45 protein-coding genes (1 of these 45 running past the window's edge) are annotated in these 57,671 nt (G+C 37.3%); 31 read left to right on the top strand and 14 right to left on the bottom strand.

Going from position 1 to position 57,671, the window contains the following annotated elements; all coding sequences use genetic code 11:
* The 4 genes from truB to LIV57_RS17000 all read left to right on the top strand — a co-directional run.
* Positions 1 to 660, top strand: the 3' portion of a protein-coding gene (gene truB / locus LIV57_RS17015; RefSeq protein WP_227943569.1) for a tRNA pseudouridine(55) synthase TruB. 39 nt of this gene lie to the left of the window's left edge; only the last 660 of its 699 coding nucleotides appear in the window; the start codon falls outside the window, past its left edge; it ends in the stop codon at positions 658 to 660.
* 80 nt (positions 661 to 740) lie between these two features.
* The gene (locus LIV57_RS17010) at positions 741 to 1,235 is read left to right on the top strand and encodes a hypothetical protein (protein ID WP_202838510.1); all 495 of its coding nucleotides are present in this window, start codon (positions 741 to 743) and stop codon (positions 1,233 to 1,235) included.
* Positions 1,235 to 1,957: a 23S rRNA pseudouridine(2604) synthase RluF gene (gene rluF / locus LIV57_RS17005; protein WP_110009312.1), complete on the top strand. Its 723-nt coding sequence runs from the start codon at positions 1,235 to 1,237 to the stop codon at positions 1,955 to 1,957. The genes LIV57_RS17010 and rluF overlap by 1 nt, the downstream gene beginning before the upstream one ends.
* A gap of 169 nt (positions 1,958 to 2,126) precedes the next feature.
* A complete protein-coding gene (locus tag LIV57_RS17000) occupies positions 2,127 to 3,350 on the top strand; it encodes a hypothetical protein (protein ID WP_227943568.1) in 1,224 nt (407 codons plus the stop codon).
* A gap of 78 nt (positions 3,351 to 3,428) precedes the next feature.
* Here the strand turns inward: LIV57_RS17000 and LIV57_RS16995 are convergent, their stop codons facing one another.
* The gene (locus LIV57_RS16995) at positions 3,429 to 4,688 is read right to left on the bottom strand and encodes a helix-hairpin-helix domain-containing protein (protein ID WP_227943567.1); all 1,260 of its coding nucleotides are present in this window, start codon (positions 4,686 to 4,688) and stop codon (positions 3,429 to 3,431) included.
* Positions 4,689 to 4,925: 237 nt separating this feature from the next.
* Between LIV57_RS16995 and LIV57_RS16990 the strand changes: the two genes are divergently transcribed.
* Positions 4,926 to 5,150: a hypothetical protein gene (locus LIV57_RS16990; RefSeq protein ID WP_202838507.1), complete on the top strand. Its 225-nt coding sequence runs from the start codon at positions 4,926 to 4,928 to the stop codon at positions 5,148 to 5,150.
* Between the two features lie 106 nt (positions 5,151 to 5,256).
* Here the strand turns inward: LIV57_RS16990 and LIV57_RS16985 are convergent, their stop codons facing one another.
* Positions 5,257 to 5,601, bottom strand: a complete 345-nt coding sequence (locus tag LIV57_RS16985; RefSeq protein WP_062671077.1) for a MerR family transcriptional regulator — start codon at positions 5,599 to 5,601, stop codon at positions 5,257 to 5,259.
* A gap of 205 nt (positions 5,602 to 5,806) precedes the next feature.
* On the opposite strand from LIV57_RS16985, the gene LIV57_RS16980 reads away from it, so the two are divergent.
* Positions 5,807 to 6,688: an AraC family transcriptional regulator gene (locus LIV57_RS16980; protein WP_227943566.1), complete on the top strand. Its 882-nt coding sequence runs from the start codon at positions 5,807 to 5,809 to the stop codon at positions 6,686 to 6,688.
* Between the two features lie 180 nt (positions 6,689 to 6,868).
* Here the strand turns inward: LIV57_RS16980 and ccoG are convergent, their stop codons facing one another.
* Positions 6,869 to 8,311, bottom strand: coding sequence for a cytochrome c oxidase accessory protein CcoG (ccoG, locus tag LIV57_RS16975; RefSeq protein WP_227943565.1), 1,443 nt, complete (start codon positions 8,309 to 8,311; stop codon positions 6,869 to 6,871).
* Between the two features lie 254 nt (positions 8,312 to 8,565).
* Between ccoG and LIV57_RS16970 the strand changes: the two genes are divergently transcribed.
* On the top strand, positions 8,566 to 9,459 hold the full coding sequence (locus LIV57_RS16970; RefSeq protein ID WP_227943564.1) for an SMP-30/gluconolactonase/LRE family protein: 894 nt from the start codon (positions 8,566 to 8,568) through the stop codon (positions 9,457 to 9,459).
* 78 nt (positions 9,460 to 9,537) lie between these two features.
* On the opposite strand, the gene LIV57_RS16965 is transcribed toward LIV57_RS16970, so the two are convergent.
* A complete protein-coding gene (locus LIV57_RS16965; protein ID WP_227943563.1) occupies positions 9,538 to 10,845 on the bottom strand; it encodes a DEAD/DEAH box helicase in 1,308 nt (435 codons plus the stop codon).
* A gap of 513 nt (positions 10,846 to 11,358) precedes the next feature.
* Between LIV57_RS16965 and rpsA the strand changes: the two genes are divergently transcribed.
* From rpsA to LIV57_RS16945, 4 genes are all read left to right on the top strand, one after another.
* Positions 11,359 to 13,149 (top strand): 30S ribosomal protein S1, encoded by a 1,791-nt coding sequence (gene rpsA, locus LIV57_RS16960; RefSeq protein ID WP_137905342.1) that lies wholly within the window; start codon positions 11,359 to 11,361, stop codon positions 13,147 to 13,149.
* Positions 13,150 to 13,533: 384 nt separating this feature from the next.
* Entirely contained in the window at positions 13,534 to 16,161 is a 2,628-nt protein-coding gene (locus tag LIV57_RS16955) for a T9SS-dependent M36 family metallopeptidase (protein WP_227943562.1), read from the top strand.
* A 128-nt stretch (positions 16,162 to 16,289) separates the two neighbouring features.
* Complete coding sequence (locus LIV57_RS16950; protein WP_227943561.1) at positions 16,290 to 17,267, top strand: EamA family transporter; 978 nt, start codon at positions 16,290 to 16,292, stop codon at positions 17,265 to 17,267.
* Between the two features lie 84 nt (positions 17,268 to 17,351).
* On the top strand, positions 17,352 to 18,344 hold the full coding sequence (locus tag LIV57_RS16945) for an alpha/beta fold hydrolase (protein ID WP_227943560.1): 993 nt from the start codon (positions 17,352 to 17,354) through the stop codon (positions 18,342 to 18,344).
* 135 nt (positions 18,345 to 18,479) lie between these two features.
* Here the strand turns inward: LIV57_RS16945 and LIV57_RS16940 are convergent, their stop codons facing one another.
* The gene (locus tag LIV57_RS16940; protein ID WP_227943559.1) at positions 18,480 to 19,622 is read right to left on the bottom strand and encodes an MFS transporter; all 1,143 of its coding nucleotides are present in this window, start codon (positions 19,620 to 19,622) and stop codon (positions 18,480 to 18,482) included.
* 76 nt (positions 19,623 to 19,698) lie between these two features.
* Here LIV57_RS16940 and LIV57_RS16935 point away from each other — a divergent pair, with 76 nt between their 5' ends.
* Positions 19,699 to 20,481, top strand: coding sequence for an AraC family transcriptional regulator (locus tag LIV57_RS16935; RefSeq protein ID WP_227943558.1), 783 nt, complete (start codon positions 19,699 to 19,701; stop codon positions 20,479 to 20,481).
* Between the two features lie 132 nt (positions 20,482 to 20,613).
* Positions 20,614 to 21,081 carry an SRPBCC family protein gene (locus LIV57_RS16930; RefSeq protein WP_227943557.1) on the top strand — a complete coding sequence of 156 codons (468 nt, stop codon included), beginning with the start codon at positions 20,614 to 20,616 and terminating at the stop codon, positions 21,079 to 21,081.
* A gap of 69 nt (positions 21,082 to 21,150) precedes the next feature.
* Here the strand turns inward: LIV57_RS16930 and rplS are convergent, their stop codons facing one another.
* Positions 21,151 to 21,507, bottom strand: coding sequence for a 50S ribosomal protein L19 (rplS, locus tag LIV57_RS16925; protein ID WP_002980648.1), 357 nt, complete (start codon positions 21,505 to 21,507; stop codon positions 21,151 to 21,153).
* 293 nt (positions 21,508 to 21,800) lie between these two features.
* On the opposite strand from rplS, the gene LIV57_RS16920 reads away from it, so the two are divergent.
* Entirely contained in the window at positions 21,801 to 24,539 is a 2,739-nt protein-coding gene (locus tag LIV57_RS16920; RefSeq protein ID WP_227943556.1) for a fibronectin type III domain-containing protein, read from the top strand.
* Between the two features lie 368 nt (positions 24,540 to 24,907).
* On the opposite strand, the gene LIV57_RS16915 is transcribed toward LIV57_RS16920, so the two are convergent.
* Complete coding sequence (locus tag LIV57_RS16915) at positions 24,908 to 26,449, bottom strand: toxin-antitoxin system YwqK family antitoxin (protein WP_227943555.1); 1,542 nt, start codon at positions 26,447 to 26,449, stop codon at positions 24,908 to 24,910.
* Between the two features lie 381 nt (positions 26,450 to 26,830).
* On the opposite strand from LIV57_RS16915, the gene LIV57_RS16910 reads away from it, so the two are divergent.
* Positions 26,831 to 27,532, top strand: coding sequence for a CoA transferase subunit A (locus LIV57_RS16910; protein ID WP_062671053.1), 702 nt, complete (start codon positions 26,831 to 26,833; stop codon positions 27,530 to 27,532).
* Positions 27,533 to 27,580: 48 nt separating this feature from the next.
* Here LIV57_RS16910 and LIV57_RS16905 read toward each other — a convergent pair whose 3' ends face one another.
* A complete protein-coding gene (locus tag LIV57_RS16905) occupies positions 27,581 to 29,383 on the bottom strand; it encodes an ABC transporter ATP-binding protein (protein WP_227943554.1) in 1,803 nt (600 codons plus the stop codon).
* A gap of 124 nt (positions 29,384 to 29,507) precedes the next feature.
* Between LIV57_RS16905 and LIV57_RS16900 the strand changes: the two genes are divergently transcribed.
* Complete coding sequence (locus LIV57_RS16900) at positions 29,508 to 30,161, top strand: CoA transferase subunit B (protein ID WP_002980639.1); 654 nt, start codon at positions 29,508 to 29,510, stop codon at positions 30,159 to 30,161.
* 1,166 nt (positions 30,162 to 31,327) lie between these two features.
* On the opposite strand, the gene LIV57_RS16895 is transcribed toward LIV57_RS16900, so the two are convergent.
* Entirely contained in the window at positions 31,328 to 32,137 is an 810-nt protein-coding gene (locus LIV57_RS16895; RefSeq protein WP_227943553.1) for a DUF4197 domain-containing protein, read from the bottom strand.
* A gap of 233 nt (positions 32,138 to 32,370) precedes the next feature.
* Here LIV57_RS16895 and LIV57_RS16890 point away from each other — a divergent pair, with 233 nt between their 5' ends.
* From LIV57_RS16890 to LIV57_RS16865, 6 genes are all read left to right on the top strand, one after another.
* Positions 32,371 to 34,635: a family 20 glycosylhydrolase gene (locus LIV57_RS16890; RefSeq protein WP_227943552.1), complete on the top strand. Its 2,265-nt coding sequence runs from the start codon at positions 32,371 to 32,373 to the stop codon at positions 34,633 to 34,635.
* An 8-nt stretch (positions 34,636 to 34,643) separates the two neighbouring features.
* A complete protein-coding gene (locus tag LIV57_RS16885; protein WP_227943551.1) occupies positions 34,644 to 35,285 on the top strand; it encodes a Crp/Fnr family transcriptional regulator in 642 nt (213 codons plus the stop codon).
* A gap of 241 nt (positions 35,286 to 35,526) precedes the next feature.
* Positions 35,527 to 36,315 (top strand): sulfite exporter TauE/SafE family protein, encoded by a 789-nt coding sequence (locus tag LIV57_RS16880; protein WP_227943550.1) that lies wholly within the window; start codon positions 35,527 to 35,529, stop codon positions 36,313 to 36,315.
* An 84-nt stretch (positions 36,316 to 36,399) separates the two neighbouring features.
* Complete coding sequence (locus LIV57_RS16875) at positions 36,400 to 37,821, top strand: MBL fold metallo-hydrolase (protein WP_227943549.1); 1,422 nt, start codon at positions 36,400 to 36,402, stop codon at positions 37,819 to 37,821.
* Between the two features lie 3 nt (positions 37,822 to 37,824).
* Positions 37,825 to 38,388: a YeeE/YedE family protein gene (locus LIV57_RS16870; protein ID WP_227943548.1), complete on the top strand. Its 564-nt coding sequence runs from the start codon at positions 37,825 to 37,827 to the stop codon at positions 38,386 to 38,388.
* A gap of 27 nt (positions 38,389 to 38,415) precedes the next feature.
* Positions 38,416 to 38,904 carry a DUF6691 family protein gene (locus LIV57_RS16865; protein WP_227943547.1) on the top strand — a complete coding sequence of 163 codons (489 nt, stop codon included), beginning with the start codon at positions 38,416 to 38,418 and terminating at the stop codon, positions 38,902 to 38,904.
* Positions 38,905 to 38,958: 54 nt separating this feature from the next.
* Here LIV57_RS16865 and LIV57_RS16860 read toward each other — a convergent pair whose 3' ends face one another.
* The 4 genes from LIV57_RS16860 to LIV57_RS16845 form a co-directional block, all read right to left on the bottom strand.
* The gene (locus tag LIV57_RS16860) at positions 38,959 to 40,338 is read right to left on the bottom strand and encodes a TolC family protein (RefSeq protein ID WP_227943546.1); all 1,380 of its coding nucleotides are present in this window, start codon (positions 40,336 to 40,338) and stop codon (positions 38,959 to 38,961) included.
* 22 nt (positions 40,339 to 40,360) lie between these two features.
* On the bottom strand, positions 40,361 to 41,518 hold the full coding sequence (locus LIV57_RS16855) for an HlyD family secretion protein (RefSeq protein ID WP_227943545.1): 1,158 nt from the start codon (positions 41,516 to 41,518) through the stop codon (positions 40,361 to 40,363).
* A 5-nt stretch (positions 41,519 to 41,523) separates the two neighbouring features.
* Entirely contained in the window at positions 41,524 to 41,889 is a 366-nt protein-coding gene (locus LIV57_RS16850) for a DUF3302 domain-containing protein (protein WP_227943544.1), read from the bottom strand.
* Between the two features lie 227 nt (positions 41,890 to 42,116).
* Complete coding sequence (locus LIV57_RS16845; RefSeq protein WP_227943543.1) at positions 42,117 to 42,695, bottom strand: Crp/Fnr family transcriptional regulator; 579 nt, start codon at positions 42,693 to 42,695, stop codon at positions 42,117 to 42,119.
* Positions 42,696 to 42,843: 148 nt separating this feature from the next.
* Between LIV57_RS16845 and LIV57_RS16840 the strand changes: the two genes are divergently transcribed.
* The 8 genes from LIV57_RS16840 (at position 42,844) to LIV57_RS16805 (ending at position 55,307) form a co-directional block, all read left to right on the top strand.
* The gene (locus LIV57_RS16840; RefSeq protein ID WP_227943542.1) at positions 42,844 to 43,839 is read left to right on the top strand and encodes an isoaspartyl peptidase/L-asparaginase family protein; all 996 of its coding nucleotides are present in this window, start codon (positions 42,844 to 42,846) and stop codon (positions 43,837 to 43,839) included.
* A gap of 105 nt (positions 43,840 to 43,944) precedes the next feature.
* Positions 43,945 to 44,505: a hypothetical protein gene (locus LIV57_RS16835; RefSeq protein ID WP_227943541.1), complete on the top strand. Its 561-nt coding sequence runs from the start codon at positions 43,945 to 43,947 to the stop codon at positions 44,503 to 44,505.
* Between the two features lie 14 nt (positions 44,506 to 44,519).
* Positions 44,520 to 45,182, top strand: a complete 663-nt coding sequence (locus LIV57_RS16830; protein ID WP_227943540.1) for a copper homeostasis protein CutC — start codon at positions 44,520 to 44,522, stop codon at positions 45,180 to 45,182.
* 119 nt (positions 45,183 to 45,301) lie between these two features.
* Positions 45,302 to 47,770 carry a beta-mannosidase gene (locus LIV57_RS16825; RefSeq protein WP_227943539.1) on the top strand — a complete coding sequence of 823 codons (2,469 nt, stop codon included), beginning with the start codon at positions 45,302 to 45,304 and terminating at the stop codon, positions 47,768 to 47,770.
* Between the two features lie 245 nt (positions 47,771 to 48,015).
* Complete coding sequence (locus tag LIV57_RS16820; RefSeq protein WP_227943538.1) at positions 48,016 to 48,924, top strand: AEC family transporter; 909 nt, start codon at positions 48,016 to 48,018, stop codon at positions 48,922 to 48,924.
* A gap of 289 nt (positions 48,925 to 49,213) precedes the next feature.
* Positions 49,214 to 51,661: a primosomal protein N' gene (priA, locus tag LIV57_RS16815; RefSeq protein ID WP_227943537.1), complete on the top strand. Its 2,448-nt coding sequence runs from the start codon at positions 49,214 to 49,216 to the stop codon at positions 51,659 to 51,661.
* Positions 51,662 to 51,822: 161 nt separating this feature from the next.
* A complete protein-coding gene (gene dacB, locus LIV57_RS16810; RefSeq protein WP_202838479.1) occupies positions 51,823 to 53,292 on the top strand; it encodes a D-alanyl-D-alanine carboxypeptidase/D-alanyl-D-alanine-endopeptidase in 1,470 nt (489 codons plus the stop codon).
* Positions 53,293 to 53,375: 83 nt separating this feature from the next.
* Positions 53,376 to 55,307 (top strand): M1 family aminopeptidase, encoded by a 1,932-nt coding sequence (locus tag LIV57_RS16805; RefSeq protein ID WP_227943536.1) that lies wholly within the window; start codon positions 53,376 to 53,378, stop codon positions 55,305 to 55,307.
* 71 nt (positions 55,308 to 55,378) lie between these two features.
* Here the strand turns inward: LIV57_RS16805 and LIV57_RS16800 are convergent, their stop codons facing one another.
* Entirely contained in the window at positions 55,379 to 56,257 is an 879-nt protein-coding gene (locus LIV57_RS16800) for a cupin-like domain-containing protein (RefSeq protein ID WP_227943535.1), read from the bottom strand.
* Between the two features lie 158 nt (positions 56,258 to 56,415).
* Here LIV57_RS16800 and kbl point away from each other — a divergent pair, with 158 nt between their 5' ends.
* Positions 56,416 to 57,612 carry a glycine C-acetyltransferase gene (gene kbl, locus LIV57_RS16795; protein ID WP_227943534.1) on the top strand — a complete coding sequence of 399 codons (1,197 nt, stop codon included), beginning with the start codon at positions 56,416 to 56,418 and terminating at the stop codon, positions 57,610 to 57,612.
* Positions 57,613 to 57,671: the final 59 nt, after the last annotated feature.

Raw genomic sequence — 57,671 nt, 5'->3', positions numbered from 1 at the left:
TTGGATAAGCCTTTGGACTGGACTTCTTTCCAGGCTGTCAATAAAATGAAATATAAACTTAAGAGGGAGTTTGATCTTCCTAAAAAATTTAAAATCGGACACGCCGGAACTTTAGATCCCAGAGCAACTGGGCTTCTTATCGTCTGCTGTGGAAAATTTACAAAGAAAATTCCTGAAATTCAGGATGCTCCCAAAGAATATTGGACAGAGATCAAGATTGGTGTACAAACGGAATCCTATGATACTGAAAAGCCTGAAATTCTTCAACAGGATATCTCGCATATTACTGAACAACAGGTAAAAGAAGTGTTGGAAAAATTTGTTGGAGAAATTGAACAGAAACCACCTGTTTATTCGGCTATTAAAATTGATGGTGAAAGAGCATACAACCTTGCCAGAGCTGGTGAAGAAGTGGAAATGAAAGCAAGAAAAACAACGATCCATTACATCAAGGATATTAAAATTGATTTTCCTGTGGTGAGTTTTATGGTAGGATGTTCAAAAGGAACCTACATCAGAAGTCTGGCCCATGATATCGGGCAGGAATTGGGAGTAGGAGCTTATCTGACACAGCTGAGACGTACCAAGATTGGTGACTATGCCATTGAAGATGCTACAGATCAGTTCCTGAATAACGAGTACAGATTCGAAAGCCTATGAAAATAAAATTATCCATTTTCTTATTAATATTTTCTTTTTGTAAAGCATTTTCTCAGGATACAGAAACTGGAAAATCAAAAATGGATTTTTACTTCAATCCTTCTCTGAATGTAGGATTTAATATTAATAAGAAGAACCAGACCAGCAATTCGCAGTATATTGAAAACAGATCTTCACTAGGAAATCTTACTTATGGGATTACTGCTGTGGGTGGATATAATTTTCTTCCTAACTTTGCATTGGGAACAGGATTTAAATATAGCTTTATCCAGGATAATTATCATCTGATTTATTGGGTTATTCAGCCAAAGATTATTTTTTCTCCTGGCGAAAGACCTTTTTATATCGATATTAATTATGGAAAACAACTTAATCACTCTGCTGTTTCAGATACTGAATTCTGGGGCGGAAGACTGGGAATGCAGGTTTCCTATTCAAAAAGATTGAGCCAGGAAGGAGGAATTGTTTTTGAATCACATCGGCTGAAAGACGGAGCTGACGGTTTTTTCATAGGCCTAAGCTATGGAATTACTCTTTTCAGCAATAAAAATTATACAGGTTACGGAAAAGACTAATGGAAAAGACACGTATTAATAAATATTTATCAGAAGCAGGATACTGTTCGAGAAGAGCAGCTGATAAACTTTTGGAGGAAGGCAGAATTAAGATAAACGGGAAAATTCCTGAACTGGGAACCAAAGTTTCTGATGAGGACCTCGTAGAAGTGGACGGAAAACCCATCAGAGAACCTCAGGAAAAACCTGTGTATATCGTTTTTAATAAACCGGTAGGAATCGTTTGCACTACCGATACCAAACGTGAAAAAAATAATATCGTAGATTATATCAACCACCCGAAAAGAATTTTTCCTATCGGAAGACTGGATAAGCCTAGTGAAGGGCTTATTCTCTTAACGAGTGATGGTGATATCGTCAATAAAATCCTGAGAGCTCGAAATAATCACGAGAAGGAATATCTGGTTCGTGTAGACAAACCGATCACTCCAAAATTCCTGGAGAAAATGAGAAATGGAGTTCCTATCCTTGATACTGTGACTAAAAAATGTGAGGTAGAGAAGATTGATGAAATGAATTTCAGAATTATCCTTACCCAGGGACTGAACAGACAGATCCGAAGAATGTGCGAATATCTGGGGTATGAAGTTAAAAAACTGAAGAGAATCCGTATTATGAATATCAAACTTGATTTGCCGATAGGGAAATGGAGAGATATGACTGATGAGGAGCTTAATACCTTAAATTCTTTGCTGGTAGATTCCAGTAAAACATTTGATTAAAAATATCTAAAATATTGTAAAGGTTTTAATTTCATGACCTCCGGTATTAATTGCCGGGAGTTGTATTTATTATTGTTATCTGTTATTTTTCACATATTAGTGTAATATATTTTCATTTTCATTGGAAATGTTTTATATTTATAATACTAACAATGATAATCACAAAACCATGAAATTAAAATTGAATTCAGTGTTCTTATTTGTTATTCTGCTAATATCTACGGGTTGCCTAAATGAGAACCATAATCCCGATCATCCCCATAATACCTCGTTTTACATTGATTACAGAAGTCTGAAAGGGTCATCAGACGGAATAGCCGTTATAGAACTTGATCCTGAAGCTCCGAATTTTGGAAACATCAGCAGTAAGCTTGAATTGGGTAATGGGGTATTGCCTCATCATATTTATTACAATCTGGATGCAAAAAAAATGTTTACCACTGCTTTGGGAGGCAGTTATCTCTATGAAATAAAAACGGATAAGGACCAATACGGACAGCCGAAATTAATAAGCGCAACTCCTATTGATACGGGCGAGAATACAGTAGGTGAAAACTTGTTTTTCACAAATGACGGTAGATATTTTATGACTTTTATGGGTGGGGCAGGAGGTCCGAAAGACGGAAGTATTGGCGTTTTTAATGCTAATAATAATCAGCTTATCAAAACGATTAAAGCTCCCATTCAGGCTAATCCCGGTAAGTTTATCATGTATCCGCATGGCATTTCCGTTAATGAGGAGAAAGGATTAATGATGGTGACTTCTACCATTCACCCTGATCTTACCACAGGAATGGGAAATACCTGTACTTTGTTAGATATGAATACCTATGAAATCAAGGAAACATACCAGGTAGCAGACTCACCAACAGATTTGTCCGCTCCGGTTGAGGTATTGTTGCTTCGCGGAAAATTTCCACAATACGCACTTGCTACAACAATGCTTGGCGGTGATATCTGGATTGCCCCATACAATACCGTAGCCAAAAAATATGATGCTTTTACCAAGGTTTTTGACGGAAGTTCACAAGGATTAGGCTGGGCGCTTGAAATGTATATTGATGATACAAACAAGCTCTATGTAAGTTTTGCAGATCCTGGAAGAGTGCTTGTTTTTGATATAAATAATCTTCCCCAGCTAAAGCTTTTGAAGACTTTTGAAGCTGACAGAGGGGCGCATCATATGGCTTTCTTTAAAACCAAGTCAGGAAAAGATGTTGTAGCAGTACAGAATAACCTATTGGATCTTCCTAACTTAAATTCCGGTACGATTAGTATCATTGATATTAATTCCGGCAAAAAATTAGGAACAGTAGATTTAAGGAATAAATATGGAATTCTACCGGAATCTATTGAAGGAACTAATGGACCAGGCAGTTATATGCATCACTAAAATGTAAGACATTATTTATAGTATAACTCTTCCGGAATATTGTTTCGGAAGAGTTTATGTCGACTTCTTGTTGTCATGTTATTTTACATATAATCTCATTCTTTCTTCATACTCAGGTTTCAGTTTTAAAAGTTTCCATATTTTTTTATCATCTGGATTACTGATCCTGTAGAATATGATTTTATCTGCTGAGTACTTGAAATAAGGATGATTTTTAAGCCATTCCTCCGGTGCATTTACTAATGAGTACCGGGGAACATCTGATGTATTCAATGGCGCTATTGAAATCAGTTTCTGAACCAGATCCTGATCGATGTTGTAAGTACTTAGAATTTGCTGCTTATTCATAAAACCTCCCAGTTTCTTTCTGAAACCAATGATTGAACCTGCACTTCTTTCATCCAGTCCGAATTCTATAAGCTGTTTAAACGTAATGGTATTAAGGTCTGTTTTTGAAAAGTCTGTTTTTTCCTGCTGTTTTTCCTGAAGTTTGATATAAGGTTTCATTTCCTGAAATTTCTCAGCAGAAATCACAAAACATTTCTGCAGATCGTCCAGGCTTTTAAAGCTTCCTCTTAAATTCCGGTTCCGGTAATTGAGGATTGTGATTGCTTGTTTTTCTGAGAATCCAAGTGTTTTCCAGCCCTCTAAGTCCAGTTGATTAGGATCAAAAATATGATATTGAATTCTGGATTTTACAGGATTATCCTTCGCGAAATTCCTGAAGTTTTCCGGAGTTTTTGCCGGCAGCAAAAGATAAGGTTCGATTTTGCTGTAATTTTCCGGGGAGATGATGAAGCATTCTTTAAACTTTTCCTTACTGATAAAACTTCCCCCGAGATAATTTTTATACTTTATAATAGCTTCTGCCTGCTTTTCACTGAAACCCATCTTAAGCCAGTCGTGGACAGAAAACTGATCAGGATTGAATTTCGCTGAAACCAGAATTTCTTTCTTTCCGTAGGAAGAGAATCCTTTTGGATCCTTTTTTTCTGTTACTTCAGGAAGTAAGATGAAAGAGGCAAGTTCACTGAATTTCTCTTCGGAAATAGCATAACATTTTTTCAACTGCTCTTTTGAAGTAAATTTTCCTCCTATCATATCTTTATACTTAAGGATAGTAGCAGTTTGTTTCTCTGAAAATCCAAGTTTCAGCCACTGTTCTTTGTCCAGTTGATTAGGATCAAAATCTGATAGATCCCGTATTGAAGAATCTTTAATAAAGGTAACTTCAGGAAAAGGTTCTTTTTCACGACTGGTGTATTTCTGATAGGCTAATAAAACAGTCAGCAATGTAACCATCAATGCCAGTTTCCGGTAATAGTCTTTTCTCATCATACAGTAAACCTATTAATAAAAATAAAGCACTGCAATAGCTGATAATGAAATGGTTAAAGATGATAAAGAGAAAGTGTTTTATGGTTTAAAAGGTGGTGGGAATATTGTCTTTTATGCGATATAATTTCGTAATTGATACTGAAATTCTTGATTGCTTTTTATATAGCATTTATTCAAACGGCTTGGTTTTTGTAATTTTTTCATTATACTTATTAACCTTATTAATTGATTTTAAATATGAATTACACTGAAGCATTGAAATACAAGGAAGAGGCATTGAAAAAAGCGGACAGTACAGTGGCTGACAATTACCATATTGTTATAGTTCCGGCTGATACGGCTGAAAGTGCAAGGTATATTGAAGAGTACACCAAAAAGCCTGAAAACTTCAAAGATGACAGCTGTAAGAAATACTGTTCAAACGGAGAATATCTGGTGGTGAGTTTTAAGAAAGAAGAATAATTTTGGACAAAAAGCAATAATGAATCATTGGTTTTCCCATGTGTTACTATCAATAAAAACCTCCACTGCAATGAATTGCAGCGGAGGTTTTATATTTTCAAAGCATTTAATCCTCTTCCCGTTCTCCTAAAGACTCTTTCAGCTTGATCAGTTCAGCTTTTACAAACTCCAGGCGGTCGATCAGGGTGATGGTTTCGGAAATTTTACTGTTGGTGGTCAGAGCGATACGGGCTCCGTCAAGGGTATATCCCTTTTCTTTTACGAGATGGTAGATCATCTGAAGATTTTTGATGTCTTCAGGAGTGAAATACCGGTTTCCTTTTCTGTTTTTTTTAGGCTTGATAATAGGGAATTCCTGTTCCCAGTAACGTATTAATGAAGTGTTTACATCGAATGCTTTCGCAACTTCTCCTATAGAATAATACAGCTTATCAGGTAAATTTATTTTCATTTTACAACTCCTAAACTTCAAAGATAAAAATTTTTTAAAGTTTCATCCAAAATATATTGTAAAAAGTGCGGTCAGACTTTGTTTTAAAGAAAAATAAAGATATAAAAATCATCATAAAAACAGCCATATTGGTCATGACAGAGAAGAAGGGCAGCTATTACCGGTTCTTTTTATCTAAATTTGTGAATCCTTAAGATATTTATCAATGAATCCGATCTCCGTTCTTCATATTGATCTTTTCCAGGCGGGTAAAAATACTTCAAATTTTTATTTTAACACCATGAAGAGTCATTTGGTGCTGGGACATCGTCATATAGAGAAGCCTCACAGACATGATTTCTATGCAGCAGTTCTCTTTACCAAAGGAACAGGAGTGCATGAGATCGATTTTCAAAGATATGAAGTCTCTGAAGGAAGTCTTTTCTTCTTGTCACCGGGGCAGATTCACAGCTGGGAGCTTTCGGAAGATATAGACGGTTACATTTTCTTTTGTTCCCAGGAATTTTATGAAATGCATTATGTGAATCAGAAACTCAGAAATTTTCCGTTTTTCGGATCCGTATCATTCCCGCGAAAACTACAATTGAACGCTCAGGAATTGAAGAAAAACATGAGTTTATTTAAAGAACTGGGAGAAGAGCATCAGGCTAAAAATATCATGAAAGAAGGCCTGATTTTATCATTAATGTCTCAGATTTTTATTAATGCTGCGAGATTGTTTTCAAAAGATTTTGATACAATGGATTCTGCTGCCGGACTTTCTTATTTTAAACATTATCAGGATTTTGAAAATCTGATTGAACAAAACTTCACAAAATACAAGTCCATTACGCATTATGCCTCATTGTTAGGTATTTCATCCAAACATCTGAACAGGATTGCCCAGACTGTTGTTCAAAAAACAGCAACTGATGTCATTACTGAAAGAGTAGTGCTGGAAGCCAAAAGAATGCTCATGTATCTCGACGAGAGTTTGGTGGAAATTGCCTTTAGACTGGGATACGAAGAATATTCCTACTTTGTAAGAGTATTCCGGAAAAGCTCCGGAATGACTCCTACGCAGTTTATGAGGAAATATAAGGCTTAATGAGTTCCAAATTCAAAGTTTAAGGTTTAAGGTTTAAGGTTGGGGAGAAATGTGTTGGAAAACCACCCCGTCAAAAATTCTTTGAATTTTTGCCACCCCTCCAGAGGAGCGGAATTAGGGAAATATCAACTATTTTTCCTAATCCCTACAACCTGCAACCTGTCACCTATCATCTGCCACCTATAGAGCCAACTTAAACGGTCCTTCAAAAGTAGTTTCAAACGAATCTACCAGCTGTCCCTTTTCATCAAATACTCCGATGACCATATTCTGTTTTGAGAATTTAATTTCGTCCTCAGGAAAGGAAATGTTGATGTTTCCTTTCAGGATCTGATCTCCTTTTAAAATAATTTTTTCAGAACCAAAGTAAGTGATCTCTGCATTTGTTGGAGTGATAACTTTGATGGTAAGCATCTTTTTCTCGTTGGATTTATTTAGAAGAGTATAGATAAAAGTGTTGGTGATTTTACCGTTCTTAATAAAAAATGTAGAACCTGCAGGTTTGATGAATTTGGCTTCCATAGAACCACGATCGTACATTAAAAACCCAAGGAATCCAATTAACAATGCAAGGATAACAGTTGTGGCTTTCATTCTTGGAGTAAATCGGAATTTGTCCTGATTTTCAATTTCTGCTTCCGTAGCATAGCGAACCAATCCTTTAGGTAAGCCAACTTTCTCCATAACTTCATCGCAGGCATCAATACAGGCTGTACAGTTTACACATTCCAGCTGCTGTCCGTTTCTGATATCGATTCCCGTAGGACATACCACAACACATTGGTTACAGTCGATACAATCTCCTTTTCCTGCTGCTTTTCTGTCTTCATTATTTCTCCATTTTGCACGGCCTTCCCCTCTTTTAAAATCATAATATACATTGATCGTTTGCTTATCGATCAACACACCTTGCAGCCTTCCGTAAGGGCAGACCAGCGTACAAACCTGCTCACGAAGCCATGCGAAAACAAAATAGAACGTCATGGTAAAGAAGATCATAACCATAAATTTCAGTGAGTTGGCTTCAGGTCCTTCACTCATAATACGGAAAACTTCTTCGTAGCCCACAATATACATGAACATAAAGTGAGAAATAATCAATGAAATTAAAAGGAAAACAGACCATTTCGTCAGTCTTTTTCTTATTTTCTCTGTATCCCATTCCTGTCTGTCCAGCTTCATCTGTTTATTACGGTCGCCTTCAATCCAGTATTCTATTTTACGGAAGACCATTTCCATAAAAAGCGTCTGCGGGCATAACCACCCACAGAATATTCTTCCGAAAACGACAGTAAATAACATCACAAAAATGACGGAGGTTACCGCTCCTAAAGCAAGAATAAAAAAGTCCTGCAGGTAAAACGGCTGTCCGAGAATAAAGAATTTCCTGTCGATGACATTGATCAGCAGAAAAGGATTGTTATTGATCTTTACAAACGGCAGTCCGAAAAATAAAGCAAGAAGAAAATAGCTGGTGTAATTCCTGTAGTTGGTATACTTTCCTTTGGGCTTTCTGGGAAAAATCCACTTCCTTTTACCGGTTTCATCCATGGTTCCCACTGAATTTCTGAAATCTTCATTTTCAATTTCCAAAGACTTGATATTGCTGGATTCTGCGCTCATTGTTATATGCTATAAAAGTATTTTAGTACAATTTTCATCCTGACCAATCTTATTTTCAAATTGACCGTTCCATGAAAAAGTGATTGATTCTGTTACTGCAAAGCTCCGGATTATATCTTTTCATTACTAATATGATCTACTTCCAAAATAGGATAATTAGGACATTTTGTATCTGTTGTTTTTATTGTATCAAAACGGGAAAATATTTTGAAACCTCTGGGTCATATCGTAAATTGCAGCCTTAAAAATGAAGCATGAAGAATATACTTAAAATAGGTATGATTGGTTTGGTTTTCGCATTGGTAAACTGTCAATCAGTAAATTATAGTAAAATGTTTTATGAGGGAGTGCAGCCGGAAAAGGTTTCCGACAAGTTTAGTTTCACAGAAGGACCATCAGCAGATAAAGAAGGGAATGTTTATTTCACCGATCAGCCTAATGATAAGATCTATTATTGGGACTGGAAAACCAATCAGGTGATAGAGTTTTTGAATAAAACAGGAAGAGCAAACGGAACACACTTTGACAAAGATGGGTATTTGATTACCTGTTCAGACGATCAGGGTGAGATATGGAAGATATCCAAAGACAAAAAAGTAGAAGTTCTGCTAAAAGGTTTCGAAGGAAAAAGGCTGAACGGCCCCAATGATGTATGGAATGATGAATTTGGGGGAATGTACTTTACAGACCCTTTGTATGAAAGAGATTACTGGGTTGGTTTTAAACAGGAAATTCAACATAAAAGTCTTTATTACAGAGATAAATCAGGAAAAGTTACCAAATTAGAGACTTTCACCCAACCCAATGGTATTGTTGGAAGTGAAAAACTAAAGAAATTGTACGTATCTGATATTGATGCCGGAAAAACCTATGTATATGATATATTGGGAGAAGGAAAATTATCAGAGAAGAAACTGTTCTGTGAAATAGGTTCAGACGGAATGACGATGGATAAACACGGGAATCTGTACCTGACAGGAAATGGAGTACATGTTTTCAACAGTTCCGGGAAGAAAATGTATCATATTCCGATTCCTGAAGACTGGACATCCAATGTCACTTTTGGTGGTAAAAATAATGATATTCTTTTCATTACTGCCTCTAAGTCTGTGTATACTTTTCCTCTGAGAGTAAGAGGAATTAAATAATTTTGTGTCATTGCGGGGAGGGCAGACTGCTTCGGCGCTATGCTCCTCGCAATGACAATAAAGTATAGAGTGAAAGGTCTAATAAGCAATCTCCATTTTTACTTTCTTACCTTTCAGTTTTTCGTTCTGAAGTTTTCTCAAAAGAGCGTTTACTTTATTTCTGGAGACAGCAACATATGACGTTGTATCTTTTACTTCGATGATTCCTACATCTTCTTTCTGAAGTTCTCCTTTCTTTAACAGATATCCTACAATATCCACTTTGTTTACTTTATCCTTTTTTCCTGCGCTGATGTAAACTGTCTGAAAAGGTGTTTTTTGCGGAACTTTAGTAAATCCGGCAACGCTTTCTTCAGGAGTATTGTTTTTAATGAACGGGAAGTTTTCCTCTTCAGTCATGATCAGGTAGACAAAACCTTTGGCATTCATTCTCGCGGTACGTCCGTTTCTGTGGATGAAAGCATCTTCTTTTGGAGGAAGTTGATAATGAACAATAGATTCTACCTCAGGAATATCAAGCCCGCGGGCAGCAAGATCCGTAGTAATAAGAATTCTTGCAGAATCATTACGGAATTTCAGCAATGCACGTTCTCTTTCATCCTGTTCCATACCGCCATGGAAGGTTTCTCTGTCGATTCCCATCTGATGAAGAAGTTCAGAGATACGGTCTACGGCATCACGGTGATTACAGAAGATCAGGGTTCTTTTATTTCCGATTTTACAAACCAGATTGAAAAGTGTATCCAGTTTTTCCTCCGGAATGGTCATCACTTTTCTCAGCTGGAGATCCGGTTTTACATCATTTTCTTTAAGGAAACTGATTACTTTTTCATCTTTTAAGCCTGTAAACGTGGGAATTTCATCCATTGCTGTGGCAGATGTTAAAATTCTCTGAGAAAGTCCTTTTAAAGAATGGGAAATAAATTCCATATCATCATGGAAACCCAGTTCCAGAGCTTTGTCGAATTCATCAAGAACCAGAGTCTTAATTGTTTTCGGATCAAAATTATTATTTCTTAAGTGGTAAACAACCCTTCCAGGAGTTCCGATCAATACAGCCGGAGCTTCAATTAAATTATTAACCTCAATTTTTTTGTCATGTCCTCCATAGCATACAGAAACTTTAAAATCTGTTCCCATGGATTTAAAAACCTGCTCAATCTGTAAAGCAAGTTCCCTTGCCGGAACCAGTATCAATGCCTGAACACCCTGAACATTTTTTCTCAGATTTCTGAGAACAGGAAATAAAAAGGCCAGCGTTTTTCCGGATCCTGTAGGAGAGAGTAAGACAATGTCTGTATTGTTTTCAGACGCTTTATAAGTAGATTTCTGCATCTGATTCATATCCTGAATCTGCAGTTTTTGATAGATCGGCTGTAATTCCATGCTGCAAAGGTAGTGAATTTTGGAGTTTGAGGGTTTAGAGTGGAAGAGTTTGGGGGGTTGAGGGTTTGAGAGTTTGAGAGTAGGAGAGTAGGAGAAGGATAGGAAAGTGTGATCCTTCTTTAATTCTGTCTTACTGTCATTCTGAATGAAGCGCAGCGAAATGAAGAATCTCATTTTTGTCTTCTGCTTATTGATGCCTCTTGTAAATTTCAGTGTATGATCAGTATGACAGCGGATATTGCTTTATTCTGAATGTAAGACGGTTAGTATTAGAATGTCATGCTGAGCTCAGTCGAAGCATTCTTATAATCAAGGTATTGATTTTTAAATATATAAATTAAATAGTAGAGTAGTAGAATCTATTGCTTATCTCAAATAAAAATAGTATCTTTGCACCCACTTTTGTGGCGAAAAGGTTTGAAGAGTAAATTACTTAAAATTAATTACTTCCGTATTTTTTAATCTGCATTTATTCAAACCGTTAAAAAAGAAGGAATACAAATTTATTAGAAAATGTCAAAAGAGACAAATTCAGCAGAGGTTTTATTAAACCAAAACGTAGCACCAGAACAATTTGATTGGGATTCATTCGAATCAGGTCTTGATGCAGATGCGAGAAAAGAAAAAAGCGATTTAGAAGAAATCTACAACGGATCATTAAACAACTTAGACGATAACGACGTTCTAATTGGTAAAGTTGTAAGATTAACTGATAAAGAAGCTATCGTAGACATCAACTTCAAATCTGAAGGTGTTATCTCTCTAAACGAATTCCGTTACAACCAAGGCCTGAAAGTAGGTGACGAGGTAGAAGTAATGGTTGACAAGAGAGAAGACAAAACTGGACAATTACAGTTATCTCACAGAAAAGCGAGAACGCTTAAAGCTTGGGATAAAGTAAACGAACTTCACGAAACTGGAGAAATCGTTAACGGTTTTGTTAAATCAAGAACTAAAGGTGGTATGATCGTTGACGTTCACGGAATCGAAGCATTCTTACCTGGTTCTCAAATTGACGTTAAGCCAATTAAAGATTACGATCAGTTCGTAGGAAAAACTATGGAGTTCAAAGTTGTGAAAATCAACCCTGAGTTCAAAAACGTAGTGGTATCTCACAAAGCATTGATCGAAGCAGATATCGAAGGTCAGAAAAAAGAAATCATCGCTCAGCTTGAAAAAGGACAGGTTCTTGAAGGTACTGTTAAGAATATAACTTCTTACGGTGTATTCATTGACTTAGGTGGTGTAGATGGATTGATCCACATTACAGACCTTTCTTGGTCTAGAGTGAACCACCCATCTGAAATCCTTGAGGACGGACAAACTGTAAAAGTTGTAATCCTTGATTTCGATGATGAGAAAACAAGAATCCAATTAGGTATGAAGCAATTAGAAGCTCATCCTTGGGATGCTCTTTCTGCTGACTTGAAAGTAGGTGACAAAGTAAAAGGAAAAGTAGTAGTTCTTGCTGACTATGGTGCATTCGTAGAAATCGCTCCAGGTGTTGAAGGATTAATCCACGTTTCTGAAATGTCTTGGTCTACTCACTTAAGATCTGCTGGAGATTTTGTAAAAGTAGGTGATGAAGTAGAAGCTGAAGTATTAACTTTAGATAGAGAAGAAAGAAAAATTTCTCTTGGTATCAAGCAATTGTCTAAAGATCCATGGGAAAACATCGAAGCTAAGTATCCGGTAGGATCTCAGCATGTAGGAACTGTAAGAAACTTCACTAACTTTGGTGTATTCGTAGAGTTAGAAGAAGGTATCGACGGATTAATCTACATCTCTGATCTTTCTTGGACTAAGAAAATCAAGCACCCATCTGAGTTCTGCGCAGTAGGTGATAAATTAGACGTTGTAGTTCTTGAATTAGATATTCAGGCTAGAAGATTATCTCTAGGTCACAAGCAATTGACTGAAAACCCATGGGATAAATTCGAAACTAAATATGCTGAAGGAACTATCCACGCTGGTAAAGCTGTAGAAGTTCACGATAAAGGAGCTTCTGTTCAATTCGAGGATGCTGAGGTTGAAGCTTTCTGCCCTTCAAGATTATTAGAGAAAGAAGATGGATCTAAAATCAAAAAAGGTGAAGAGGCTCAGTTCAAAGTAATCGAATTCAACAAAGAATTCAAGAGAGTAGTAGTATCTCACACAGGTATCTTCAGAGACGAAGAGAAGAAAAACGTAAAAGAAGCTTCTTCTAGAAACGTAACTTCTTCTTCTAACAACGAAGAAAGATCTACTCTTGGAGACATCGATGCATTAGCAGAGTTGAAAAGAAAAATGGAAGAAGGTAAATAATCTTTGAACCATTATAATACATAAGAGCCGCTCATTTGAGCGGCTTTTTTTATGGCTATACGGGAAGGAATATAAAAAAGTGTAATAAGACAGTAAAAAACAAAACTATCGGGTAAAACAGTAAAAGCAGATTTCTGTGGGGCAGAAATTTATATTCATTTAAATGACTTATAAAAAGAAAATGTTTGTATGAAAAAGAATTAAACATGTGGTAAACATAATGTGGTACGCATAAATATAATGCAGGGTTCTCATGATTGAGAAATATGTAAATTGATTTCAAAGTGTTTTTTATTTATTTGTCTTGATTTATGTTTAATTTTTAATATAAAAAGTATTAAAGTTATGTGAATTATTTGTAGATTAGCGCCTTTAATAATGGATATGAAAAACAAAGCTTTACCTATTTTATTTGCGGTATTTTCTGCATTTCCGGCAATATTATTCGGACAGGATAATGAAAAACTGATTAAAGATTATATTTCTCAAAATAAAATAAGGGAATATAAAAAGTCTGATCTTAATAATATCATTGTCGATAATGTAGATCCGTCAAAATCATTGAATGGTAATGTTGTTAAATTTTTACAGACTTATAATGGTTTGCCAATATACAGCTCTGTAGGAACAGCATTGATTCAGGACAATAAAATTGTTTACTACACTGATAATTTTGTAAAAGATTATACTGCATCTACATCAGGTACTGCTGCTATCAGTAAAAGCACAGCGCTTCAGAAGATTGCTGAAGATCTGAAAAATCCTGAGATAGCAAACTTCACTATTCTTGAGTATCTTGAAAAAACTCAGAAGAAAGCGACTTCAGCCAATCAAAGATTGGTATACGCAAATGATGAGAGCGGAAACCTCCGTTTGGCATATGAATATACCTTAATGGAACCAAAGTCACCCAATTACTGGAATATTGTAGTAGATGCCAACAATGGGAATATCCTGTTGAAAAATAACCTTACACTATCTTGTAATTTTCATCATGATGCTTATTCATCCGATGCGGAATATACCCATGCCGATCATTTTGAAAATACCTTGGTGGGGCCTCAGAACAACATAGTACAGAATAATATTCCATTACTTCTGCCGGATAATGCATCATACAATGTGTTTCCATTACCTATTGAAGCACCAACATTTGGCTCACGATCCATTATTACTAATCCCTGGATCCTGAGTGCTTCTCCTGAAGGATGGCATTCTGACGGAACCAATCATTACACGATTACAAGAGGAAATAACGTTTTTGCCTATGAAGATTCGGCTGGAACTGCTTTAACTGCACCTGATTATCTTACAGGAACTCCGGCAGACGGAGGGGCAACAAGAAATTTTGATTTCCCTTTTAACATCAATGAAACTCCGTTAAATAACAGAAATGCTGCTATTACAAATTTATTTTATCTGAATAACAGAATTCACGACGTTTTCTATAAATTTGGATTTACAGAATCTGCCAGAAATTTCCAGCAGAACAATTTTGGTAACGGACCTGTTGGAGGAGATGATGATTCTGTATATGCAGAGGCGCAAGATGGAAGCGGATTAAATAATGCGAATTTCTCTTCAGGGCAGGATGGTTATAATGGAAGAATGCAAATGTATCTTTGGTCTCCGGTTGGAAGAGTATTCTTCTATAATGCACCAAGTGCTGCCGTTTCCAGGACACCGGGAGCAGGAACCGCACAGTTCGGTAATCCATTACCAATGAACGGACTGACAGGAGATGTAGCACTTTCATCAGTTTTAGACGGATGTACGGCTTTACCTGCAAGCTCATTGACTAATAAAATAGGACTTGTTGAGAGAGGAACATGTGCTTTTGCAGTAAAAGTGAAAAATCTTCAGGATGCCGGAGCTAAAGCGGCCATTATATATAACAACGCAGTAAATGGTTCTACTTTAGGAAATATGGCGGGGAATGACCCTACAATTACAATCCCTTCAGTATTGATTACCAATGCGGAAGGGGAATATATCAAAACTCACCTTGCAGCAAATACAACAGTAAATGTTACTTTAAAAGGAAACCAGACTCCTGACGGAAGTTTTGATAACGGAATCGTAACCCATGAATACGGTCACGGAATATCCAACAGAATGACCGGTACCGGATACAACTGTCTGAATTCAGGCGTGAGTAAGGAACAGATGGGAGAAGGATGGTCTGATTTCTTTGCTTTAATGTTGACTAATAAAGCTGGAGATGATGCTACAGTGGCTAGAGGTATAGGGACTTATGCAATAGGACAACCAATAACAGGCGGTGGTATCAGACCTGCGAAATATTCTACAAATCTTGCTGTTAACGGATTTACCTACGGAAATACCAACGGAATGGAATACAATAACGGATCAGCAATTGTTCCGGATGTACACTCTATTGGTTTTGTCTGGGCAACCATGTTATGGGATCTTCACTGGAAATATGTTGAAAAATACGGTTATGCTTCAGATGTACTGTCAACAACCCCTAACGGAAGCACAAAAGTATTACAGTTAGTAACAGATGCTCTTAAACTTCAGGGCTGTAATCCTAGCTTTATTGATGGAAGAAATGCAATATTGGCAGCTGAGATGGCAACTACTCAGGGACAGGATAAATGTATGATCTGGGGAGTTTTTGCAAGAAGAGGTTTAGGAGTGAATGCATCAGCAGGAACTAAAAATAATATTAATGATCAGGTTCAGGACTTTAACGTTCCGGAAGCATGTTTATTGGCAACCAATGATGTAAAGGCAGATAAGAACAATAACATTTCTATCTATCCAAACCCTGCCAAAGATGAATTCTATATTAAATTCCCAAGCAATACTCTTGGAAAAGTAAGCGTAGAATTGTATGATATGTCTGGTAAACTGGTTTCTTCAGAAGATAAAATCTCACCGGATGCCAAGAAAGCAATTTCTACAAGCAACCTTGTCAACGGAACTTATATGGTTAAAATCAAAGGACTAGGTTTCGAAGCAGCTTCGAAAGTAATGGTTAAAAAATAATTTACTTTTATAATCAATCTCAAAAATCGCCACAAGCAAAGCTTGTGGCGATTTTATTTATCTATCACTATAACACTGCTGAATGATTTAATTTATATGTCGTACCTTTGCAGGCTGTTAAAAAAATTATGAAGAAGAAAAATATACTAAAAGGTGTTTTATTTGTAGGAATTGGAGCTAGTATATACGGTATGTTGGCCACTTTTGTAAAAATGGCTTATCAGGATGGCTTTACGACCTCAGAAGTAACTACTTCCCAATTCGTATTAGGTTTGACGGGACTTTTGATCCTGAACTTTATTCAGACCCTAACCTCAAAACAGAAATTATCGGTGCCCAGTTCTAAAGAAGTAAGAATGCTCTTGCTTGCAGGAACTTCTTTGGGCGGAACAAGTTTATTCTACTATATTGCCGTGCAATATATCAATGTTTCCATTGCTATTGTATTATTGATGCAGTCGGTGTGGTTCAGTGTGGTGGTGGAAAGTATTCTAACTAAAAAACTTCCCAACACAAGAAAAGTGGTTTCTGTGGTTATCGTTTTGTTGGGAACGGTTCTGGCAACCAATCTTATTAATATGGAAATAGAGCTGGACTGGCACGGAGTATTCTGGGGGCTGATGGCAGCTGCTTCATACACTTTAACAATGTTCACCTCTAATACGCTGGCTACTCATCTTCCGGTTTTCCGAAAGAGTATAATTATGCTGGCGGGTGGTTCAGTTGTCGTTTTTGCATTCTTATTCTTTGGCCAGATAGGGCCTATGTATTTTGATGGCTTAAAATCATTATACCTGAATTTTACTGATAATACAGAACATATCCATTCATTTAATTATTCAATATTTCTCACGTATGGATTTGTACTGGCGCTTTTTGGAACTATTATTCCGCCTATCTTATTCAATGTTGGGTTTCCCAATGCAGGATTGGGCCTTGGAAGTATCGTTTCATCACTGGAACTTCCGGTTTCCGTAACCATGGCTTTCGTTTTGCTGGGAGAGAAAGTGTTTCTGATTCAGTGGGTAGGAATTGCCTTGATTCTTTTTGCAATTGTTTTAATGAATTTACCTTCAAAACAGGAAAAAGAAGTTTCAATGGCATAATGGTCTGAAAAATATTAACTAAAATTAAAAAAACCGTTCCTTTTGGAGCGGTTTTTTTAATTTTAATCTTTAAATAAACGTTTTATGAAACATTTCAGAAATATAGTGACCGCTTTTGCTTTAACTGTCTCTGGTTTTATGTTTTCACAGGTAAAACCTCTGGATGCAATGCTGTCTGATTATCAATATCCTTACGAAGTTCATTTTCTTAATTTCAAGTCTCAGGGCGAAGATTTGAAAATGGCTTATATGGATGTAAAGCCGCAAAAACCCAACGGAAAAACGGTCATGCTTCTCCACGGCAAAAACTTTAATGGAGCGTACTGGGAGAGAACAGCAAAAGACCTTTCTGCTAAAGGATTCCGGGTAGTGATTCCTGATCAGATAGGATTTGGAAAATCTTCAAAGCCTCATGCTTACCAATTTTCTTTTTCACAGCTTGCAGAAAATACAAAAGCGGTCCTGGATGAACTGAAAATTGACAAAACCATCGTACTTGGACATTCAATGGGAGGAATGGTGGCCACCAGATTTACGTTATTATATCCTGAAAAAGTACAGAAACTGATTCTCGAAAACCCGATCGGACTGGAAGATTATAAAACTTTTGCAGCCTACCAGACCATTGACCAGGCTTATCAGTCTGAACTTAAAAATACAGCCGAAACCTATAAAAATTATCAGCTGAAATTCTATTATGACAACAAATGGAAAGAAGAATATCAGCCCTGGCTGGACTTAATTGCGGGATGGACACTTCATAAAGATTATCCTCAGGTCGCATGGGATGCAGCGCTTACTTCGGATATGATTTACAATCAGCCGGTATGTTATGAATTTAAAAATATAAAAGTTCCTACCTTGCTTATTATTGGAACAAGAGACAGAACCGCAATAGGAAAGGACAGAGCTCCTAAAGAACTTCAACCTAAAATGGGGCAATATCAGGAATTGGGAAAGAAAACCCAACGTGAAATTGCGGGTTCAAAGCTTGTCGAGATTGAAAATGTAGGGCATCTTCCGCATATCGAGGTCTACCCTAAGTTCATGGAAGCACTGTATGATTTTATACAATAAATTAATTTTAAAATATAAAATATTTGAAACATTAAGTTTTTGCAAGTGAGTAAAATCATAAGCTTTATAAACATTTTGCTTAATTTTTCATCTTTGATGAAACTTAACTATTCTTATTAACTTAATGTTTCAAAATCAATTCTTTTTGTTCCCAAACAGCAATAAAGTACCAACTCCAATTCCAGAAAACAGGACACACGCAATTCCCAGATTTTGTATCAGTCCAATACTCACCAATCCTAAACCTATCAGAACATAATAAATTAATCCTAATAAAGCTCCGGCGCTTCCTGTTTCGTTTTTATAATGAATCAATGCGGTGCTTAAAATATTGGGAATTGCAATGCTGAATGCCATCACAATAAAGAAATAGGGAATTAAAAAATAAATTCCTGTACCTGTCAGAATCCAGACAAAAACAGAGGCAGCCAATGCTGAGAATATACTTGCTTTAACTAAATATTCAGACCGTACATTCTTCAATAACAAAAATCTGTTAAGCTTTGCTCCCGCGAAGGTACCGCCAGCCAGTATCATACTGCTGTACCCGAAAACATAAGAGGAATAATGATTTTCTTTAAAAATAAACGGAGCCAGTGAATAGTATGAAAATAACAAGACATTAAAGCTCATAATCAGTAAGCAGCACTTGATGATGCCCTGATCATGCAGCATCCGTTTCAATAAGATGATCAATGTTTTTAAGTTGATGGATTTCTTTACATGATGAGTTTCAGAAATTTTCTGTCTGGAAAGTATCAAAAAAAGTATACTCAGGATACACAGTGTAATAAATACGCTCTGATGTCCGCCGGAGGAAGCCAGTATTGAACCTGTAACCATTCCGATTACCGGACTGATAGACAAGCCGATTCCGATCCAGGAAAATACTTTGCTGAGATTATCTTTGTCAAAAGTATCTCTTAAAATGGTTTGTGTTACGATGGAACCCACCGAAATTCCGAATGCAGAAATAATCCTGGCACCCAGAAGAACCATAAAATCAGGAGCGAAAACAGCAGTCAAAGTTCCGATTCCATAGGTAATGAGACCATATTCCATTGATTTTTTTCTTCCGATCCTGTCGCATTGAATACCCCAGAATGCTACACCCAGCGCAAATGCTATAAAATATAAACTGATCGTTAAGGTAACTGATTCTTCATTCACTTCAAATTTCTCCTGTACCATTGGTAAAACTGGACTGTAGATGGTTTCTACAAACTGAGGAAGCATCACAAGCAGGGTCAGCAGCCAGATAGGATTTGCCTTTTTCATTTTTTTTCTGCAAAGTTTCCAAAAAATCAATGTATATTTATAATGATATAAAAACAAAAAATATCGAAAATAGGACATGGCTGTACTGGAACAAAACGACATCTTTGATGCTGATTCAATCCCGGAAAAAGTAGTTGGAATAACCTCTTATATGGTAATGCACGACTCCGGCTTTCATTTTCACACAACGAAATCTCAGCTGTTGTATGCACCATCAGGCTGTATGACTGTAACGACTTCCGACAGGCAGCTGGTTCTCCCTCCGTTCAGAATGCTTTGGATTCCTGCTTATAAAGTTCATCGTGTGAATTTCAGAAATATTGTGGCCTACAGATCCATTTATTTTGATGAAAAATATTCCCAAAGATATATGAATCCCGATCTGAAAGTTCTTCATGTCAACGCCTTGTTAAAAGAAATTATTGAAAGAATTTGTTCCTGGGAATGGTCAGGGTTGAGACAGGATCAAACTAATCTTTTAAAAGTATTCTGGGATGAACTGAGTAAAGCTCCGGAAGAAAAACTGGAACTTACAATGCCGCAGGATAAGCGTTTTACGAAAATAGCTGAAGAATGGACACTGCGGAAATCTATGCCTCCAATGCTGAAAGATTTTGCAGAAAAAACAGGAGCGGTGGAGAAAACGATTAGTCGTATTTTTAAAAAAGAAACCGGACTGTCTTATCAGGATTGGAGACAGCAGTGGCGGTTGCAGCGATCAATTGAACTTTTGGTGGAAGGAAATTCAATAGGAGAGGTATCCTATATCCTGGACTTTTCATCAGACAGTGCTTTTATTGAGTTTTTCAAAAAACAGACAGGCTCCACTCCTTTGCAATATCTTATGAAGAATGAATAGTCCTTTTGTAAAGCTGATAAAAAGTACGATTGTTAACCTTGACAAGGTTAGTGTCATATAATATTTCTTGTCCTATGAAAAGCCTGGTTTATAGTAGATTTCATAAAATTGTACTACCAATACAATAATTTTATGAAAACTATTAATACAAATAGTGTTGAGAACTACGTACATATACTTGAGGTCAACACCACGGCAGATAAAGTATATCGGGCTTTAACAGATGAAATTCCCCTTTGGTGGACTGAATTGTTTGAAGGTTCATCTTCAGAGGCTGGAAATCTTTTTACCATAAGATTTGGAGATAACATCCATAAAACAATGCGTGTGAAAGAATTAACTGCCAATACAAAAATTGTCTGGCTGGTTGAAGACTCATTGATTGCCCTTCCTGAATTAAAGAACCAGACAGAATGGATCGGGACAACAATTGTCTGGGAAATTGAGAAAAATAAAGAAAGCACTCAGATAAAACTAACCCATAACGGCCTGAACCCGGATATTGAATGCTATGAGATCTGCTCCAATGGCTGGCTGCAATTTCTCGGCAGCCTGAAAAAATTTCTGGAAACCGGAGAAGGAGCTCCCTATAAAAAGTAAAAATATTTACACAAAAAAAGAGACTGTTTATAAGTAAACAGCCTCTTTTTGTATGTATTGTTGTCTGAATTATTTCTTCTTGTAAGCAGCGTCTTTGATTCTTGCTTTCTTACCTCTAAGGTCTCTGAAGTAGTAAATTCTAGCTCTTCTAACTCTACCTCTTCTATCAACTTCAATTTTTTGAAGTGCAGGCATGTTAATAGGGAATACTCTTTCTACACCTACATCACCACTCATTTTTCTGATAGTGAAAGTTTTTGTAGAACCAGTACCTCTTAATTGGATAACTGTTCCTTTGAAGAACTGAGTTCTGGTCTTTTGTCCTTCTTTAATTTCGTAATACACAGTAATTGTATCACCTGCTTTGAATTCAGGGAATTCTTTTTTCGCAATGTACTTGTCTTGTACGTACTTTAATAAATCCATTATTAATAAAATAAAATGTTAAAGCTAAGCAACTTACACGTTCTTCGTCAGAGGTTGAATAACAGGTTGCAAATGTACAAAATAGTTTTTGAATATGCCAAATATTTAATGTACTAAAAACTATAATTTTTTCATTCCGGTTTTGCTAAAAAATTAACGGTTTCTTTAAAATCCCATCAGACAGAGTTTATATGGGAATTCTACTTTTGCCCGAAGTAAAAATCCGGATAACGGTTTTTTAAATTCCTGATTCACAACTTAAAACTATATGTTATTTTAAAACTAAAACTATTATGAAACATTATTTCTTCTTTTTTTGTTTCGCGGTCCAGATGGCTTTCGGACAGGTTTTGTTCCCATATTTACAAAACCCGACTCCGAATTCTATGATCGTCAATTGGAAAACAGCTTCCAATAATGAAACAACAGTGATCTACGGAGATTCTCCAACAAATTTAAATGTGACGGTAACAGGAACTACCAATATCTTCTCGGATACCGGATACAACAACAACTATTATTATCACACGGCAAAGATTACCAACCTTCAGCCGAATACCAAATATTATTATAAGATCAAAACCGGAACAAGCGAGTCTGCTGTTTATAATTTCAGAACACTTCCTTTACCGGGACAGGCGGTAACTGCCAATGGAAAGATCCGTTTCCTTATTATGGGGGACAACCAGATCAAAGCAGAACCGAGATTTGATACGCTTACTTTGAATGCCTATAAAAAATTAAAGGAAAAATTTGGCGCCAATTCAGATCCGTCAGATAATATTGCGCTTACTTTTATGGTGGGCGACCAGGTAGACGTAGGTACATTGGATCACTATGAAAATGTTCACTTTAAAAAGAATATCAAATTATCACCTTATCTGCCTATTCAGACAACGGTAGGAAATCATGAAACCTATGGAACGATGGGAATGAATTCTTACTATGCCCATTTTTATATTGATGAAATCAGTTATAAAGGGATAAGCTCAGGAAATGAAAATTATTATGCCCAGCAGGCAGGAAATGTATTATTTGTGAGCTTAAGTTCCGAACATACCGGATCTGCACAACAGACATGGCTTCAGCAGATTTTAACGGCGGCCAACAATGATTCTACGGTAGACTGGATTATTTCTTTAAGCCACAGACCGTATCAGGCTGAGCAGTATGTGGGAGATATTTCTACCTGGGTAAGAGAAAATGCCGTACCGCTTCTGGTAACTTCTGATAAATATTTAATGCACGTGGGAGCCCACCATCATTTATACCACAGAGGTCAGCTTAAAAACACACCGAATTACCAGATTATTTCCGGAGGAACTGCATGGGATCAGTATTGGGGAATGTCTAATGAACAGGATTTTGACGATGTTCAGAAAACATTGACAGACTGGACCTATCAGATCGTGGAAGTAGATGTCCCAACCGGAAAAGTAGATGTCGAATGCTATTCAATCGGTGGAATTTACAATAAGAAAAACAATGTATTGGTAGATTCTTTCCACAGATATAAAAATCAACCTAAACCTGCAAAACCATCCATTACCAATACGTTCTCAGGACCCATTACTTTACCTTTGACATTAAATGGAAGTGCATTTTCATCTTCTAACGGAGAGCTTTTAAATACAACACAGTTCCAGATCAGTAAAGCCTCGAACTTCTCTGTGATTGAAAAGGAATTCTACCGCGATTTTGAAAACTGGTTCGGAAAAGACGGAAACGGAACTCCTGATAAAACCAAAAACCTGAATGATGGAGTAGACATCACCAAAGCAACATTAGCAGCGAATTCTATCCCCAACGGAATCTATTATGTAAAAACACGTTACAGAGACAGAAATCTTGAATGGAGTGAGTGGAGTGATGTGAAGCAGTTCGAAATTACAGGAAGTGTAGTGTCAAATCCTACATTTACTTTAAACAAAACTGAATACGCTCAGAATGAAGCTATCACAGCTACATTTACAGGAGGTCCCGGAAATCAGCAGGATTGGGTAGGAATCTATAAAAAAGGACAGACTCCGGCTTCTACAACTTCACAGGGATATATTTATACGAATGGTCAGATTGCAGGAACAGTAACCTTCAATAATGGTCTGGCTGCTAAAGGACAATATTTTGCAGGATTTTTTGCCAACAACGGGTATACGGAAATCACCCCAAGAAAAAATTTCTATGTAGGACCGAAAGTACAGCTGCAGACTACTGCTGATACGTATCCTGTAGGAGGAACCGTTACTATTAATTTTACAAACGGACCCAACTTACAGAAAGACTGGATCGGAATTTATAAAATGGGCCAGACCCCGGGAACCACACCTTCTATCAAATGGAGCTATGTAACAACTGCATCAGGAACATTAAATTTCACAGGACTTCCAAAAGGGTATTATTATGCTCAGTATTTATTGGAAGACGGATATAACGGAATCGGGGAGAAGGTATTCTTCAAAGTAGGAGATATCGTTACAGATCTTTGGATCAACAAGCCTGTTTATACCTTGGGTGAAAATATTACGGCTTCATGGACGGATTCTCCGGGAATCATCAAAGACTGGCTGGGAATCTATCCTCAAAGTGTTCAGACACCGGATGATAATTTTGTTTCTTATACCTATTTTGACGGAATAACTCAGGGAACAAAAACTATTCAGGGAACAGCAGTACCTGCAACACCGGGGAATTATTACATGGTGATGTTTACCAATGATTCCTACACAGAAGTTTCAAACAGAGTACAGTTCCAGGTAACCTCACCCACTTTGGGAACTGAAGAAACCAGAAGTACAGAGAAAAATGTAGTATTGTATCCAAACCCAACCAAACCGGGACAGCCTACTTTTATTAAAAGTGATTACCCGATTGAAAAAATAGAACTGGTTTCAGCTTCGGGAGAATTACTGTATGTATCGAAAAATATCAATAACCAACGTTTCTCTTTGGTGAATGAAAATCTTCCGGCAGGCGTTTACTATGTAAAAGTACATGGAAGAAAACTGTTTACTTTAAAGCTGATCATTCAGTAAGGTAAAGTAAACACAATTATAATGCAGAGACTATCAGAAATGATGGTCTCTTTTTTTTATGGATATAAATAAATATAATTCCCCAATAATCATCCGTGAAAATCTGTGTAATTTAAAAATCTTTGATTTTTTTTAAAAGGTTAAAAATAAGGCATATCTAGCCAGAAACATCTGCGAAAATCTATGTCATCTGTGGTTAAAAAACAAACCACAAAAGTCACAAAAGTTTTTAAACACTTAAGTTAATGAAGAGGATATTCCTGCATTGAATAAATTCACACAAGTTTATAAAAATCTACGTCATTTGTGGTTAAACAAAAAAACGGTTCCAAAAAAATGAAACCGCCTTTGATATATAGTTGTGGTAATTAGTCAAATAAATGGTGCAAATCATCTTCGCTAATCAGCGTAGGTTTTTCAGTAGAAGCATTTTCCTCCTGAGTATCGGCCAGTGTTTTAGTTTCCTGAATGAGCTTTCCATCCATATTATAAAGTTTTAACAAAATCCATTTTCCGCTACGTTCAAGTTCTTTAGCTCCATCCCATGTTTTTATTCTGATTTTTCCGCTTTGAATAACACCTGCTTTTACAGAAGACTTATTGGCAGGCTTCCCCTTTACATACTGTGTGATTTGTGCTGTAAAGGAATAATCATCCCCATCTTCACTGATCGGTTGTGTAAATGTATATAAAATAGTGCCTTTGGGATCATAAACAGTTGCATCATAGCCTGTTTGTTTGGCGTTCAGCTTTTTCTCAAAACTCAGCTTTGTATTGTTACCTTCAAAAAAGTTTTTTATGTTTACAATAATGCCTTCTTTATAAACAGTTTCATTAAAGCCTTCATAAGTAGTACCATTGTAAGGGATACCATCTTTGTATGTCAATGTAGATTTCAGCTTTCCATCCGGGGAATAATATTTAATTTCCTGGATAAGATCATCTTTTAAAAATTGCTCTGAGGATAACTTTCCGTCTTCATCAAAATATTTACTGGTTACCTTTGAGCCTTTTTCATAAGTATCAATAGAGGAAATCTGTGAATATTCATAAGCCAGATGGTAATCATCCCCGTCCATTGGATTATAAACATCATTTTCCTTATCATATTGGTATACCAGATGGGCTATTTTTTTACCCGACTCATCATAAGTAGTTTTATAGCCATCTTTTTTATTCATTTTCTGTTCCTGTAAGATCTTTCCGCTTTTGCTATAAATGACGCCTTCTTTTACACTGCCGTCCTTTCTGTATTTTTCTATCTTAGAGATCCTCATGGGACTGGAATAGTAATCTACCACCATATTTTCACCCGAACCGGAGGTAGTGTTGCTGCCCAGATATTTTCCTTTTTCACCGTAATATTTGGTTTCGGTATTACTGTCCTTATCAATGATGGTTTCATTTCTGATCCCTTTAATGTCATCATCATAAACGGTTGTTTTTACTGGCGTAGAGTTTTCGTAATCCACCACAATATTAAAGTCCATTCCATCCTCAGCATCCTTATAACTGAACATCTTTCCTGAAAAACTTCCGTCAGCTTTATATACCACATCTTCTGTCAGCCTGCCATTCATATCATAAGTCTGTGCCGGACCAATCTGCTGTCCGTTGGAATAGGTGGCAAAATTCTGAACCTTTCCTTCTTCAGTATACCAGGTTACTTTTCCCTCAAAAACCTCACTGCTAGGAGTAGTGTCTGAAGCCAGTCCTTCCATCTGGAGCTTTCCGTCCTTATAGAAATCTTTAATAAGGGTAAGCTTTCCTTTAGGAGTCGTTTCACGGTAATATTCCATATTGTCCTGAGTAGTTTTTTCCCAGTTTTCATCGAAATACGTTTTTTCCTGTGCGCATACATTGATGCTGAGTACCAGTGCAAGTAATGCTGAGGTAAATAATTTTTTCATGTTTTTATGTAAGCTTTGATATTTTTATATGATTAGTGAGATGGCAGATATTGAAAGAGACCTTCATAGTGGTCAAAAGAAGTGATGAGGACAGTAGTGATCTGCCATAAAATAATTTCTACATTAAAGTTGTGTTTAAATTTCCGCCGGAACTGAAAAACAGTATTTCCGGCTTTGAGAGGGCAAATATAGATGAAATTGATGAGAAATAAGATAAAAAATGAACAGACTTGTTCGGTTTTTGATGTAATGTTTTGATTATGATGTTTTTAAAAGTTTAAGATCGATTTTTAAAAAATGTATCAAATTCAGTAATGTTTCCCCTCATAGGATATACAAGAAAATTTATTAAATTTAGCCAACAGAAAAATCTAATATTTCATGATAGATAAAAGAGTAAAAAATGCAAAGGAGGCCATCGAAGGAATTAATGATGGAATGACACTGATGCTTGGCGGATTCGGACTTTGCGGAATTCCTGAAAACTCAATCAATGCTTTGGTAGAAAGCGATGTGAAAGACCTTACTTGCATTTCAAACAATGCCGGAGTAGATGATTTCGGATTAGGATTACTGCTTCACAAAAGACAGATTAAGAAAATGATCTCTTCCTATGTAGGAGAAAATGCTGAGTTTGAAAGACAGATGCTTTCAGGTGAATTGGATGTAGAACTAACTCCACAAGGAACTTTAGCCGAAAAATGCAGAGCTGCCCAGGCAGGCATCCCAGCTTTTTACACACCGGCAGGTTACGGAACTGAAGTTGCAGAAGGGAAAGAAGTAAAAGAATTCAAAGGAAAACCTCATATTCTGGAGCACGCTTACGATGCAGACTTTTCTATCGTAAAAGCATGGAAAGGTGATCATGCAGGAAACCTTATCTTTAAAGGATCTGCAAGAAACTTCAATCATCCGATGGCTGGTGCTGCAAAGATTACCATTGCTGAAGTGGAAGAACTGGTAGAACCGGGACAATTAGATCCGAACGAAATTCATATTCCGGGAATCATGGTTCAGAGAATTTTCCAGGGAGAAAAATTTGAAAAAAGAATTGAGCAGAGAACTGTAAGAACTAAAGAATAAGTTCAAACAATACAATAAAAAGCGCTGAACATGCATTCAGCGCCTTTTTTATGCTTGAGGAGTAAGGGTTTTTCTTTCTCCGATCTGTTGTCTCCACATCGCGTAGTACAATCCTTTTTCGTCAATAAGATTGGCGTGGGAACCTGTTTCTACAATCTGTCCGCGTTCAAGAACATAAATTTTATCAGCATGCATAATGGTACTTAAACGGTGGGCAATCAGGACGGTGATCTGTTCCCTTTCTTTCGAAATTTCTTTGATCGTCGTAGTGATTTCTTCTTCGGTAATACTGTCCAGTGCAGAAGTAGCTTCATCAAAAATCAAAAGATGAGGTTTTCTTAAAAGAGCTCTTGCAATGGCAATTCTTTGTTTTTCACCACCACTCAGTTTCAGACCTCCTTCACCGATAACGGTTTCAATTCCTTTCTCAGCCCTTTCCAATAATGCGGTACAGCTTGATTTCTGTAAAGCAACGGCCAGTTCTTCCTCAGTAGCAGAAGGATTAACGAAAAGAAGGTTTTCTTTAATAGTTCCCGCAAATAACTGCGTATCCTGTGTTACAAAACCAATCTGATTTCTAAGCTCATCAAAATCAAATTCCTTTCCATTTATTCCATTGTAAAAAATATTCCCTTCCTGAGGTCTGTACAATCCAACCAATAATTTCACCAGGGTGCTTTTTCCGGAACCGCTCGGTCCTACAAAAGCAATGGTCTCACCGTTTTTAAGATCAAAAGAAATATTATTTAAAGCTTTATACTGTGCAGACTGATGCTTGAATGAAACATGTTTGAATTCCAGTTCCTCAATAGCCCCGATTTGTTTAGGGTGAAGCGGCTTTTCTTCCACTTCTTTTTTCATTAAACGGTCAAAATTCTGAAGAGAAGCCTCTGCCTCACGGTAAGAAATAATGATATTTCCAATCTCCTGCATAGGCCCGAAAATAAAGAAGCCATAAAACATCAGAGACAGATATTGACCCGGCGTCACAATATTTTTAAAAATCAAATACAATAATGTCAGGGTAATCATCTGCTGAAGAAAATTAACCATTGTTCCCTGGATAAAACTTAAAGAACGGATGCTTTTCACCTTTCTCAGTTCAAGGCCAAGGATTTTATAGGTATTGTTATTTAAACGGATTACTTCCTGATTGGTTAATCCTAAACTTTTAACAATTTCAATATTTCTTAAACTTTCAGTGGTACTTCCGGCTAAAGCAGTGGTTTCCGTTACGATATTTTTCTGGATCACTTTGATTCTCTTACTCAACAAATTGGTGACAATGGCAATAAAGAAAATTCCACAGATATAAACCGGCATAATAGACCAGTGTAAACGGATTGCATACACAGAAACGAAAATGATACTCACCAGGATTCCGAAGAATATATTGATGAAATTCGTGATGAATTTCACTGTATCTTCTCTTACTTTTGTTAAAATAGACAGCGTTTCACCGCTTCTCTGATCTTCAAATTCCTGATAAGGCAGAGCCATCGAATGCTTTAAGCCATCTGTAAATATTTTCGCTCCAAACTTTTGAGTGATCACGCTTACCACATAATCCTGGAAAGCTTTGGCAATTCTGCTTACCATTGCAGTTCCGATAAGAAGCCCCAAAAAGTAAAAAGCCCCATGATATACAGAACTTCCGTATAAATATTCATTCAGGCTTCTGGGCAATAGCTTTTCTTTATCAAAAAAGTTGGGATGGGTAACCAGCTGATCAAGGATATTTCCTGTGATTGCCGGAGCAAATAAAGAAAAAACCTGATTGACAGTAGCCAAAAATAAAGAGATGATTATCAGCCACTGATAAGGTTTTAGATATCTAAAAAGTATTTTCATTCTATTAAAAAATAATAGAACAAAATTACAGATATTATTTTAACTAACAGTGTTAATTATTGAATACAACAAAGCTCTTTTGTATTCAAGTGAAAATAATTAAATTGCAGTCTAAGTTTTTATTATGCTTACAAAAGAACAAATTGCCAAAAGAATTTCAAAAGAACTGAAAGATCGTTATTATGTAAACCTGGGAATTGGAATTCCTACTTTGGTTGCCAACTATGTTCCGGAAGGTATTTCCGTAGAATTCCAGAGTGAAAACGGAGTATTGGGTATGGGGCCTTTTCCTTTCGAAGGAGAAGAAGATGCGGATATCATCAATGCCGGAAAACAGACTATTACTATTCTGGAAGGAGGCTCATTTTTTGATTCAGCCTTCAGTTTTGGGATGATTCGTGGTCAGAAAGTAGACCTTACCATTCTTGGAGCAATGGAAGTTTCGGAAAACGGAGATATTGCCAACTGGAAAATTCCCGGAAAAATGGTAAAAGGTATGGGTGGTGCTATGGATCTTGTAGCTTCTGCTGAAAATATCATTGTAGCCATGATGCACGTAAATAAAGCAGGAGAAAGTAAAATCCTTAAGAAATGTACACTTCCTTTAACTGGCGTAAACTGTGTGAAAAAAGTAGTTACTGAATTAGCCGTTCTGGATGTAACTCCTGCGGGGTTTAAGTTGGTGGAAAGAGCACCAGGTGTTTCGGTAGAAGACATTATTAAAGCAACAGAAGCAGATCTTATCATCGAAGGGGAAATTCCTGAAATGCAGTTCTAATTCTAAATAACAATATAAAGTTTCGGCCTCACAAAGTGAGGCCGAAACTTTATATAAGGATAGAAAACAAACCGACATCGGAACTCGCAGCGTTAAAAAAATAAGTCCTGTGAACGTTAAGAAAATTCTTCTGTCCGAAGCGCGAGACCAAATTAGAACCGATAAAGAAATAATGATTCGCGCAAGTTTAGAATTTTTAGAGAACAGGATTTATTTTTAGCGGAGAGCTCCAGGTCTTGAATTTTTGTTTCTTTTGTTTGACTACGTCGAATCTTCGATTTCAAGACAAAAGAAATCAGGTCAACAAAAAACATTGTTATTATCAATAAGGTCCAGACAAATAGTTATATAGCTGACTTTAACTCCGACATTGGAACTCGCAGCGTTAAAAAAATAAATCCTGTGAACGTTAAGAAAATTCTTCTGTCCGAAGCGCGAGACCAATTCTGAATTGATTAAGAAATAATGATTTCGCGCAAGCTTAGAATTTTTAGAGAACAGGACTTATTTTTAGCGGAGAGCTCCAGGTCTTGAACTTTTGTTTCTTTTGTTTCAAGACAAAAGAAAATAAAACAAAAAAACGGTCCTTTCTTCATTTAAACACAAACAAATAGTTCTATTTACTACTTTACAACTGACATCGGAACTCGCAGCGTCAAAAAAAAATCCTGTGAACGTTAAGAAAATTCTCCTGTCCGAAGCGCGAGCCCAAATCAGAACCGATAAAGAAATAATGATTTCGCGCAAGTTTAGAATTTTTAGAGAACAGGACTTATTTTTAGCGGATAGATCCAGGTCTTGAACTTTTGTTTCTTTTATTTTAAGACAAAAGAAAATAAGACAAAAAAAACGGTCCCTTCTTCATTTAAACACAAACAAATAGTTCTATTTACTACTTTAAAAGTGACATCGGAACTCGCAGCGTCAAAAAAATAAGTCCTGTGAACGTTAAGAAAATTCTCCTGTCCGAAGCGCGAGGCAAAATCAGAACCGATAAAGAAATAATGATTTCGCGCAAGTTTAGAATTTTTAGAGAACAGGACTTATTTTTAGCGAAGAGCTCCAGGTCTTGAATTTTTGTTTCTTTTGTTTCAAGACAAAAGAAAATAAGACAAAAAAAGCTGTTTCACCATGAAACAGCTTTTATATATTTAGTCTAATCTTATTTATCTCCCATCCTGAGCTCCAAACACCTTCTGCAAAATACTCGTAGTTCTCATGGCAGGTGTATTTCTGATCCCGCTTTCTTTATCTGCTACCATTTTGAAGACACCATTAATGGTTTCTGTAGTAACATATTCGTTAAGATCTGTGGTAACAGTCTGTCCGGTAAACGTATTATATTTTGAAATCAGGTTTTTCCAAAGCGTATCGGCACCTACTTTACCTAAAGAAGCTTTTACTTTAGGCTGAAAGGCATTGAACAGCTGAGTTTGGGTTTTTCCCTGCAGATAGTTGGTTGCAGCATTATTACTCCCTAATAAAATGTTTTTAGCATCCGTAATTGTCATAGAAGTAATCGCATTTGTAAAAATAGGAGCAGCTTCTGTTACAGCATCCTCAGCAGCTCTGTTTAGCAATTTTACCCCTTCATCAGCAAGGCTTCCCATTCCGATTGAACGTAGGGTAGTATCAATTTTTCTTAATTTTTCAGGCATTAAAATCTTTACGGCCTCATTCTTGAAAAAACCATCGGTTACTGCCAGCTTTTTTACACCATCCGTTACGCCCATACTTAAAGCTTCTTTTAATCCTGAGGAAATCTGACTGGAAGTAAGGTTTCCAATATTGGCCGAAGAACTGCCTGAGGTGGTAGTTGTTGTTTTAGTAGAAGTTGCTGTACCATTATTTTTTACCGGAACATTAAGATCTACACCCGTTTTGTCTTTAACGGTAGATTTTATAATATCAAAAATTTGTGCCTGAGCTGATAGAGAAAATAATAAGCCGATTGCCAGAAAAATGTTTTTTTTCATCCTATTTTTTTACAAATTTAAATCTTTAATTTTTTTTAAGTCGACTAAATTGATCAAAAAACAAACCATAATAAACCGTATTTCATAGAATAATTTCTAGACAGAATGATTTAAAAGCTGTAAATACTTCATCTTATAGGGATCCCAACCCATAAGGTCTTTAATTTGTTTTAAAAAAAGGCTTAAAGAGTTTTGAAAAATAATTATCTTAGCTCAAACCTTAACCACATCTTATGATACGGACTTTTTTAGTATTATTTATATTGATTTCAAATGTGATTTTTGCCCAGAATAAATTAAACCTGATCCCTTATCCTCAAAAAGTTGAGCTTTTGAAAGGAGAATTTGTAATCCCAAAAACTTTCGTACTAAGCGGTAACCTGCCAAAAGAGGAAACAGAATATTTCAAAAAGAGAATAGGTTCTCAGGTAGAATTTCAATATGCTAAGAAAGGTGGTGATATTCATTTAACGAATTCTATAATTCCTCAGGCATCAGGCAAAGATGCTGAACAGAAAAAGGAATATTATTCATTAGAAATTTCTCCAAAACAGATACATATAAAGTCTTACACCAGACAAGGATACTTTCTGGCACTGCAAACACTTGTTCAGGTTTTTGGACAATATAAGGAAAGTAAGAGAATTCCTGCCTTAAAAATTGAAGACCAGCCAAAGTTTGCCTGGAGAGGAATGCACCTGGATGTCTGCCGCCACTTTTTCACAGTAGATGAAGTGAAGCAGTATATAGATTATCTGGCAATGTATAAACTGAATACCTTCCACTGGCATTTAACAGATGATCAGGGATGGAGAATTGAAATCAAAAAATATCCTAAGCTTACTCAGATCGGTTCAAAACGTAAAGAATCCATGATTGGGGCTTATGTGGATAATACTTTTGACGGAAAACCTTACGGTCCTTATTTTTATACACAGGAACAAATAAAAGACGTAGTGAAATATGCTCAGGACAGACATATTACCGTGGTTCCGGAAATAGAAATGCCTGGGCATGCATTGGCAGCTTTATCTGCATATCCTGAACTGGCATGTACCAAAGGTCCTTTTGAACCTGCTACAAAATGGGGGGTCTTTGATGATGTTTTCTGTCCGAAAGATGAAACTTTTACCTTTTTGGAAAATGTTCTGGATGAGGTCATCAAATTATTCCCTTCCCGATACATTCATATTGGTGGTGACGAGTGCCCGAAAACAAGATGGAAGGAATGTGCGCACTGCCAGGAACTGATTAAGAAAAATAATTTAAAAGATGAACATGGCTTACAAAGCTATTTTATTCAACGGATTGAAAAATATGTCAACAGCAAAGGCCGAAAAATTATTGGCTGGGACGAAATTTTAGAAGGCGGATTAGCTCCGAATGCGGCCGTAATGAGCTGGACAGGCGTGAACGGAGGTATTGAAGCCGCAAAATCAAAACACTTTGCTGTAATGACTCCCGGTGCCTACTGTTATTTTGACCACTATCAGGGAGACCCACAGTCTGAACCTAATGCTTTTGGAGGGTTTACTCCTTTGGAAAAAGTATACGCTTACAATCCTGTTCCTTCCGAACTGAATGCAGAACAGGCCCAATACATCATGGGAGTTCAGGCTAATCTGTGGACGGAATATATTCTGGATTTCAAACAGGTACAGTACATGATTTTCCCAAGATTAATGGCGCTTTCCGAAGTGGGATGGGGAACTTCAGATCCTAAAAACTATAAAGAATTTGAAAACAGAGTGATCAGCCAGTTTAAAGTTCTGGATGATATGAAGGTGAATTATGCGAGAAGCATTTATAACATCACCGGAAAAGTAATTCCTTCCAATAACGGCATTGCTTACGAGCTTTCCACTTCACAAAACTCAAACGGTATCCGATATACGCTGGATGGAACAAACCCTTCTATTAATTCTAAAACATACCAGAATGCAGTTCCGATTCCTAATTCTTTAACAATTAAGTCAGCCTATTTTGAAGACGGGCAACTAAAGAGTGCTGTTTCAACACAACAATTTACAATTTCAAAAACCACGGGGAAAAATATAACGCTTGAGCAGCAACCCAATGAAAATTATTCTTTTGGAGGTGCTTTCACTTTGGTAGACGGAATTATCGGAAATGTAAAACAGCTGGGTAAAACATGGCTGGGCTTTCAGGGTAAAGATGTGGTGGCAACCATAGATTTTGGTCAGAAAACAGCCTTCACAGAAGTGTACTTCAATACCCTTGAGAATAAAGGAAGCTGGATTCATCTGGCTAAATCTGCAAAGATTTTTGTTTCTGATGATAATAAGAATTTCAAACTGATTAAAGAGATCGGAACACCTGAAATTCAGAAGGCCGGCGGAAAAATCAAAGTGAATGTGGGAACACAGAATACAAAATACCTGAAAGTAACGATTGAAAATGCAGGTATTATTCCCGCAGGAAATCCCGGAGCAGATTCCAAAGCATGGTTGTTTGTTGATGAAATTGGTGTAAATTAGAATAAAAAATGCAGGACGATACCATACTTTCTTCCGAATTTTCATCATCACCAGATCTGGTAGAAAAGCTGTATCAGTATGGTACAACGAAAAATTATTATGAAGGTGACATTATTTTAGATGAAAATGCTTCCATCCGCTCCATTCCTATTGTGATGAAAGGAATGCTGAAAGTGATCAGAACTGAAGAAGACGGACGTGAAATTTTATTATACTACATCAAAGCCGGAGAAAGCTGTATCATGTCTTTTCTGGGTGGCATGCACAATGAAAAAAGCATCGTAAAAGCAGAGATAGAAGAGGATGCGGAAATACTTTTCTTACCGGTAGACAAGGTGTCTTTATTCATCAAAGAACATCCGGAATGGCTGGACTATATTTTCAGATTGTACCATAAACGATTTGAAGAACTTTTGGATATCATCAATGCCATTGCTTTCAAAAAAGTAGACCAGAGACTTCTCAACCTGTTGCAGAAAAAATCTGAGCTTACCCGTTCTGAAACCATTCATACAACCCATGAGCAGCTGGCCAATGAGCTGGGAACAGCAAGAGTAGTGGTCTCCAGGCTCCTCAAACAGCTGGAAGAAGACGGAAGACTCAAGCTGGGCAGAAATAAAATCGTGCTCCTGAAAACCCTGAACTCATAAGTTCTCCCTCAATTTAATCGAAGGTACTCATATTCCCCTCCTCCGGAGGGGTGGCAAAAATTCAAAGAATTTTTGACGGGGTGGTCATAGGCAGGCAATCCCAATATTCCTCACAATAACCCTTTGTATTCTTTGGGAAACCATTAATGTTCATTCGTGTTAAAAAACTCCTTATGTAACAAAAGTAGCTGTAGACTTTCATTCATATTTCCATTTTTGTATCAGAATTATTTGAATAGAAATGGAAATTATAGGATATACAGCGGCAGTTTTAATAGGCATTTCTCTGGGGTTAATCGGAGGAGGAGGAAGTATTCTCACCGTTCCCGTACTTGTTTATCTCTTTGGAATCGATGCTTTTCTGGCAACAGAATATTCCCTCTTTATAGTGGGGATGAGCAGTATTGCAGGTTCTGTATCGTATTTTAAAAAAGGACTGGTCAATTTTAAAATGGCGCTGGTGTTCGGAATACCTTCGGTAATTTCGATTTTTCTGACAAGACAATATATTCTTCCTCTGATTCCTGAAGAAATACTTCAAATACACAATTTTACCATTACCAGGAACATTTTTTTATTACTGGTTTTTGCCGGTTTGATGATTCTTGCTTCCTATAAAATGATTAAAAGAAATTCCTCAAAAGAATCTTTAGAAAGCACTAAGAATAATGCTTTTCTAGCAGCCGGACAGGGTTCAATAGTTGGTGTTTTAACGGGATTGGTAGGTGCTGGAGGCGGTTTTATGATTATTCCTGCATTAGTCAATCTTTTAAAAGTTCCCATGAAGATTGCGATAGGAACTTCATTAGTCATCATTGCTGTCAATTCTCTGATTGGTTTTCTTTCCTCTGTAAACCATGTGAAAATAGAATGGAAGTTTCTGATTTCTATTACAGCCATTGCTATTACCGGAATTATAATAGGCTCGCAATTATCCAAAAGAATTGACGGTAAAAAGCTGAAACCCGCATTCGGGTGGTTTATCCTGATCATGGGTATTTATATTATTACGAAAGAAATCTTCCTCTAATTTTCTTATGTAACAAAAGTAGCTGTACAGGAAAAAGGAAAGAAGGAGATTTGTAACAGATAACAGAATAAAAAATAAAATATAATGAAAATAGAACAGATTTATACAGGATGTCTTGCTCAGGGGGCTTACTATATTACCTCAGCAGGAGAAGCTGCTATTATTGATCCTTTAAGAGAAACTCAGCCTTATATCAACAGACTGAAAGAAGATGGAGTAGAATTGAAATACATCTTTGAAACCCATTTTCACGCAGATTTCGTCAGCGGACATCTGGATTTAAGCCATAAAACCGGAGCTCCGATTGTTTACGGGCCAACAGCCAATCCCGCCTTTAATGCAGTTATTGCAGAAGATGAACAGATATTTGAACTAGGAGATATTAAAATTAAAGTTCTTCATACACCGGGGCACACTCTTGAAAGTTCATGTTACCTTTTAATGGATGAAAGTGGTAATGAAAAAGCTCTTTTTAGTGGTGACACCTTATTCCTCGGGGATGTGGGGCGCCCTGATCTCGCACAGAAAGGAGCCAATATGACCCAGGAAGAACTGGCGGGACTTTTATATGATAGTTTGTATCATAAGATTTTGCCTTTAGATGATGATATTACGGTGTATCCAGCTCATGGAGCCGGTTCAGCCTGCGGTAAAAATATGCAGAAAGAAACCGTAGATACTCTCGGAAATCAAAAAAGAACCAATTATGCCCTGAATCAAAAGGACAGACAGAGCTTTATAAAAGAAGTAACGGATGGTCTTTTACCCCCACCAGCGTATTTCGGAATGAATGTGATGATGAATAAAAAAGGGTACAGCAGTTTTGATGAAGTACTTTTAAAAGGGTTGCATGCCCTTGCTCCGGAACAGTTTGAAGAAATTGCTGAAGCCTCAGGAGCTTTGATTTTAGATGTAAGATCCAATCGTGAATTTGCCGGAGGTTTTATCCCGCAGTCCATCAATATAGGATTAGACGGTGATTTTGCTCCTTGGGTGGGTGCTTTAATTGCTGATGTCAACCAGCCTATTCTGCTGGTCACTGAAAAAGGAGCTGAAGAAGAAACGGTAACCCGTTTGAGTAGAGTAGGATTTGATCATATTTTAGGTTTTCTGGATGGAGGTTTTGAAAGCTGGAAAACAAGCGGAAAAGAAACAGACTTTGTCAACCGTATCTCTGCAGAACAGTTTGAAACTGAAATCAAAGAGAAAGAAGCAAAAATTATTGATATAAGAAAAGAGAGTGAGTACCATGCAGAACATATTCACAAAGCTTACAGTAAACCTCTGGCCTATATCAATGAATGGATTCATGAGATAGAGCCAGCAGAACATTTCTACATGCATTGTGGAAGCGGCTATAGAAGCACAATGGCAGCGAGTATCCTTCAGGCAAGAGGCTACAGAAACTTTTCAGAAATTGAAGGTGGTTTTAAAGCCATTGCCTCCACAAATGTTCCTACAAGTGATTTTGTGTGTCAGACTAAAATTTTAAATAAATTGAATTAAAAAATGTTAGAAATTATAAAAGAACCCTGGCCGTGGTATGTTGCCGGGCCATTGATTGGTCTTACCGTCCCTGCCTTATTGATTATGGGAAATAAATCCTTTGGAATCAGTTCCTCGCTGAGACATATCTGTGCAGCCTGTGTTCCGGCCAATGTGAATTTTTTCAGATACGACTGGAAAAAAGAAGCCTGGAATTTATTTTTTGTACTGGGAATCTTCTTCGGAGGATTGATTACATCCCAATTTTTGGTGAATCCCAATGAAATAACAGTGAATACTGACCTGAAAGCAGAATTGGCAGGCTACGGAATTACAGATTACAGCAATCTGGTTCCGTTACAACTGATGAATTTCGAAAGCCTGTTGACCCTTAGGGGATTTATCATGATGGTAGTGGGAGGATTTTTGGTCGGTTTCGGAACAAGATATGCGGGCGGATGTACCAGCGGACATGCCATTATGGGACTTTCCAACCTGCAGTGGCCATCTCTGGTAGCAACAGTCTGTTTCATGATCGGTGGATTTTTAATGGCTAATCTTATTCTGCCTGCCATTCTATCCCTATAAGTAATTTAAAAAAGAGAAGTTTACATTATGAGCAAAGAAAAAGAAAACGATATAGGCCATCAGGATACTGTTTGTGTGAACGAAAGTGTCCTTACTCACCAATGGTATCACAACCTGAAATACCTTGCTGCCGGAATTATTTTTGGAATTATTTTCGTGAAAGCAGAGGTGATCAGCTGGTTCAGAATACAGGAAATGTTCCGCCTGCAGTCTTTCCATATGTACGGAATTATTGGAAGTGCTGTATTGGTAGGAATCATTTCAGTAGGGCTGATTAAAAAATTTAAAATAAAAACAATGTATGGGGAGCCTATTACATTGACCCCTAAAAAGTTCAACAAAGGTCAGATCTACGGTGGATTGATTTTTGGTTTTGGCTGGGCGATAACCGGAGCCTGTCCGGGACCTCTTTTTGCTCAGATCGGGACGGGTGCTTTAGCCGTATCTGTTACCTTACTGAGCGCTATTGCCGGAACGTGGGTATATGGATATTTCAGAGACAAATTGCCTCATTGATACCTTTATAAAAAAGACTGCAGAGTATTTCTGCAGTCTCTCCAAGTATAAAAATTATGAATAAATAAAATTCTCCGCACCTAAAGCCATATAAAGATTAATGCGCTCTATTCTGTACTGAAGTTCCAGATTGATGAGGTTCATTTCATTTTTCAAAAGATCCCTCTGTTTACGGATCAGTACAAAACTGTTGCTGGTACCGACCTTTATTTGTTTCTCAGTTAGAGAAATATTGTTTTTCAGCTCATTGACAGCGTTGGTTGTATAAGCCATCTGTTTTTCAATAGAACGGAGATTAGCTAAAGATGATTCCACTTCGTTCAATGCATTCAGAACAGCTTTTGAATATTCTTCAACAACCTGTTTCTGCTGGGAATTTTTTACTTCCACATTCTTTTTCAGCTTTCCACCGTTGAATAGCGGAGAAACTAATCCTCCGCCTACTTTTACCAAAGGATTGGAAAATAAAGAATTAATGGATTCCACATTACTTCCGGCACTACCAAGTGAAGAACTGATACTTAATGAAGGAAGTCTTGCCGCTTTAGCTTCCTGTACTTCATAAAAAGCCTTTTCGATCTGGAAATGACTCGCCTGTATGTCTGATCGGTTTTCAAGAAGTTCCAGAGGAAAAGATTCCGGAATACTGCTTTTTACAGAATTAAAGAAATTCTGGGTTGCCAGTTTTCCCTCCGGATACTTTCCGGTAAGAAGCTCCAGAGACCTTCTCGACTGCATATTGGCATTTTTAATCTTTTCAAGATACCCCTGCAGGGAAATAATTTCGGCAGAAATATTGGACACATCAATAGCATTTGCCGTTCCAACTTTCTTTTGAATGATGTAGAGTTTTTCCAGGTCTTTGGTCTTCTGAATATAGCTTTCAATCTTATCTTCCTGAATGTTTCCTGCAATATTCAGATAATAAGCTTTGGCAATCATTCCTGCAATAGACTGATGCAGCAGTGTATTCTGATGTTTTGCAGAAAAATAACTGCTGGTGCTGGCCATCTGTGACGATTTATTTTTACCCCAAAGGTCAATTTCCCAATTGGCTTTTAACGCAAGGCGCTGAACCTGGCTGCCACTGACCAGATTATTCGAAGTGTTGGCTACAGCACTTACGCTTGGATAAAGGTCGCTTCCGGCAATTTCCATTGCCAGCTCAATCTGGTTAAGCTTTTCTCTGGCAATAATAAGATCTGCATTGTATAACATTCCTTCTTTAACCAGGGCTTCCAGCTGTGAGGTCTTAAGATCATTGATCCAGTCGTAGGAAATTGATTTTGATCCAGCCTTTCTGTCAAAAATCCAGTCATCAGGAATTTGTATATGAGAAGCAATTTCACTCTTTTCTTTAAGCTGATCTATATTTTCCTTCGTAGCCTCTTTATAACCGATGCAGGAGCTTAAGGATCCAGCAAGTATGCTCACTAAAATTAACTTTTTATACATGTTAATGAAGTTTAGGAATCAGGAAGTTGATTTTGCTGTTGATACGCACCATTACTTTTCTGATAAGATGAAGAGGTTTAATGTGGTCAGAATAAATAACCGCAGTTCCTCTTGCTCCCACTGTAAGCTGCTTCTGATTGTCTTCCAGTACAAATTTGGCAATAAGCTTTCCATCGGTTTCCGGCAATTGTCTTGCCGTATCAGGAAGTCCGGCTGTAGAACCGTTTCCGCCCAGCATTCCTCCTGCATTATTCATGATCCCCTGGCTGGTAGCATCGATGACGTATTCAAGTCTGGCCTTTACCACTTTTCCAGGTTCTGTTTTAAGAGCAAGCTCTACTTCATTTCCTTTTTTTACGGTTTCAAGTTCATTCTGAGCAAAAAATCCAATGACTGACTGTTGTTTCTGAATCAGAACAAATGCAGATTTGAAAGGTGCCATAATAGCTCCTTCATTCAGCTGAACATTCGGAATTACACCATCTGTAGGTGCCAGAACAACGGTTTGGGAGAGATTCCATTTAGCCTGTTCCAGCTTAGCCTGGATCTCAGACACTGATGAATTTTCTCCACCATAAGAAGCATTGGATTTTGTTTCCAAAGACTGCTGTTGTGACTGTGCAGCACTGATTCTGGATTGCAGATCACGTGCATTGGTTATCGCCTGTTCAAGATCAAATTTGTTGGCAGCTCCAGCCTGTACAAGCTCCTGATATTGAGATACTCTTTTGTTGGCAAGATCAAGCTGCGACTGTAATGCCGTAATATTTTTTCTGGAGGCCGAAATGTCTGCATCATAAGAATGTACAGTGGCTTTCATACTGCTCAGTTTAGCTTCCAGTGATTTAATTTCCTGTAAATAGGGCTCCCTGTCAAGCATAAATAAAGTATCTCCCTTTTTTACTTCCTGGTTGGTACTTACATATACTTTTTTTACCTTTCCCAAAACCTGGGTTGTGATATCCACACTTCTGTTTCCTACCTTTACATCAGAGGTAATAGGACAGTAATAATTTAAACTCAATATCAAGGCGATAGATCCGAAAATAGGCAGTGAATACACTATTACCTGTGTGGTAAATGTCCACGGGATCAATTTTAATTTTTTAATGAGAAGCCAGCAAATACCGGCATATATTGCAACTAGTAATTCCAGCATGTCTTTTAATTTTCGATGGGTTTAAATTCTTCTTCAGGTAAATTTGTGTTGTCTGTTTCCTTTTCAGGAGTTGTCTGGTTTCCATAATCATAGTTGGCCCAGATTAAGGCAACCGGCCATAAAAGGCCGCCAAAGACCAGAGAAAGAAGGCACATGCTTTTGATAGCGTTCAGTTGAGGATGATTTTTCTTTTCTGCTACCTTTTCCGGATAAATATGAAGTTTCCAGAAGAGATAAATTCCGGCAGCAGGCAATACAAGCAGGATTAGCCAGGATGCTCCGTCAGCTATTTTGTCTTCAATATTGCCTGTAGATGCCTGAGCAAAATTGCATGCCAGTAACAGGCAGAGAATGGTGGTTATTCTTTGCATAAATATATAATGGTAATAAAATTTTGACTTAAGAAAATACAGATTCAGATCCCGATGAATATCCGGACAATCACATATTAATCCTGTTAAGAGGTAAAGACTATTCTATAAGATGGAATGCTTTGAAGATGATTATATTTTTTTTCATTTGGTTTTTTTATGTGTGAAGAACAAGTTTTTGACCGGACAAAATTATACTGAATGCAACAATTAAAAATATTCTTAAGTTATTTTTTTCCTTGATTCTTTTTTTTATTGTCCCTGGCAGTAATACGGGAAAGGGAATTGGGTGTAATGCCCAGAAAATTAGCAATATATTTTCTGTTGGCATTTTGGCAGACAAAAGGATGGCTGTTCAGAAAATCTTCATAACGGGAAAGCGGCGAGCTCCTGCAGAACTGCTCTGTACGTGCTGATAAAATGCTGATAATCTGTTTTAACGATTTCAAATACAAATTGTAAATTCCTTTATGCTGAAAGGCAGTCTGCTCAAATTCACCTTTGTTAAAAAGAATAATCTGAGAATCAATCACAGCTTGTATGGTATACTTTTTAGTCCCTTCAGCAGAATAAGATTCCGGACTCTCCAGAAAGGCAACCTCTTTTTCTGAGGGCAGAAAAGTATTAATTTCAACTCCGTTTTCATCATCAAAGAAAAATCTCAAAAGACCATTGGTCAATATAAATAAATGGTTAAACGGCTGACCTGGCTCTAACAGTTTTTCTTTTTTCCGAAGAAGCTTGGGAGTACTGATGCTTGCAAGGACCTGGATTTCTTCATCCGATAATTCCTTAAAGCAATCCATTTTTCTAAAGGTTTTAAACATATATATTAATTAAAATAACCATTATAAAAATAATAAAAAATTGCCAAGAAAAATAGTGGGAAAACCATAAGATTTACAACGGATTTTTTTAAGATATTTGCTTTGTATTAAATAATTCTTACATCCAATGAACAATAACCGAAGAAGTTTTATCAAAAAACTGGGAATTGCAACCGCAGCACTTACCATTAACCCTTTAGAACTAATGGCCGCAGAACGACCTGAAAGTAAAAAAATCATCAATAAACCTATCGTTCTTTCCACCTGGAATTTCGGATTAAAAGCCAATGAAGAAGCATGGACCATCCTTGGAAAAGGAGGACGGGCTTTGGATGCCGTAGAAAAGGGAGTACGTCTTGTAGAACTAGATCCGAAAGAAAGAAGTGTAGGATATGGAGGCCGTCCGGACAGAGACGGAAGAGTGACGCTGGATGCATGTATCATGGATGAGAATTATAATATCGGTTCCGTAGCATGTCTGGAACATGTTAAAAACCCGATTTCGGTTGCAAGAGCTGTAATGGAAAAAACACCCCACGTTATGCTGGTTGGGGACGGTGCACTGCAGTTTGCCCTTTCACAAGGTTTTAAAAAAGAGAATCTTCTCACTCCTGAATCAGAAAAAGAATGGAAAGAATGGTTAAAGACCAGCCAATACAAGCCCATTGCCAATATTGAAAACCATGATACCATCGGAATGATCGCTTTGGATGCACAAGGAAATCTTTCCGGAGCCTGTACTACCAGTGGAATGGCTTTCAAAATGCATGGCAGGGTAGGAGATTCCCCGATTATCGGAGCAGGCCTGTTTGTTGATAACGAAGTAGGAGCAGCTACGGCAACAGGTCATGGTGAAGAAGTCATAAGAACGGTAGGAACACATCTTGTAGTTGAATTGATGAGACAAGGCAGAAGCCCTCAGGAAGCCTGTAAAGAAGCTGTAGAGAGAATTGTAAAAATCAATCAGCGAAGAAACAAAAATCTGAAAGATATTCAGGTAGGTTTTATTGCCATCAATAAACAGGGAGAATATGGGTCTTATTGTATTCAGGATGGATTCAACTTTGCGGTGTACGATCAGAAAGGAAACCGCCTTGAAAAGCCTGAATTTGCTTTGAAATAATTAATATTCAATAGGAACGGGCTATAATCCTGAGCATAGACGAAGGAAGCCCATTTAAACAAATCAATGACACCTGGTAGCTTTAGCCAAAACATAAAAACAAATATGAAAAAAACGATCATTGCTTCCTTATTACTCTTTATTGCTTGTAAGGAAGAAAAGAAGGAGATTAAGACAGATGTAAAACCAGTACAGATAGAAGAAAAAGTAGTTTTGCATAATGAGTCCAATGAGGCAGAAGATGCTAAGAAATGGCTGGAAAAGAGTATTGTAGATTACTTTAAAGCCGATATCGGAAGTGAAGAAAAGAATATGCGGAAAATCACAACCAAAGACTACTTCGATTATAAAATGGATGCAATGAATGTTGACCTGGATGTAAGCGGAGGCCTTACTGAAAAAGAATTTCAGGATAAATGGAAAACCAGATTTGATGTAAGAAAAGCAGGTGTTGGAGCGGGCTTTCTGATTGCAGCACAGGATTGGGATAAAATTGAAGTTGGAAGCTGTGATTTAGAACTCTCCTCAACAGATGAATATCTCTTCAATGTAGTGCTGACAGACAAAAATTTTAAAGCAGAATATCCGTCAGTAATAAAAGTAGTAAAAGAAAACGGTTCTTTTTTGATTGCAGATGTACTGCAGGAAGAACCAAAATCAAATTAAATAGATACAATACAATGTCAAAAATAGAAATAGCTTGTTTTAATCCTGAATCAGCGATTATCGCTTTTGAAAATGGGGCAGACAGAATAGAATTATGTGATGGACTCAGTGAAGGCGGAACTACTCCGGATTTCGAAACGATGAAGAAGCTTCGTGAAAAAATTACAATCCCGATTTTTGTGATGATCCGTCCGAGAGGTGGAGATTTTACGTATTCAGATTCGGAATTTGAACAGATGAAAAATGATTTGGTTCATTTAAAATCATTACATGCAGATGGTTTTGTATTCGGTATTCTGGATGAAAATGATGAGGTTAATATAGAACAGAATAAAGCTTTAGTAGAGTTGGCCGCACCGCTTCCATGTACTTTTCACCGTGCTTTTGACCGTGCTGCAAGCCTGGAAGAATCTCTGGAAAAAGTAATCGACTGTGGTTTTACAACCATTCTTACCTCCGGTCAGAGACCCAATGTATCAGAAGGAAAAGAGAATCTGAAAAAGCTTGTTGAGTTATCCAACGGAAGAATAGAAATCCTTGTCGGAGGTGGTCTGCGTTCATCCAATATTGAAGAGATTAGAGCAGTTACCCATGCGGGTTACTTCCATTCTTCAGCCATTACGGATGGTGGGGCTTTTGCCAATGTGGATGAAGTGGTTGCATTGAAGAATAAATAATATGCACTCTGGTTGTCATTCCAAGCGTAGCGGGAATCTAGACTGATAAAATAGAGATTCCTTCGTTTCTCGGAATGACAAAATCACTGGTATGATAACGATTCAAAACAAATTTATTGATGAATAGAACGACCCTTTTTGCTTTCCTTTTTATGCAGAATATCCTTTCCGCACAGTTTTCACAAAGAAGCTTGTCTTCGGAGAACTGGCAGTTTAAAAACTCAAAAGACTCAAACTGGTTTCCTGCGAAAGTTCCGGGAACCGTTCATTTGGATTTAATGGATAATAAGATCATTCCTGATCCTTTTAAGGATGAAAATGAAAAGAAAGTACAATGGGTTGAAAATGAAGACTGGGACTACCAGACCTCATTTACTATTTCGCCCCATGAACTGAAGAATGAAAACACTGATCTGGTTTTTAACGGATTGGATACATTTTCTGAAATTTATCTTAATGGTCAGCTGCTGAAGAAAACAGATAATATGTTCCGAAAATGGAATATTCCAGTGAAACAATATCTGAAACCGGGTCATAATACATTGCAGATTAAATTTACATCCGCTGTGAATACCGGAAAGGAATTAGCGAAAAAAGTTCCGTTCACTATGCCGGAATCACCAAGAAGCTTTGTAAGAAAAGCACAATACCAGTTCGGTTGGGATTGGGGACCAAGACTGGTTACTGCAGGAATATGGAAAGATGTCCAGCTGGAATTCTGGAATAATGCTAAAATTATTACGGTTAAGGATATTCAGAAAAGAGTTTCCGGCACTTCTGATAATTTGCGCTTTGAAGTTGAAATTTATGCTCAAAATGATGGAGATTATACCTTGGATCTTAATAAAATTCACCAAAAAATATCTTTAAAAAAGGGGATAAATAAAATATCGGTTCCTTATGAAACAAGCGGGATGAAGCTTTGGCAGCCAAACGGACGAGGTGAAGCTCATCTTTATGATTTTGAAGTAAAACTATATAAAGATCAGAAAAATATTGATACTAAAAATATCAGGATAGGTTTAAGGACCATTGAATTGATTCAGGAAAAAGACGAAAAGGGAAAATCATTCTATTTTAAAGTGAATGGACAACCACTGTATATCAAAGGAACCAACTGGATTCCGGGAGACAGCTTTTCACCCAGAATGACCAAAGAAAAATACCAGAAACTGATCAGGGATACCAAAGAAGCCCATATGAATATGATCCGTATCTGGGGCGGAGGTATTTATGAAGATGATGAATTTTACAAAGCCTGTGATGAAAACGGGATATTAGTATGGCAGGATTTTATGTTTGCGGGAAGCTTTTATCCGGCAGATGAAGCATTTTTAAACAATGTAAAAGAAGAAGTAAAAGATCAGGTCAGCAGGCTTCAGAATCATCCATCCATCGCTTTGTGGTGCGGGAATAATGAAATTGATGAAGCGATTGTTAACTGGGGATATCAGAAACAGTTCAACTATTCAAAAAGCGATTCATTGCAGGTTTGGAAAGACTACAAAAAACTGTTTCATGATGTTATTCCAAACGCATTGGCGGAAAACCTTTCTTCTGATAAAAATATATACTGGCCGAGTTCTCCGTCCATTGGCTGGGGACATAAGGAAAGTCTTACCGAAGGAGATTCTCATTACTGGGGCGTTTGGTGGGGAGAGCAGCCCTTTGAAGTTTATAATGAAAAAGTTGGACGATTCATGTCTGAATATGGCTTTCAGGGTACACCAACCCTTGAAACGACAAAATCAATGTTTTCCGGAGTTCCGGAATTAAACCTTCAGAATCCAACGATAAAAGCTCACGAAAAGCACGCCCGTGGCTGGGACATTATTAATGAATATCTGAAGCGTGATTACAAAATTCCAACGGACTTTGTACAATACAACTACGTTTCACAGCTCTTGCAGGCAAGAGGAATGCAGATCGCTATTGAAGCTCACCGCCGTGCAAAACCTTATAATATGGGAACGCTGTATTGGCAGCTTAACGATTGCTGGCCGGTGGTTTCCTGGTCTTCTATTGATTACCTTGGAAACTGGAAAGCCTTCCATTATCAGGCGAAAAGAAGCTTTGAACCTGTTTTGGTATCAATAGCGGAAACCGAAAAAAGCTACGATATCTATCTGATAAGCGATCTCTTGAAAGAACTGAAAACAGAGACAAAATTTGAATTGATTGATTTCAAAGGAAAAATACTTTGGAAAAGCAATCAGTCAGATAATGTAAAAGCTGATGTAAGTAAGAAAATACGAAGTATCATTAAATCAGAACTGGGTCAGTTTGATTTGTCTAAAGCTGTTTTAAAAATCAGTTCCGAAAAAGATACAAAATTCGAAAAGCTGTTTTTCTTTAGTAAACCAAAAGATCTGAAACTCTTACAACCTGATATTAAAATCAGAAAAATATCACCCACGGAAATTGAAATTTCAACAGATACGCTGGCTAAGGACATTTATTTAATCGGTGATACTCATTTCAGCGATAATTTCTTTGACCTGCTTCCGGGAACTTCAAAAAGGATTACCCTTTCAAAACCTTTGGAAAATATAGAGGTGATGAGTCTTTGGGATGTGATGAAGGAGTAATAGTCAATTGTAATTGATAATAAGAAAAAAACTCTTAAGAAGTCAGAAGTCAACCCTTGTCAAGGTTTAAAACCTTGACAAGGGTTATAAATTTCCGGCAGGTAGATCTCTAAACCTTATAGGTTTCAAAACCTATAAGGTTTAAAGCAGAAAAGTTTCATTAGAAATTCTACCGAAAAAAATATAAATTTTACCCCTCCAACTCAAAAATCAGCCGTAAATTTGCCTCATATTTTATTACAGTTATGGTAAATTTTGTTCTGATTGCAGTGTGTATCATTGCAGGAATGGTATTCAAAGCAACAAAATCTATCCACCCCGATGCTCACAAAGGCATCAATACCTGGATTCTTTATCTTGCTCTTCCGGCAGTTTCGTTTAAATATCTGCCCAAAGTAAAATGGACAACAGAAATGCTGTTCCCGATTGCAGCCACATTTTTAATTTCTGTGTTCTGTTTCTTTTTTATGATGTTTTACAGTAAGAGCAGGGGATATTCAAGGCGTTCCAGAAGTACATTAGAACTGGCAAGCGGATATAGTAATACTTCATTCATCGGATTTCCATTAATCAGTGCTTTTTATGGTGAAGGGCTTCTGAGTATCGCCATTATCTGCGACCAGACGATGTTCTTTGCGCTTTCTACTTTGGGAATTATTGCTGCAGTAAAAGGGGGAAGTAAATCAGGAAAGGTGAGCGCGGCATTTATTTTAAAGAGATTAATAACATTTCCACCATTAATTGGCTGTATTTCTGCTTTGGTATTGTCTCAGTTTATTGACTTTACTGTTGCTGAGCCATTTTTTGATAAGCTGGCAGCAACAGTAAGTCCATTAGCTCTGTTTTCAGTTGGATTACAGCTGAAATTCAACGGATGGAAAAAACTGATTCCTCAAATGTCTATGTCGATGCTTTATAAATTGATTCTGGCACCCGCAATTGTTCTGGGAATGGCTTTGTTATTCGGAATAAAAGGAGACGTGGCAAAAATTACAGTATTTGAAGCAGCCATGCCAACTTTGGTTACTTCAAGTATTATTGCAGAACAGTTCAGGCTGAACACAAAACTGACGAATCTGATCATTGGAGTCAGTATCATTGTCGGATTTATTACCTCTGCATTCTGGTATCAGATTACGGAACTGTTTTTTTAGTCTTTCATCAATCCTTATCTTCGATCCTTTCTGAATTTGTGTTGATCTTTTATCCATACGCTTTGTCATTCAGCAGGAATCCAGCCTGTCATATCATTGTTTTCGATCAATGTAATTCTAGACATTAAAAAATATCTGAATGGGTTAGATTCCTATGGAATGGACAAAAATAAGGAGAAAGTAAAGAATAGAATGCAGTTTCAGGTTCTTGGTTAAAGATTACGAAAGAATCCCCACAAAGTTGCAGTTCTCTCAGGAAAAATCTAATTTTACATTTTAAATATTTCCCTTGCAATACGCTCAAATTGTTTTACCCCTGAACCTGAAAGGATCTTTCACTTATAAAGTTCCTGAAGAAATGATGTCTGAAATCCAGCCCGGAATGCGTGTTCTGGTGCCGTTTGGCGGAAAGAAAATCTATACGGGAATCGTGTTTGAGCTTCATGATAATGCACCGGAAAAATTTGTAGCCAAGGAAGTCATCAGTATGCTGGATGATCAGCCGATTCTTCCTCAGGAACAGATTGATTTCTGGAACTGGCTTTCAGAGTATTATTTGTGCAGCCTTGGAGAGATTTACCGGTTTTCATTCCCTTCTTCTTTAAAACTGGAAAGTGAAACCTATTTAAAATTAAAACCCGGAGCTGTTATTGATTTTGAAAATCTGGATGTTAACGAAATGTATCTGATTCAGGCTTTGGAAGTGCGGCAGCTGATCAATCTGACGGATATCGAAGCTTTTATTCCTAAAAAAGATATCATCAGAACCATCAATTCTCTGATTGATCTTCAGTACATTGAAATTGATGAGAAAATTGCTGAAAAGTATAAAGCCAGGGAAGTTGCTTATGTAAGAATTAATGATGAGGTTCTGGCTAATCAAAATCTTACGGATATTCTTTTAAAACTGAACAGAGCGCAGAAACAGAAAGATCTTTTCCTGCTTATTCTGGAAAAACAGACAGAAAATCCTGATGTTCCCATCAAAAAATCTGAACTGTTTGAAGACGGTTATTTCGGAAGTTCCCACTTCAAACCTTTGGCAGACAAAGGTCTTGTGGAGGAATACTTTATGCAGAAAGACAGGATTGAAAGCTATGAAGGAGAAATCGAGGAGCTTGAAGAACTATCCGAACAGCAGAAAACAGCAAAAGCTGAAATTGATGAAGCTTTTGAAGAAGAGAAAAATGTCCTGCTTCATGGTGTTACTTCATCAGGGAAAACCCATATCTATTTAGAGAAAATTGATGAATGCATCCGTGACGGAAAGAATGTTTTGTTTTTGCTTCCGGAAATTTCGCTTACCAAACAGATCACCCAGAGATTAGAGAAGAAGTATGGAAGGCAGCTCGGTTTTTATCACCAGAAACTGACTGATTTTGAAAGAGTGGAAGTCTGGAGAAGAATTAAGCAGAACGACATCCGCATTCTGATCGGAACCCGTAATGCTTTGTTTTTACCTTACCGTAATCTGGGGCTTATTGTCGTTGATGAGGAACATGATTCTGCTTACAGGCCAAGGGAAGTATCTCCTTACTTTAATGCAAAAGACGCGTCTCTGGTGTTAGGCAGGATGTATAAAGCCGGAGTCATTCTGGGATCGGCTACCCCATCAGTCGAAAGCTACTACAGTGCCCGGAAAGATAAAATGAAATATGTTTTCCTGAATGAAAGATTCGGGAATGTTAATTTGCCGGAATACGAACTGATCAATTTCAAAGAAGCTCAGGAATCTAAAAAGGTTTCTGGAAATTTCTCGCTGAAGCTTATTGAAGAGATAAAGAAAACGGTGGATGAAAAGAACCAGGCGATTGTCCTTCACAACCGCCGTGGTTATTCCAATGTCATAGAATGTGAAAGCTGTGGCTATGTGAACTACTGTTCGAATTGTGATGTGGTCATGACGTATCACAAAGCGGCAAATGAAATGAAATGCCACTACTGCGGACAAAGAGCTTCAAAACCGAAGACCTGCCCGAAATGCAATTCTGAAAAGCTGAACGAAAGAGGAGTGGGTGTAGAGCAGATTCACGAAGAAGTTTCCAGGCTGTTTCCGGAAAATGAGGTGGACAGGATGGATGTGGACTCTATGCGTAAGAAATTTGCCTACGAAAAACTCTATGAAAAGATTGAGGACGGAGAAACAGATATTATTGTAGGTACCCAAATGATTTCCAAGGGACTGGATTTTGATCATATTGAACTCGTTACCATCCCAAAAGCAGATTCCTTATTATATGTACAGGATTTCAGAGCAGAAGAAAGAGCGTATCAACTGATCACGCAGGTTTCAGGAAGGGCAGGAAGGGTTTCGGGAAAAGGAAGGATCCTTATTCAGACCTTTAATCCTGATCATTCTGTATTTCAGCTCATCAAGATGAATAATCCTGCCAAGATCTATAAATATATCCTTACAGAACGTCAGAAGTTCCATTATCCGCCTTTCACCAAGCTGATTATGATTGAATTGAAACACAGAAGAGAGGATAAAGCTGACCGGGCATCACAGTTTCTGGGTTCAATCCTTAGAAAGTATCTTCCTGAAGAATGTGTTTTAGGTCCGGAAAGAGCACAGATTGCAAAACTGAATAACTTCTATCAGTTCCAGATTATGCTGAAGCTTCCCCGTGGGAAAAACTACGAGAAATTCAAAAATATGGTTTTGATAAGTTTGAAAGAATTTGATGAAATCACTGCATATCAAAGCATTAAAAAAGATGTTTTTGTTGATTTTTAACAATTTTTAACAAACTTTACACTCTTTTATAACGGGGCGGTGGTCCGTTATATAACAATAATTTCTACTTTTGGACGTTGATTAAGTGTTTGGCTCTTTTACTGAATGATTTAACCTTTCATTTTTTATAGAGTCAAAACTACAGAACAAAAAGAAGATAGATGGTAAATTTCAGAAAATATATTTCAAGTGCGGCGGTGTTGGCTTCTGGTCTTTTCCTGGCTCAATCTACCGTTTCTACCGTTCTTTATTCCCAGAATTATGACAATCAGAAAAGCAGTTTAAACCTGCCTTCACCCGTTAGTACGATAGTGGAGAAAACTGTTTTGTCAGCAAAAGAACTGGTAGACATTAATGTAAACACAATGATGGCGGATCCTGTGCTGAAAAATGCAACCTGGGGATTCGTAGTGTATGACCCGAAAACGAAGAAGGTTATCTCTTCGTACAACGAAAATACTCCTTTAGTACCTGCTTCTACAACCAAATTACTGACAACGGAAACGGCTTTAAATATGCTGGGTGAAAACTACCGTTGGATGACTCAGCTGGAGTACTCAGGAACTATAGATGAAAACGGAGTGTTGAATGGAAATCTTTATGTAATAGGAAGCGGAGACCCTTCTTTGGGAACAAACAAAGCAGGTGCAGCATCTTATAGAGATATTATTTCAGATTTCGTAGGCGGTGTTTCAAGAGAGGGAATCAAAAAGGTAAATGGTGATATTATCATTCAGACAGCGCTTTTCAAAGGCAATATTTCAGTGCTTCCGGAAAATGTTGTATGGTTGGAAAACAATAACTATTATTTGCCGGCAGGAAGTACCCGCGATATCAACCCGGCCAACGAAAAACTGATCGTTAAAAAAGGTGGTTTCTCTACAGAAAAGAAATTTTTCTACGTTTCTCCCTACAATCATCAGATGGTATATGCTGATAAATACGAAGGAAACGGAGTTTTAACAACCAAACTTCCTGATGCACCGGCTTACCTTGCCAACTCTTTCAGAACAACACTGATGAAAAGCGGAATTCCTGTTACCGGAAAAGTAACTCCGAAAATGACAGATGCAGCCCCTGAAAACAGAAAAATGCTTTCAGCATATAAATCACCTACTTTAAGTGATATTATTTATTATACCAACCAGCACAGTGATAATTCACTGGCAGAAGCTTTGTTAAGAACGGTAGGATATCAGAAAATGGGCGACCAGACTTCAGAATCCGGAAGAATCGTGGTGACTAATCACCTGAAAGATGCAGGTTTTGATATGGTTGGACTTAATTACATTGATGGGAGCGGACTTTCAAGAAGTAATAATGTAACCCCGATTTCTCAGGTGAAATTTCTTACTTCTCTGATGGATCAGAAATACTACAGATCTTATCTGACTTCTCTGCCCATCGGAGGACAATCCGGAACATTGAAAAGAATGTTCAATGCAGGAGGGAACGGACAAGTTTTTGCGAAAACAGGAACTTTGAATAAAGTAAAAACATTAGCCGGTTATCTGAAAACCAATTCAGGAAAAACGTTGGTTTTTTCTTTAATGGTGAATAACTATTCCGGATCAGTAGATATGGTGAAGAAAAGAATGGAAAAAATTCTTGAACCCGCACTGGATCTTTAAAAATTTTTTATTTTATATATTATAACAGCCTTTTAATCATGGATTAAAAGGTTTTTTTTATATTTGATTAAATTTTTCTAAACATGACAAAATTGTACCTTTTGGTGTTGGGATTGTTATTGTCTCAACAATTTTATGGCCAGAAGCAAAGGCAAAATACGGATATGAAAGGATTAATCGAAAAAGAGAAAAAATCCTTCACCCAAAAGATGAATATCGGGAATATCAATCCCAATACCCTGAATTACGATTTACAGTATCAGAGAATGGACGTCAGCCTTGATCCTGCAGTGTATAATATTTCCGGTTCGGTAACTTCACATTTCAAACCTACACAAAGTATGGGAAGCATTTATTTTGATCTTTCCAATTCATTAACGGTTTCTCAGGTGAAATATCATGGAACTAACATTACAAGCTTTCAGCAGCTTCCTTCAAAAGAACTGAAGATTGATTTTCCAGCTTCTATTCCTGCCAATACACTGGACTCTCTTACCATTTATTATGCAGGAGCACCGTCCACAAGTAATGATGCATTCAAAACTGCTCTTCAGAGCGGAACTCCGGTTCTTTCTACTTTGAATGAACCTTATGGCGCTCAGGACTGGTTTCCGACAAAGCAAAGTTTAAATGATAAAATTGAAAGATTTGATTTTAAAATTACAACTCCATCAAACTACAGCGTGGCAGCCAATGGAAAACTGATGTCTGAAACTTTTCCTACAGGAAACACCAAACTTACGTTCTGGAGAACGATGTATCCTACACCGGCTTATCTGATAGCGTTGTCCATTACCAATTTTGTTAAGCTTAATGATACCATCGGAAATCCTCCGTTTCCTTTTGTGAACTATATTTATCCTTCCACGAATTCAAATGCCACCAGTATAGCCAATATTAACTGGACAAAACAGGTAATGAATACTTTTGAAACCTACTTTGGTTCTTATCCTTTCCGTAATGAAAAATACGGACACATGGAATTTATGTTTGGCGGAGGAATGGAACATCAGACCATGTCTTCCATGGGAGGTTGGGGCAAACAGCTTATTGCCCATGAACTTGCCCATCAGTGGTTTGGTGATAAAGTAACCTGTGGTGCATGGAATGATATCTGGATGAATGAAGGCTTTGCAACTTTTGGAGAGCATCTTGCCAATGAAAAACTATTGATGACCAATACAGAGTTTCTGAATTATTTACAAGGCCAGTCCAACTACATTACCGCAAGTACAACAGGAAGTGTTTATGTCCCGGATTCCGGACTTTCCAGCATCAACAGAATATTTGACAGCAGATTGTCTTATGCTAAAGGAGGATATGTTTTGAGAATGCTGAAATGGATTTTAGGGGATACTGCATTTTATCAGGCACTTAAAGATTATCATGCGAGACCGAACCTGGCGTACAACTATGTGCGTACAGCTGATTTTAATGCTTCTTTGCTTCAGTCTACCGGAAAAGACTTTACAGAATTTTTCAATGACTGGGTTTATGGCGAAGGATATCCTACGTACACCATAAAGTGGATGCAGGGCGGAAATCAGGCTTTATTTAAAGTTTCTCAGACGCAAAGCAGTGCTAACGTTAGCTTTTTTGAAATGCCTTTACCGATTAAAGTAACAGGAACTTTGGGTCAGACCGCTTATTTTGTGCTTAATAATACATCTAATAATCAAAGCTTTTTACAATCGGTAACATTCCCGATTGCAAGTGTTCAATTTAATTATGAATACCAGATTCTTGAGAAAAACTCTACGGTGGTTCAGGATAATACGTTAAGTGTTTCTTCTGTTGAGAAAGAAGAATTTGGTTTGTATCCGAACCCTGCAAAAAATGAAATTAATCTGAAAGGAATTGACAGGCCTGTGGATTTTACGATCCATGCCATAGACGGAAAACTGGTTGGAAAAGGAACGTATCAGCCGGGTAAAGCGATTGGAATAGCAGAATTGATTCCGGGAGCTTATTTTATTACGATTGATGAAAAAAATATCAAATTTATCAAACATTAAAAATAACAAACGGTAAAGTATATGAATGGTTACTTTTACCATAATCAATCATAATATCACAAAAGAAGCTTTCAGATTTGAAAGCTTCTTTGTTTTCTTGCAGCTCTGGCTCCTCTTTTTCTGGCCGTTTTCACCTTGTATTCAAACCATTTTTCTTTGAATATTTTACGCATCAGATTGTCAAAATGTCTGGTGATCACAAGATTTTTAAATCCACGCCATTTTTCAAGCGGACTTGACGGCAGTGCCCTTACTGATATGGAATAACCTTCTGTATCATATTGAATATAATGCCACCAGCCGGAAGGAATATAAAGGGTTTCACCTGGATGAATGATAGCTTCATAGCCATTTAAATAGAGAAGGGCCGGATATTTTTGGTAATCAGGATTTTTAATCTGAGCCAGGCTATGGAAATTGTAGGGCAGCTTATACATAAAATCAGACTGTTCCCACGGGAAGAGCCAGATTCTCTTGTTTCCCTGAAACTGTGTGATAAAAACATGGGACATGTCAATATCAATATGATTTCTGGTGACAGAACCTTCTCCTCCAAAAAACATAAAGGGCAGCCATTTCAGTATTTTACCATTCGTTACATCATTGTAGATGAGGTCATTCTTCAATTCAGGTTTTATTTTCAGTAAATTAAATAAGAAAAGCCTGTGTTCGGTGGGAGCAGATTGGATGAGATCCAGATATTCTGAAAATGTAGTCTGTGCAATAGGATCACTGGCCACTCTGTCCAAAGAATCAAGCTCACTTCCGTAGATGTTGACTTTATGATCTCCTGCAATCTCTTTGAAATACTCATAATTCCACTTTTTAAAAGCTGGACTTTCCGGATGCACAAAGTCCTCAATAATAACCGGAATTCCCGGCTTCATGTGGTTATTGATAAAGGTTCCTGAACTGATCGTCTTTATTTTTTGTACCGGCTTTAATCTCATGCATTAAAATTTTAAACAAATATAAATATTATCCTACTAAATTTGTAGACTAATAATGTTAAAAGTGAAAGCCTTTTCAATTTTTTAGAATTAAACTTATAAAAGGTTTTATTTTACTGCCTTTTTAGTAAATTAGCACATCTAAAAAATTACTAAAAATGATCTCTGAAAAATACCTTCAACATTTACAGAACGAACTTCAGAATATTGAGAATGACGGACTTTACAAAAGAGAAAGAATCATCACTTCTCAGCAGAGCGCAGAAATAGAAGCGAACGGAAAAAAGCTTTTGAACTTCTGTGCCAATAATTATCTGGGATTATCCAACCATCCGGAAGTGATGAAAGCTTCGCAGGATATGATCCAATCTCACGGATACGGAATGTCTTCTGTACGTTTTATCTGTGGAACACAGGATATTCACAAGGATTTGGAGAAAAAGATTGCTGATTTCTTAGGTCTTGAAGATACCATCCTTTACGCAGCTGCATTTGATGCCAACGGAGGTGTTTTTGAACCCCTGTTTACAGAAGAAGATGCTATTATTTCAGATGAACTGAACCACGCATCAATCATTGATGGTGTTCGTTTGTGTAAAGCCGCGAGATACAGATATAAAAACAATAATATGGAGGATCTGGAAGCCCAGCTGATTGTCGCTTCTGAAAAGAACCACCGTTTTAAAATCATCGTTACAGACGGAGTATTCTCAATGGACGGTATTGTTGCAGATTTAAAAGGAGTTTGTGATCTTGCCGATAAATATGATGCTTTGGTAATGGTAGATGATTCTCACGCAACAGGTTTCATCGGAAAAACAGGCCGTGGAACTCACGAAGCGAATGAAGTAATGGGTAGAGTAGACATCATCACTTCTACTTTAGGAAAAGCCTTAGGTGGTGCTTTGGGAGGATTTACTTCCGGTAAAAAAGAAATCATTGATATGCTGAGACAGCGTTCAAGACCTTATTTATTCTCCAACTCTCTGGCACCTGGTATCGTAGGGGCTGCATTAAGAGTCTTGGATATGATTTCAGATGATACCTCTCTTCGTGATAAAGTAATGGAAAATGCAGAATATTTCAGAACGGAAATGAAAGCGAAAGGCTTTGATATTCCTGATGGAGATGCTGCTATTGTTCCGGTAATGCTTTACGATGCTCCGCTTTCTCAGAAAATGGCAGAAAAGCTTATGGATGAAGGCATCTACGTCATCGGATTCTTCTATCCTGTGGTACCGAAAGGAAAAGCAAGAATCAGAGTACAGTTATCTGCTGCCCATACCAAAGAACATCTGGACAAAGCGATTGCTGCTTTTGAAAAGGTTGGAAAAGAATTAGGAGTGATCTCTTAATTATTGAATGGGGTATAGCAATGAAAATATAATGTTCGGCTCGGGCAGCAAAGCTGCCC

This window comes from Chryseobacterium sp. X308, assembly GCF_020733145.1.
GTDB lineage: Bacteria > Bacteroidota > Bacteroidia > Flavobacteriales > Weeksellaceae > Chryseobacterium > Chryseobacterium cupriresistens.
The sequence above is the reverse complement of the archived record's forward strand: the minus strand, read 5'-3'. Positions and strand labels throughout refer to the sequence as shown.

Excerpts from the sequence above, each read along its gene's own strand:
- LIV57_RS17010 (WP_202838510.1), top strand. The coding sequence starts at position 741 with ATGGATTTTTACTTCAATCCTTCTCTGAATGTAGGATTTAATATTAAT.
- rluF (WP_110009312.1), top strand. The coding sequence starts at position 1,235 with ATGGAAAAGACACGTATTAATAAATATTTATCAGAAGCAGGATACTGT.
- LIV57_RS17000 (WP_227943568.1), top strand. The coding sequence starts at position 2,127 with ATGAAATTAAAATTGAATTCAGTGTTCTTATTTGTTATTCTGCTAATA.
- LIV57_RS16995 (WP_227943567.1), bottom strand. The coding sequence starts at position 4,688 with ATGATGAGAAAAGACTATTACCGGAAACTGGCATTGATGGTTACATTG.
- LIV57_RS16990 (WP_202838507.1), top strand. The coding sequence starts at position 4,926 with ATGAATTACACTGAAGCATTGAAATACAAGGAAGAGGCATTGAAAAAA.
- LIV57_RS16985 (WP_062671077.1), bottom strand. The coding sequence starts at position 5,601 with ATGAAAATAAATTTACCTGATAAGCTGTATTATTCTATAGGAGAAGTT.
- LIV57_RS16980 (WP_227943566.1), top strand. The coding sequence starts at position 5,807 with ATGAATCCGATCTCCGTTCTTCATATTGATCTTTTCCAGGCGGGTAAA.
- ccoG (WP_227943565.1), bottom strand. The coding sequence starts at position 8,311 with ATGAGCGCAGAATCCAGCAATATCAAGTCTTTGGAAATTGAAAATGAA.
- LIV57_RS16970 (WP_227943564.1), top strand. The coding sequence starts at position 8,566 with ATGAAGAATATACTTAAAATAGGTATGATTGGTTTGGTTTTCGCATTG.
- LIV57_RS16965 (WP_227943563.1), bottom strand. The coding sequence starts at position 10,845 with ATGGAATTACAGCCGATCTATCAAAAACTGCAGATTCAGGATATGAAT.
- rpsA (WP_137905342.1), top strand. The coding sequence starts at position 11,359 with ATGTCAAAAGAGACAAATTCAGCAGAGGTTTTATTAAACCAAAACGTA.
- LIV57_RS16955 (WP_227943562.1), top strand. The coding sequence starts at position 13,534 with ATGAAAAACAAAGCTTTACCTATTTTATTTGCGGTATTTTCTGCATTT.
- LIV57_RS16950 (WP_227943561.1), top strand. The coding sequence starts at position 16,290 with ATGAAGAAGAAAAATATACTAAAAGGTGTTTTATTTGTAGGAATTGGA.
- LIV57_RS16945 (WP_227943560.1), top strand. The coding sequence starts at position 17,352 with ATGAAACATTTCAGAAATATAGTGACCGCTTTTGCTTTAACTGTCTCT.
- LIV57_RS16940 (WP_227943559.1), bottom strand. The coding sequence starts at position 19,622 with ATGAAAAAGGCAAATCCTATCTGGCTGCTGACCCTGCTTGTGATGCTT.
- LIV57_RS16935 (WP_227943558.1), top strand. The coding sequence starts at position 19,699 with ATGGCTGTACTGGAACAAAACGACATCTTTGATGCTGATTCAATCCCG.
- LIV57_RS16930 (WP_227943557.1), top strand. The coding sequence starts at position 20,614 with ATGAAAACTATTAATACAAATAGTGTTGAGAACTACGTACATATACTT.
- rplS (WP_002980648.1), bottom strand. The coding sequence starts at position 21,507 with ATGGATTTATTAAAGTACGTACAAGACAAGTACATTGCGAAAAAAGAA.
- LIV57_RS16920 (WP_227943556.1), top strand. The coding sequence starts at position 21,801 with ATGAAACATTATTTCTTCTTTTTTTGTTTCGCGGTCCAGATGGCTTTC.
- LIV57_RS16915 (WP_227943555.1), bottom strand. The coding sequence starts at position 26,449 with ATGAAAAAATTATTTACCTCAGCATTACTTGCACTGGTACTCAGCATC.
- LIV57_RS16910 (WP_062671053.1), top strand. The coding sequence starts at position 26,831 with ATGATAGATAAAAGAGTAAAAAATGCAAAGGAGGCCATCGAAGGAATT.
- LIV57_RS16905 (WP_227943554.1), bottom strand. The coding sequence starts at position 29,383 with ATGAAAATACTTTTTAGATATCTAAAACCTTATCAGTGGCTGATAATC.
- LIV57_RS16900 (WP_002980639.1), top strand. The coding sequence starts at position 29,508 with ATGCTTACAAAAGAACAAATTGCCAAAAGAATTTCAAAAGAACTGAAA.
- LIV57_RS16895 (WP_227943553.1), bottom strand. The coding sequence starts at position 32,137 with ATGAAAAAAAACATTTTTCTGGCAATCGGCTTATTATTTTCTCTATCA.
- LIV57_RS16890 (WP_227943552.1), top strand. The coding sequence starts at position 32,371 with ATGATACGGACTTTTTTAGTATTATTTATATTGATTTCAAATGTGATT.
- LIV57_RS16885 (WP_227943551.1), top strand. The coding sequence starts at position 34,644 with ATGCAGGACGATACCATACTTTCTTCCGAATTTTCATCATCACCAGAT.
- LIV57_RS16880 (WP_227943550.1), top strand. The coding sequence starts at position 35,527 with ATGGAAATTATAGGATATACAGCGGCAGTTTTAATAGGCATTTCTCTG.
- LIV57_RS16875 (WP_227943549.1), top strand. The coding sequence starts at position 36,400 with ATGAAAATAGAACAGATTTATACAGGATGTCTTGCTCAGGGGGCTTAC.
- LIV57_RS16870 (WP_227943548.1), top strand. The coding sequence starts at position 37,825 with ATGTTAGAAATTATAAAAGAACCCTGGCCGTGGTATGTTGCCGGGCCA.
- LIV57_RS16865 (WP_227943547.1), top strand. The coding sequence starts at position 38,416 with ATGAGCAAAGAAAAAGAAAACGATATAGGCCATCAGGATACTGTTTGT.
- LIV57_RS16855 (WP_227943545.1), bottom strand. The coding sequence starts at position 41,518 with ATGCTGGAATTACTAGTTGCAATATATGCCGGTATTTGCTGGCTTCTC.
- LIV57_RS16850 (WP_227943544.1), bottom strand. The coding sequence starts at position 41,889 with ATGCAAAGAATAACCACCATTCTCTGCCTGTTACTGGCATGCAATTTT.
- LIV57_RS16845 (WP_227943543.1), bottom strand. The coding sequence starts at position 42,695 with ATGGATTGCTTTAAGGAATTATCGGATGAAGAAATCCAGGTCCTTGCA.
- LIV57_RS16840 (WP_227943542.1), top strand. The coding sequence starts at position 42,844 with ATGAACAATAACCGAAGAAGTTTTATCAAAAAACTGGGAATTGCAACC.
- LIV57_RS16835 (WP_227943541.1), top strand. The coding sequence starts at position 43,945 with ATGAAAAAAACGATCATTGCTTCCTTATTACTCTTTATTGCTTGTAAG.
- LIV57_RS16830 (WP_227943540.1), top strand. The coding sequence starts at position 44,520 with ATGTCAAAAATAGAAATAGCTTGTTTTAATCCTGAATCAGCGATTATC.
- LIV57_RS16825 (WP_227943539.1), top strand. The coding sequence starts at position 45,302 with ATGAATAGAACGACCCTTTTTGCTTTCCTTTTTATGCAGAATATCCTT.
- LIV57_RS16820 (WP_227943538.1), top strand. The coding sequence starts at position 48,016 with ATGGTAAATTTTGTTCTGATTGCAGTGTGTATCATTGCAGGAATGGTA.
- dacB (WP_202838479.1), top strand. The coding sequence starts at position 51,823 with ATGGTAAATTTCAGAAAATATATTTCAAGTGCGGCGGTGTTGGCTTCT.
- LIV57_RS16805 (WP_227943536.1), top strand. The coding sequence starts at position 53,376 with ATGACAAAATTGTACCTTTTGGTGTTGGGATTGTTATTGTCTCAACAA.
- LIV57_RS16800 (WP_227943535.1), bottom strand. The coding sequence starts at position 56,257 with ATGAGATTAAAGCCGGTACAAAAAATAAAGACGATCAGTTCAGGAACC.
- kbl (WP_227943534.1), top strand. The coding sequence starts at position 56,416 with ATGATCTCTGAAAAATACCTTCAACATTTACAGAACGAACTTCAGAAT.